Here is a 55905-nt window from a genome sequence, read left to right as displayed (position 1 = left end):
CTCCTTGAAAATTTAAGAATCTTCGTAATTATATCAAAGTTATTATGTAAAATATTTTAAAATAATCTTGTTTTAATGTGATAAAATCACATTGCTTCAGATTCCACCGCAGTCCTTGCGAGGCGAAGCCGAAGCGTCTGTTGCGAAAGCAACCGACCCACACTTGCAAATCCATAATATAGAATCTCGCATAGAATCCCACAAGGACAATGCCATAATAAAACGATAATGAAAAATTGAGGCTATCTTCCTTTTGGAAGATAGTAAAAGGAGAATAAATTGAAATCCTAAAACGAAGTGCGCACGCCAAAGAGGCAAGCACACTTAATTTAGCATTAGAATCTATATTTTAATCCCGCATTTCCGTTTAAATAAGTTTCGTTTTTGGATTCAAACTTGCCTGCTAGGATTTGTTTCGCGCCTACACCTACATTCAAGACCCAATCTTGTGTAAGCTCTATATTGCCTCCAAGCAAGATTTGTCCATAAGTGCGTTTTTTGTCATCTCCGTCAATTATGAAATTTGTGTTTGAGCCTACGAATTTCGCAACAAAATCATCGCCATTATTAACGATATATTGTTCAACTTTTGGCACAACATAGAGATAAGAGCTACTTCCGAAGTATTTTCTGTATTCTAAGCCCGCATCAATACTCACAGAATTGTTTGTAGAGGATTGGACGTGTTGGGCTAGGGATGTGCCTTTTTCTGTATAAGATGGAGTAAAGCTATAATAGTAGTTCAATCCCGCAAAAGGTTTTAAGAAGTTGCCATTAGAGAGGTCAAACACTTTCCCTAAGCTTCCACTTAAGCCAAAGAATTTTTTGGTGAAGTCAGCAGTGTTTAGCCCTGCAATATTGCGTGATTCTTGGTCTGTTGAACCCCATTGTCCATATCCTTTAAGCCCTACTTCCCAAGTTTCTGCGAATTTGATTAGAGAATAAAGTCCAACTTGGTAGTTGTCTGCTTCTTGTTTTAATGCGTTGTCTTTCAATGTAGAGTTGGCATAAGTGAAGTAAGCACCCAAGAGCAAATTATCGGTTACATTTCCATCTACCCCCAAAGTTACACCATAGAGTCCGCCGCTATCGCCATCAATGATACTTGCACCACCAAATGCGTTTGCCCATACGCTTGCTTTGTAGGTATCATAGTAGTTTCCTATTGCGTCAGAACCGATATTTGCAAGTTTTGCTCCATAAGGGTTGTTATAGGCTGCAACACGATTGCTAATAGACATTTCGTTTGCGACATTGATTCCTGTAAGTGCGGAAGTTGCAGCGTTTGCAAGCGTAGAAGCAGATTTCGCATTTTCTCTTGTGTTTTTGAAGAAATTGCGATTCGTAATGACATTTAAGGCTTCATTGACATTCACAGAGCTACCCGCAAAAGACCTTAAAATTCCATACGCTTCGCTTAGATTTCCTGCATTATCTAGTGAAACGCTTGTTGCCCTCAAGTCTCCCTCGTTTGTCGCAAGAGCTACAAGAAGTTTGTTTTCGTTTTTATTCGTTGTTACGATGAGGGCTTGTTGTGCGATTCCAGCATAGGATTCTCCTACAAGAAGCCCGAGATTTTCACGGAGTTTTTCTGCGTCTGTTGCCGCTGTGGAAATAGTTAGTGCGGTGTATTTGTCTGCAAGTTGTGTTTCGGCTTGGTTTAGTTTAGCGATATTTGCTTCCGCTTGCGCCTTGATAGCCTCTTGGGCAGATTTTTTTGCTTGTGCGTCCGCAAGTGCTACTTTTGCAGTGTCAATTTGCGCTTGTGTAGAATTGGGGTTGTCTATGATTGCTTGTTGTGCTGTGATAGTAGTATTCGCAGTTGTAATGGCAGTAGTTGCGGTAGTAACTTTGCTTTGTTCTGCTGTTTTTGCGTCTGCGATGGCTTTGCGTGCGGTATTTGCAGTGGAGTTATTACCTCCAATCGTAGTTTTATCTGCAGTGATTTGAGATTCCATCGCAGTATTGAGTGCTGTGATGATTTGTGCTTGTGTCATATCCTTTGTAGTGTCTGCTGCCAAACCACCTGCTGCTTCGACTTTGACAAACAAGGTCTTTTTGTCTTCAGAGATATAGAGTGTGTATTCGCGTATCGCAGTTCCACCAGAGGTATTCGTTCCCGCTTGTACTTCTCGTTCAAACTCTAGCCCCTCAATCCCTGCAAGCAAGCTTGGGTTGTCTAAATAGTCTGCTGCGCTTGCTTGGAAATTCACTGTGGGGAGTTTTTGTGTGAGAGCTGTTGGATAAAGATTCTTTGTCGCGTCTAATGTGCCAAGAGAAGCAGTAGCGAATCCACCCTCTGCAGTCATTAGGTTGAGGTCGTCTGCTAATGCGCGTCTTTGGGTATTAATCGTGAATGTTGAATTTGCATTCAAACTGATTTGTCCATCAGTAGCAGAGTTGTCCCCAGCCTTTCGCACGCTGATGAGGTTGTTTAAGTCATAGAGGTCATAAGCAGTCGCTCCATCCTCTGTATAAGAGCCGATGACATTGATTCTACCAGAATCTAAAGCCGCATTTCCTTGTATATTGACTGCGCCTTTGACATTCAATGCGCCTTCCATAATGTCAAGCGTTTTGCTAGCGGCTTGCACAAAATCCCCTGTAACATCTAGCTTGCTTCCTAAGATATTCAATGCCTCGTTATTTGTAAATTTCCCTGTGATAGTGGAATCCTTGCCGACATTGAGTGTTCCTCCATTGGTGATTCCATTTGCGTGAGTGCTTGTGAGGTCAAACCCATAGAATTTATTGTTTGTGTCCTCAATGTCTGCCAAAGTAGAGCCAAAAATATCTGTGTTTGCTGCACCTAGTGTGATTTCTTGGTTTGCATTATCTATGACGATTCTGCCATTTGCGCCTAGCAATGCTTGCACTTCTTTCGCCGCAGTAGTAGGGAGCTTGATTGCTAGTGTAGCATTGTTGTTTTTGTTTTTGTAGTTATTCGTTCCCTCTTGTTTGACGAAATTTGTCTCAAACTCCGCCTTTGTTGTAACATCTGTCGCATACAAGCTAAGCGCAGATAAACTTAAAGCCATAGAGCCAACTAAGTAGCGACTCGCAATCAATGAGATTTTCATTTATTCTCCTTATGTTTTTGTGATTCCTAAATTTTATTTGCTATCAAGGGAGAGTTTGTAGTGTATAAGAGGAAGTCAGAGGGGACAAAACTTTCAAAATACCCACTCATTTCTCTTTAAGCCACTCGCTCTCCTTAAGTCCGCAAATAAAATAAATCGGACGATTAATTTTAATTAACCACAATATTAGTTATAATTCTTAAAAGCCACTAGGAAACCACTTGAAACGCATTGCATACATTAGAGTTAGCACAAATAAGCAAGATTTAAGCGCGCAAAAAACCCAAATCTTTGAATATTGCAAAATTCATAATATCACAATAGATGATTGGCTCATTATTGAAATAAGCTCTAAACAATCGCAAGAAAAGCGGAAAATCATCGCACTCAAAAAAACTCTCAAAAGTGGCGATTTGCTCATTACGACTGAATTATCAAGGCTTGGCAGAAGTATGTTGGAGACGATTTTGCTTGTTTTGGAACTAGCAGATAAAGGAATCCAACTTATTTTTATTCGTCAGCCAGAATTGACGACTTTTAATAACGCAACTTCCAAGTTGCTTTTGAGTATTTATGCTTATGTGGCTGAAACAGAACGAGAGTTTATCTCGCTAAGAACCAAAGCAGGATTACAAAACGCTAAGGCAAAAGGCAAACGATTAGGGCGTCCCAAAAACTCCCTTAATAGCGTGTTTGACAAAGATATAGAACAAATCAAACTACGCATTGCGCAAGGAGAATGTGTCAAGGAGATTTGGCGCATTTTGGGATATGAAAAGTTAAAAACCTATGAAGCGTTTTTATGGTTTTGCAAAAGTCGGAATCTGATTTTAGATAAAGGCAAGGCTTAGGATTCGTCCTTGCGAGAAAATTTGCAAAATTTTTGTGGCAATCCAGAATCCAAAATAAAAGATAAAATATAAATTTAAGCTTTTTTTGAGTAAAATTAATCGTCCCTTTATTTTAAATTTATAATCATAATCTACAAACTTAAAATTACAATATTTGACTTGACAAATGCCATCCTTAAGCTCCTAATATTAGCAAGATTCCAAAATATTTTTTTAATTTTTACTCTCAAAGCAAGGTTATCAATGTGATTAAATCACATAGCTTTATCTAGTTGTTTTAGTATAATATCTAAAAATAAGGGGAGTTTATAATGTGGCGAGTTCTATTAAGAGTAAATGATGTCAGCTTAAAGTTTAAAATCATTTTTGCAAGTTTTGCAGTGGCTCTTATTGGACTTGCTTTAGTCGTGTGGCTAGTAGGGAATAAGAATTTTAATTTTGCCAAAGAAACAACCACAAATTATGCGCAAGCGACACTCAAAAACCAAGCAAGGATTTTAGAAAATAAAATTAATTTAGGATTTGAAAATGTAGCAAATATTGCAATTTTAGCTAATCAAAGCTTGCGCAATCTAACAAGTCCAAATGCAAATCGCTTTTGCGATTCTAACTGCTCTGCAATATTAAATGGTTATTTAAAACAATTATTAAGTCAAAATGGTCTTTACCAATCTGCATTTGTCAAATTCTTTAATGGTGAAGTTTATACCACCTCTTCATCATCACCAAAATACATTGAAAGCCTTACGAACGATGAAATCAATGCACTATTTAAAGACAGCGAAACACAGGCAATTTTTATACCCAAACTAAAACCAAAGCCAAAAGATAGTGCGGACAAGACACCCCTTTATGCTCCTGTTTATTTATTGAACAAAATTACTTATAATTCTCATACGATTGGTATTAGTGGGATTCTATTGGATTTAAAAAAAATGGGTGAAGAAATGGAGCAAATGAAAATCTTAGAAAGTGGCTTCATTGTCCTTCTCTCTCAAAATAGTGTAGTTTTACATCATAAGTTTTTCCATACATTTAATCGTGAAATGGAAAATGTAGATAAAAGTGCAAATGAATATTTAAAAGAGGCTTTGTTGGGCAAAGAGATTATCTTTGATAGAATTAGTCCCAATACAAAAGCACCTATAATAACAATTATGGAACCCCTTACACTTGGGACTAATAGCAATACGATTCACTGGGTGGTGTTTGCAAATATTCCATTAGAAGAAATGTTGAAAGTTGCTAAGGCAACTCGTAATTTTGCAGCAATGATTTCTTTGCTAGTTTTGGTGCTTATTTGTGTTGTAATGTATCTAGTGGGGCATATTATCTATAAACGATTAAATTTAATAAAATACGGCTTGCAGGAATTTTTTGATTATTTAAACAACAAACGAGACAATTTTCAAGATATTCCTTTAACTTGTAGAGATGAATTAGGGGCAATGGGAAAAACTATTAATCAAAACGCTCAAAATATTAAGTTTGGTTTAGAAAAAGATCAGATTGCGATTAAAGAATCCTTACAAGTTGTTGCAAAAGTAGAGCAAGGAGATTTAAAAGTGCGTATTGAAGCTAATCCAAATAATCCCAATCTTTTGGAATTAAAAGAAGTTTTAAATACAATGTTGGATTCTTTGCAACATCACATTGGTTCTGACCTTAAGAGTATCGCAAAAGTGCATCAGTCATTTTCTGAATTAGACTTTACGAAATCTTTAGAAAATCCAAAAGGAGAAGTGGAAATCATTACAAATAAACTAGGAGAGGAAGTTGCCAAAATGCTTCGCTTTAGTGCAGAATGTTCTAATACTTTGCACGAAAAAAGTAGTAATTTAAGGAGTTTCTTAGTTAATCTAACAAAGCAGTCTGATTTGCAAACGCAATCCCTGCAAGCTAGCTCACAAACGATATCTAAGATTTCTCAAGATATGCAAGATAGCAATACAATGATTAAAGAGGTGGCAAGACAGAGTGATGAGATTAAAAATATTTTGAAAGTTATTCAAGATATTGCAGACCAAACCAATCTTTTAGCCCTTAATGCAGCCATTGAAGCAGCAAGAGCAGGGGAACACGGAAGAGGTTTTGCAGTTGTGGCTGATGAAGTGCGAAAGTTAGCAGAACGCACGGGCAAGAGTTTGAGCGAGATTGAAGCCTATACAAATACATTGGTGCAGTCCATTAACCAAGCAGGTGATAACATCAATCATCAAGCAAGTGCAATGGAAGCAATTACAAATTCTATTGCTGAAGTAGAGCAAATTACACAACAAAATAATCAAATCGCTAAAGATGTGAATGTGATTGGTCAAGATGTTGCAAAGTTGGCTGATGCAATCTTAGAAGATATTAACAAGAAAAAGTATTAATAATCGTGATTTAAAGACAATTTTACATTGTCCTTAATTTGGCGATTTCATCTCGCAATCTCGCCGCTTCTTCAAATTCTAGCTTTTTAGCTGCTTCGTGCATTCTTTTGCTTAGTTCTTTGATAAGCTTTTCGCGTTCGCTTTTAGGCATTTTGTCTTTGCTTTTCTTTGCTTTTTCGTAGAGTATTCCTAAGTCTTGATTCCTCAAATCCTCATCAAGCTTTCTTGAAACACTTTGTGGTGAGATGTTATGCGCCTTGTTGTATGCTTCTTGCTTGCTTCTACGATAGTCTGTAATCTCCATAGCTTTTTGCATAGAGGGGGTGATTTTATCTGCAAAGAGCAACACATGCCCATGCAGATTCCTTGCCGCGCGTCCCATTGTTTGAATTAGACTCGTTTCACTGCGTAAAAATCCTTCTTTGTCTGCGTCCAAAATCGCAATCAAAGAGACTTCAGGCAAATCCAATCCCTCACGCAATAAATTGATTCCTACCAAAATATCAAATTCTCCCGCCCTTAAAGCACGAATGATTTGATTGCGTTCAATCGCGTCAATATCGCTGTGCATATAGCGCACCTTGAGCCCTAAGTCGCTATAATATTTTGTAAGTTCCTCTGCCATTTTTTTTGTCAGTGCAGTTACAAGTACGCGCTCGCCTTTGGCAATCACTTCTCTTGCTCTATCATAAAGAATCTCCACTTGTCTATCCACTGCTAGCACTTCATAGGTGGGGTCTAGCAAGCCGGTGGGTCGGATAAGTTGTTCTGCGGTGTGCGTGCCGCTCAAATCCAGCTCTTTTTGTGCAGGAGTTGCAGAAACAAACAAAAAATGCGGAGCTTTTTGTATAAACTCTTCGTATTTCAAGGGGCGATTATCTAGCGCACTTGGCAAGCGGAATCCATATTCTACTAACACTTCTTTGCGACTTCTATCGCCTGCATACATTCCCCCAAATTGTGGCAAACTCACGTGGCTTTCATCTACAATAAGTAAATAAGGCTTATTTTTTTGTGCGAAATAATCTAGCAGAGAATAAGGAGTTTCACCCGGTTTTTTGCCCGTTAAATGGCGCGCATAGTTTTCAATGCCCTTGCAGATTCCTGTCGCGCTAATCATTTCCAAATCAAATTCTGTCCGAGACTTTAGCCGCTCATATTCCATCATTTTTCCGACAGATTTAAAAAACGCTAATCGCTCTGCAAGCTCTTCTTCTATGCTTTTAATTGCGCTTTTTAGCCGTTCTTCGCCTACAATAAAAGGATTTGCTGCATACAACACAAAGGATTTTAGTTTTTTAAGCGACTTCTTATCCACAGAATCCAAAAGGCTGAGGGATTCTAACTCATCGCCAAAAAACTCCAAATGCAAAATTTCGTCCTCACTATATGCGGGATAAATGTCTATTACTTCACCATTGACGCGAAAGTCTCCACGTTCAAAGAAATTATCATTGCGCTTATAGCCCATTTCTACAAGGCGTAACAAAAGCGACTTTTGGTGGTATTGCCCGCCTATTTCAAATTTTTCAATCATTTCTAAATATTCGCGTGGATTCCCCAAGCCGTAGTTTGCAGAGACAGAGGCAACAACAATACTATCATCATAGGCAAGCAGGGAAGTAGTTGCACTTAATCGTAGCCGTTCTAGCTCCTCATTAATGCTAGAATCCTTTTCAATGAACAAATCTTGACGCGGAATATAGGCTTCTGGTTGATAATAATCAAAGTGCGAAATGAAGTATTCCACATGGTTTTTTGGGAAAAAACCCTTAAATTCACTATAAAGTTGTGCCGCTAAGGTTTTGTTGTGCGTCATAATAAGGGTGGGAATTTGTAAAGATTCTATGATGTGCGCCATAGAAAAGGTTTTTCCGCTCCCTGTTACACCAATGAGCGTTTGGTATTGATTGCCTGCCTGAATGAATCCGCTAAGCGTTTTAATGGCTTCTGGTTGGTCTCCAGAGGGTTGAAAAGAAGAATGTAATTGAAACATTAAAAAAGAACCTTTAAGCAAAATTAAAGCATAATTTTTGCATAAGATTCCTTAGAAATCTTGCGTTTTTTATAAAAAATGTTTAAAATAATGTTAAAATTAAAATTTATTTTTAATTGCGAGGAAAGATGGATATGGAAGAAGCAAAGAATCTCTCAAGCAAACTCTTAGAAAGCATTGACGCGCTAATAGATGAATTGCAAAAACAAAAAGACGAAAATCAATCGTTGCGTCAGCAAATCGTGCTTCTAAAAGCAGAAAATGAAGCGAAAAATAGTGAGATTAGCTCACTTTATGATGAAATTGGAGCAAAAGAACGCGAACTAGAGAATGTGCTCAACAAAATTCAAAATGTTCTTGGTCGCTAATGAGTGATATTTTTCGCGTTTGCATTATGGGTCGCTACTACGACATACCCACAAGCGAGATTTCTATTGCCACATTAGAATCGTTAAAATCTTTAGTAGATGAAACGAACAACATTCACCCGCGCGACTTGCTACGCACATTTTTGGAATATTCCGAAATCAACAACTTACTCAAAAACGAAATCATCAAGGCAAATCAAAAGATTCAAAATACGCAAAATGTAGAATTGCAAAATCCTCTTCAAGCTGTGGATTTACCACAAGAAATAAAAGAATCCCAAAATAATGTAGAATCGCCAAGCCAAGAGGAAGCAACTTCAGTGCAATCCAATAATTTAAACGCTCAATCCAACTAATTTGCACAATTTACCTCCCTTTTACTATCATATTGCGACTTTGAAGCGAAATTCTCCAATCCTCACTTATGCAAGTGCAGAATCCCTAGAGAGTGGATTGTTAGTAGAAATTCCATTAAAAGATAAGCAAGTGCAAGGTGTGGTGCTAAAAGAATGCGCCAAACCAGAATTTGCTTGCAAGGAAGCCTTGCCTTTAGGATTCCAATTCTCGCCCCTGCAATGTCAAGTGGCAGAATTTATCGCACGCTACTATTGCACTTCTTATGCTCTTAGTTTTGGTCTTTTTATTCCCTTTGCCAAAGATTCTATCAAGGATTTTCCAAGTTTAAGTTTCGCACTGAATCCTTTGAGTGCTAAACAGCAACAAGCCTTAGAGTTTATCAACAAGCATCAAAATTCTTTACTTTTTGGCGATACAGGAAGTGGCAAAACAGAAATTTATATTCATTTGTTGAATCAATCTCTGCATAGAGGCAAAAATGCTCTTTTCTTAATGCCAGAAATTTCACTTACTCCTCAAATGGAGAAACGTTTAAAAGCGGTTTTTGGTGAATGTCTTGCATTTTGGCATTCTAAAATCACAAGCAAAGCCAAAAAACAAATTTTGCGAGATTTAAAAGAGGGCAGAGTAAGAATCTTAGCGGGTGCGCGTTCGGCACTCTTTTTGCCTCTAGCAAACTTAGATTTAATCCTTATAGATGAGGAACACGATGACGCGTATAAGTCCAACTCCGCTCCACGTTATCACGCACGTGATGTGGCTTTGTATCTCGCTAAAATGGCAAAGATTAAAATCGTGCTAGGTAGTGCAACACCTCTTGCAACCACTTATTCGCGCGCCAAAACACAAAATGCGGTTTTTCGCCTCAAAGGCACGCATTTCCAAACGCAAAATCATTTTACTTTTTGTGCTAGTTATGATGTGTTGGATTCTAGCATTTTTAGCGCATTGGAGCGGAATTTTAGAGATTCTAAGCAAGCAATCGTTTTTTTGCCTACGCGTGCGAACTTCAAACATTTGCTTTGTGGGCAATGCGGCGAAAGTATAGAATGCCCTAATTGTAGTGTGTCTTTAAGTTTGCACAAAAGGGATTCTAGTTTAAAGTGTCATTACTGCCATTTCGCACAAGTAGTCCCAAAATCTTGTCCTAAATGTGGCGGGGAGTTGCAAAGCTTGCGTATGGGAACACAAGAATTTTCTGAACATTTATCAAAAATCTTACCAAAGGCTAATATTGCGTGCTTTGACCGAGATTCTATTACAACACAACGTAAGCTCAAGCAAACTTTGGAGGCTTTTAATCAACATCAAATTGATATTTTGGTCGGCACTCAAATGCTCTCCAAAGGACACGATTATCATAATGTGAATTTAAGCGTGATTTTAGGATTAGATTATCTTTTGTGTAGCGGTGATTATAGGGCGCGGGAAAAAGCATTGTCCTTGATGTTTCAACTCTCGGGTAGAAGTGGGCGCAAAGAAAATGGCAAGGTGTTAGTGCAAACCTTACATCAAGACTTTTTTGAAAGTTTTTTGGGAGATTATGAAAGGTTTTTAGAAGAGGAGCTGACGATGCGCACATCTTTGTATCCACCTTTTGCGCGGCTTGCCTTGGTGCATTTTAGCCAAAAAAATCAAGAAAAATCGCAACAGCTTATGCAGCAAGCCCTTGTGCTTTTGCAGGATAGAATTCGCATAGAATCCCTAAAAGTAGAGATTGTGGGAAGTGGAATTGCCCCGATTCCACGCATTGCAAATAAATGGCGTTATGTCATTTTCTTGCGCAGTGCAAAGGTGCGGGATTTGCATTTGGCACTTCAGCCCTTGCATACGATTGCTTGCGAAATGGATATAGACCCGATAGAATTTGCTTGAGATTGCTTCGCTTCGTTCGCAATGACGAGAAAACTTTGCACCTCAATAAAGTATTAATCCTATTTTTACCTTTTTTATTATTAAAAAGTTCTAAATTTACCTTGTTGCGTTTTAAAGTGAAAAACACTAGATTTTTGCAAAATTTAAGAGATTTTAAAATGACACAACGCGATCTCGCAGGAAGACTGGGTATTAATGTGAAGACTTTGAGAAAATGGAAAAAAGATCGCCCAAAAGTCTGTGAGCTTTTGATGATTGGCTTAAAGGCTGAAAGTATGATTGATAGTTTAAAAGAAAATTGCTGCGAATTAGAACAGCTCATTCAAAATAAAAATGCAATAAAGTCGGAGATAGAATGCCCTAAAAACCATAAATAAAAAACTCTCAAATCTTGACAAAAAATTGACAAACTATTAAAAAAAACTTCATAAACCCCTTTTATAATTTGACTTACAATTTTATTTAAAGGAGTTATTTATGAAAAAGTTTGGTTTAGCGTGTGCTTTTAGTGTGTTGGTTGGGGCAAATGCTCTTTTGGCTGCTGATGTAGTGATTCAACAAAATGAGTTACCACAAAATTCACAAAAATTCATTCAAACTTATTTTGCGAATGAAAAAGTGGGCTTAGTAGAAAAAAGCTTTAATGATTACCAAGTGAAATTTCTCAATGATTCTAAAGTAGAGTTTGCAAAAGACGGAGATTGGAGAGAAGTTAAATCTTATGCCCCCATTAGTAATACAGGCTTTATTCCTCAAGGTGTGCTTAATGGTATTAAAGCAAAATATGCCACTGCAAAAATTATGGAAATTTCTAAAAGCTACAATGGCTATGAAGTCAAATTAGATAACCATAAAGAATTAATTATGGATAAAGAAGGGAAAGTGCTAAGCGAAAAATATTAGGCTGTGCTTTCCTTGCGTCCTTGCGAGGAATTAAAATCCCTTTAATTTCCTCTATTTCAAGATTCCATAAGGAATTGCGATAATCCATAAAGAGAGAATCTCTTTATTTAGATTATCGTGAGTTTTATCAAAGCCTTATAATTATTGCAAGAAAAACTAGAAACTAGGAAGAATTGCGCCTTTGTATTGGTCTAGGATAAATTGTCTCATCTCTTCGCTTTGGAGAGAATGGATAAGCTTTTGTATGCGTGCGTCTTTTTCATTGCCGCCTTTTACTACTATAATATTCACATAAGGTGAATCTTTGCTCTCAAGTGCAATTGCATCATTAAGCGGGTTTAATCCAGCAAGTAAAGCGAAGTTGGTATTAATGACTGATGCGCTGACATCTCCAAGTGCGCGCGCAAGTTGTGGTGCGTCCATTTCTTTAAATTTCAAGTTTTTAGGATTTTCTATTATGTTTTGCACGCTTGGAAGTTCTACGTTCTCTTGAAGTTTGATAAGTCCATTTGCTTCCAATATTCTAAGCGCACGCGCTCCATTGCTTGGATCGTTTGGCAAGGAAATCATATCGCCTTCTTTTAGCTCGTCCAAGTTTTTGATTTTTTTAGAATAAACACCCATTGGCTCTAGATGGATTCCCGCGACACTGACGAGATTTGTTTTGTGTTCTTTGTTAAAAGAATCCAAATAAGGCTTATGTTGGAAAAAGTTTGCGTTTAATGAGCCATCGTCTAAAGATTTGTTTGGTGTTACATAATCGGTAAATTCTTTGATTTCTAAAGTAATTCCCTCTTTTGCCAAAGTTTCCTTGACTTTTTCTAGCATTACTGCGTGTGGTTCGGGAGTTGCGCCGACAATTAGTTTTTCCATTTCCGTCTTTTCTGTTTTCTGTGCATTGTTTTGTGATTCTACTTTGGAATCGCAGCCACTAAAAATCACTGCAAGAGCTATTGTGCCGAGTGTTAGTTTGTTGAAAATTACTTTTTTAAGCATTGTTGTCCTTTGTAAAAATTTAATGTTTTAATTTTTTATACAGAAAATCCCCAAAACTTTGAATTATCTGCACTAGAAAAATTAAAATCAAAACAGTGTATAACATAATATCGCTTTGGAATCTATAATATCCATATTTAATTGCAATATCGCCTAATCCACCTCCACCCACAGCTCCAGCCATCGCGCTAAATCCAACAACTAGGATAAGAGCAAGTGTGATTCCAGAGACAATGCTTGGCAAGGCTTCTACAAACATAATCCGAAAGATAATTTGTAAATTACTTGCGCCAAAGCTAAGAGCAGCTTCAATCACTCCTTTATCCACTTCTTTGAGTGCATTTTCTATGATACGCACGATAAAGGGTGCTGCACCAATGCTAAGTGGCACGATTGCTGCGCTCGCACCGATGCTTTTGCCTACGATAAATTGTGTTAAGGGAAATAAGACAACCATTAAAATAAGAAAAGGAAAGGAACGCAAGGTATTTGTAATGCTATCAAGTGTGCGGAAAATAAACGCATTAGGGCTTAAACCATTAGGGGCGCAAAGGGTAAGCAAAATGCTAGGCACAATCGCCAAAAGTGTTGCAATGCTTGTTGCGAGTATGCTCATATAAAGCGTGTCTAAAGTCGCTTCTAAAAGCAAAGAAATGGTTTTGCTATCCATTTGGTTCTCCTTGTGGATTGGATTCTATGATTTCCCATTGCGCGCCTCGTGCATTCAGATAATTGCAGACTTTTTCTTTGGCATTTTTATCAATATTAATCACCAAAATTCCTAGTGCGATTCCATTAAAGGATTCTAAATTGCCCCATACGATATTAAAGTTCATTTGTAATTCTCGCGCCATTTGTGTGATAATTGGATTTTGTGCCAAGTTTTTAGGAAAATAAATGCGAATGTTTAACCCCTCATCGGGTAGAATCTCATTTTCTCCCAAAAATTCACGCATTTTTGAGTCAGGCGAAAGGAATAAATCCTCAATTTTTCCACTTTTTAGCACCACTCCGGCTTCCATAAAGGCAGCCTCACTACAAAGTCGTTTGACGACTTCCATTTCGTGCGTTACAAGCACAATCGTTACGCCTAGTTCTTGATTGATTTGCGCAAGTAAGTCTAAAATAGCACCCGTGATACTTGGGTCTAGTGCGCTTGTAGCTTCATCGCTTAGAAGCAACATAGGATTCATCACTAATGCCCTTGCAATCGCAACGCGTTGCTTTTGTCCTCCGCTAAGCTCGTTTGGATAGGATTTTGCCTTATCTTGCAAACCAACCAATTCTAAGAGATTCTTAATCTTTGCCTCGTTGATTGTAGCTTTTGCGCATTGTAAAGGCAAGAGGACATTCTCATAAACATTTTTGCGACTAAGCAAGGAGAAGTGCTGAAAAATCATTCCAACTTTTTGTCTAAATGCACGCAATTCTTTGGTTGTGAGTTTAGAAATATCCAAGTTATCAATTTCTATTTTGCCAGAATTAATGGATTCTAATCCATTAAAGGTGCGGAGCAAAGTGCTTTTTCCTGCTCCGCTATGTCCGACGAGCCCGAAGATTGAACCCTTTTTAATCCTTAAATTAATGTTTTTTAATACCTCTAAATTACCATAACTTTTGGAAAGATTCTGCACTTTGATTAAATCCATTTTGCTCCTTAATTGTTTTGCCATTTCGTTATTTGCTTGTAAAATCTGATAAAATTGCGAAATTATAGTGAAAAAAGCTAAAAGGGGTTTTATGTTGAAAGGTTTTGCTAGATTATGGATTGTGTTAATGCTTTGTTATGGAATTTTAAATGCGCAACCTTGGGTAATGTTTAGCGATATGGACGACACTTATTTATACGACCAAGCAAGCGGGCAGGTGTATATTCGGATAAAAAAGGGCGGTAAGAATTATGAGGATACTTTTGTCAAAATGGGCGTGCAGGATTCTATCCATTCTAAACCCGCTTCAAAAGCTCAAAAAACTGCACAAAGGGATTCCAAAGCCACAGAATCCAAACAAGAAAATGACGCACAAAAAGAACAACAAGAGTTAATCAAAAAAGCGCAAGAATTGCAAAGAAGCATACAAGGAAGTATTTTAGGTGGGGAGTAGTTTAAGCCAAAAAATATTCGCAATCTTTTGCTAAAACTTCCAAAACCGCCTTCGCGACTTTTTGGGATTCCATAATTCCAATCTCGCCCCCGCCAAATTTTAAGACTTTTAAGATTTCCAAATCTAGTAAAAAATGTGCTATTTTTTTGTAATCTAGCTCACTTTTTCTGCCCAAATGTCTCACTCTATAAATGACGCTTCTGTGCATTTTTTCACCTTTTTCATCAATGAAAATTCCACTGAAAGTTTTATCAAAACGATAGGGGACATTGGCGAGAGATTCTAAATAGTGTATGAATGTATAGCCGACATATTGATTACCAAATGTTAAAATTTTGCCGTTTTGCGTTAATAATTTATCAAAAATACTCTCTTTGCCCAAAACTTCCTTGCAGTCGCGCAATTTTTCTTTTAAATCTCCAAAAACTGCGCAAGAAAAAATAGGACAAGAGGTGCGTTTGCCCCCAAGTTGCAATAAGGAATCCCCGAGATTTCCCACCTTTGACTTAGAGTGCAGGAGGTCAAAAGGTTCGTTTTGACAGAAGCTATAAGTGAAAGTTGGAAGGATAACATTGCCCCTTTTACCGCAAGATTCTATCAAAGTCTGACACAATGTCTGATTAAAAATTGCTTTTGGGAGTAATGGAATCCCAAACCGAAAGGATTCTGTATGCACCAAAAGAGTGTCTCCTTGCGTGATTTCAAGCTCTTGTAAAATCTCTTTTAAATCTTGTGTTGTGTAGATTTTGTCTTTGAATTTTATAAAATCCATTAGATTTTTACTCCTTTTTTTCTCAAAAGATTCTTGATAGATTCTAAGCTCCTATAATCTTGTATTTCCACTTCCTCATCAAAAATTGATATATGATAAGATTGTTCCAAAGCCCCAATTAATGACATTAGTGCAAAGGAATCTAAAAATCCATCGCCAATAAAATCTGGACTGCTTAAGTCTATTTCTGCGACAATTTCTTGTAAAATTACTTCTAAATCATTCATTTTTTTCTCCTAGAGTAAAATCAAATCCAAGTGCATTTTTGGGATTTGGGGTGTAGTCTAAAATCACATATTTTTTGCCCTCTAAAATTATCTTTGGTTTGGGCAAAAGGTGGCTTTTGCCGCAATCCATACTGCGCAAGAATGCACTTTTTTTCTCAAAATCCCAATGTAAATCCAAGATTCCATTATTTGGTAAATCTCTTGCCTTGTGCAATACGAAATCACCGATTTTTTCTTGTGTTTTTAAAGGGAGATTCCAAGACAAAAGAGAATCGCAAATTTCTCTAAAGGCAAGAAAGGCTAATTGGAGTTGCTCTTGCGTGAGTTTTAAATAAGTGTAAGTAGAATCTAGCGGAATAGATTTTTGAATGATAATGTCTCCGCAATCAATCCCGCTTGATACAAGATGCCAAGTGATTCCACTTGTAGAGTCTTGGTCAAAAATACTCCACATTTGCGCATTTAAACCACGATGATTGGGAAGCAAAGAGTTGTGATAATTGATAATTTTTAAAAATGGTTTTTGCAAAAGATTGGAGGGGAAAATATAGTAATTGTGCGCGCTAATCAGGAGCATAGAGGATTCAAATCCACTTAAATATTCGCTTAAAGCTATTTTGTTCTTGAAGTTGATGTAAGGGATTTTTGAAGTTTTGCACCAAGTGCTAAAGAGTGAAAAAGGTGATTCCAAATAAGAAGCGCAAAGGAGTTTTGGGCGAGAATCTGTGCCAAAGAGCCCAAAAAGCATTTTTGTGATGTTCAAGGCAAGAGTGCCTGTGCCTAGAATTAAAATGGACTCAAATACAGACTTTCTCACGCTGCAACCCTTTCAATATAGGGGGTTGCAAAGAATCTTATGGCTTTTTGCCCCCTCCCCCAATTATTTGCTCTGCATTTCGCTATCAAATGCGATTCCTTTCTCTTGCAAAAACTCTAAAATTTTTTGTTCTATCATTGTTCTACCCTTATAAGTAATTTTGCGTTTAAGAATTTTTCTACCCATTCTTGCATTACAAGCAAGTCAATGTCGCAAATTTCAGCGATTTCTAGCAAGTCCTTTTTGCCATCGCAATACATTAAAATATTGCGCATATCTTTGATTTGATTAATGGAATCTTTGGTGCTAAGTGTCGGGTATAAGCCTCTTTTACCTAGTTGTGGTTCGCAAAGAATGGTGTTTTGGTAGATTCCATTGAGTTCTAAACTGCGCAAGATTCTCCATACATACTGCAAACTATCCGCAAAACTCTGCGCACTTACAAGACTTAAATCATCTAAGGAAGTGTGATATTCAGGATATGCACCAAACTTTGTGCGCATTAGGGTGCAAAAGGGCAAATCCACATTGGGCGCACAATATTGTCTCTCATCACTTCCTCTATCTAAATAGCTGTATTCCTTAAAGCCCTTATAATAATGTGTTAAAATGTGCTTTGCCGCCCTATCAGCTAGATTGTTGCCCTCCCTAGAGTGCAGCACAGAGTAATTCCTGCAATCCCCTATACAAGTTAGCACGAATCCTGCGATACAAAACTCTCTTAAATGCCCTAAATGACGGCTTAGATAATAAATGCTTCCGATGGTTTCAGGTAGAAACAAAATGCGGAGTGAGTAGGGATTTTCTCTTTGGCTCAAGAGTTTGCCAAGTGCGCAAGCAAGAGAGATTCCGCTTAGTTCGTTATTTACCATTTGTGGGTGGCAAATATAGGTGCTAAAGACGATTTCTTGTCTGCTTTTACCTTGAATGTAAAGTTCGGCATAGCTTAAGCTTCCATTCTCCAAACTACTATCAATATGGATTTGAAACTTCTGTGGCGAATCCTTGTATTTTTCTTTAAGGGCGCAAAAGTCCGAAAACTTAAGGCAAAATCCCCACCGCTCTTTATAATAGCTAGTGATATAGGGAATCGCATTGGGTTGGTTTTCTAAAACATACAAATGCGATTCCAATTCTCTAAAGGTAAGGGCGCATTTACAAGGAATAGAATACCCTATTAAATGCAAATTATTTTCCTTGAAGTCGCAGATTTTCTCACCACTTGGCGTTAAAATATATGCGTCTTTCACATTCCATTCCTTTGGAATTTCCCAATCAAATGCCTTTGTTCCGCTTGATACTTCATAGATTTTAAGATTTTCTAAAGATTCTTGCAAGATTTTCAAAGTCTCTCTGTTTCCATTACCGCTAAGAGAGCGCGGAATCTTAAACAACCTTTTGGTGAGATTTAGCATTTCCTCGCCATAGCTTAAGAAATCTATTTTGCCTTTATCGTGGGTTTGGTGGAGCTTGGTTTCTTTTGTGGGGTTTTGCGATTCTATGGTTTGGATTACCCATTGTTTGATAGCCCCTCTATCTACCTTGCCATTGGCATTCAATGGAAATTTATCTAATACAAGAATCTTGCTTGGTAGCATATAAAAAGGCAGTTTGGCGCGCAAGTTTTCTAAGATTTGTTTAGAATTTAGCGTGTGGTTTTCACAAACACCATAGAGTGTGCTTAAGTTGTCCTTTTCTAGCAGGATTGCGCGGGATTGCACTCCACTTGCTTCGCGCAATGCGTTGTCAATCTCTAAGAGTTCTACGCGGAATCCCTGAATCTTGACTTGTTCGTCTATGCGCCCGCAGAAACAATAGGCATTTAAAGCTGTATCAAATCTACCCAAATCTCCTGTTTTATACCAGCGTATACCATTTTCAACGATGAATTTTTCCTTTGTTTTGTTTGCATCCTTATAATATCCTAAGGCAATTTGGTCGCCTCCAAGCCAAATTTCACCCATTTCTCCTTGTGAAATTTCTTGACCAAGAGAGTCGCGCAAACTTACTGACAACCCCGCAAAAGGAAGACCTAAAGGCAAGATTTCACTTGTTGTTTGTGGGATTCCACATTTTGCGATTCCACCTTTGCCAATCCAGCGGTATCGCGTGAAGCTGATAGTCGCTTCTGTGGGACCATAGAGATTATCCAAAAGTGCATTGGGGGCGGCTTTAGCAAAATCTAGAGCAAGGGGAGTCGGCAGTGCTTCCCCGCAAAAAAGGGCAACTTTAAGGTTTGGAATAATGTTTTCTTTTAGGGCTTTGAATTTTTGCAAATAGGCTAGGAGTGAGGGCACAGCAAAAAGAATATGAATCCTTTTGGAAGTGAGGAAAGAAATCGGGTTTAGAAGGTTTTTGTGTGGAATCACAACTAATGTCGCACCACACAAAAGAGTGCAGAAAATATCGTGCATACTTAAGTCAAAAGTTATATCAAAAAATTGTGAGATTCTATCCTTTGGCGAGAAATGGTAGAGAGATTGGACTCTTTGGCAATAGTTTGCGAGATTGGCGCGTGAGACTAAAACGCCCTTTGGAATCCCTGTGCTACCACTTGTAAAAAGCAAATAGGCAGGGGAGGAATCCTGAATTTCAGATTCTTGGTAGTTTGTGTCTATTTCTTGTTGCAAGTTTGGAATCGCAACGAATTGGTGTTTTGGAAATTCTTTTTGCAGGGATTGCGTATCGCCAAAACTAAAAATCAGTAGATTGGACAAAGAATGGGCGATTTTTCTAAAAGATTCTAAGCAGTTTGGACAGAGTATCATTGGTGCATTATCTGTGCGTTCTATAATATTTTTCTGTCGTTCTTTGGGAAATTTAGGATTTAAGGGGATAAAAGTGATTGCCCCAAGCACACAAGCAAGAATACTGACATAAACTTCTAGCTCACGAGAGCCAAAGACAATTAAAGAGCTATATTTGCCCCCCCCCCCCATTTTATCAGCTTTTAAAAACGCAAGCAATCTTAGACTTTGATTTTTAAGTTCAGTGTAAGTTAGAGAGTGATTTTCTACTTCTATGGCAATATTGTCCGCGTAGGTATTTAGTGCATTTTGTAGATTCTTATTTAATTCCATATTAGCCCTTTAAGCTTCTTGTGAGGCGAGATATTCCTCATAGCTTCCGCGAAAATCTACTACTTCGTTATTTTCTTTAAATTCAATAATACGATTCGCATACGCATCAATTAGCTCTCTATCGTGGCTTATGCAAAGTACATTTCCGCTGTATTTATAGAGTGCCTCGCCTAGTGCGATAATCGCCTCCAAATCCAAATGGTTGGTGGGTTCGTCTAGCACGAGGAAGTTTCCACCCTCTAGCATTAGCTTGCTAAGCATTATGCGGTGCTTCTCTCCTCCACTAAGTGCGCCGACATTTTTTTCTTGTTCCTCTCCATTAAAGAGCATTCGCCCAAGTGCGTTACGAATCTCTCCCGCTTCCTTTTTTTTATCAAAACCTCTTAGCCATTCATAGAGTGTTTCCTCGCCCTTGATTTGCTCGGTAGTGTTTTGCGGAAAGTAGCCTCGCTCAATCGTTGCACCCCATTTGATGATTCCATTTTGGGGTTTAAGGTTTTCGCAAATTAGCTCACAAAAAGTTGTTTTTCCAATTCCATTGCGTCCGATGAGTGCAATTTTGTCTCCGGGCAGAATCGTAAGGCTAAGATTTTTTAAAATACACAAATCTCCATAACTAAAGGAGAGATTCTCAATATTTAAAGCTTCGTTTCCAATCGTGCGGTTGGGTTTAAAAACAATGCTTGGGTCGCGTCTGCTTGAAACTTCAAGGCTTTTAATGTCAAGTTTGTCTAGCTGCTTTTGTCTGCTTGTGGCTTGTTTTGCCTTAGAAGCATTTGCAGAAAAACGCGCAATAAAGGATTCTAGCTCCTCTTTTTCTTTTAGTTTTTTGTTGCGCTCCATTTCTTGTTGTTTAGCAATCAGTGTAGAGGCGATATACCAATCATCATAATTCCCACTAAATTCTCGCACGCTCTTGAAATCCAAATCCAAAATATGCGTGCAAACGCTGTTTAAGAAATGTCTATCGTGTGAGATAACAACAAGCGTTCCTTCGTGTCGTTTTAGTTGCTCCTCTAAGTAAGCAATCGCCCTTAAGTCAAGATTGTTTGTCGGCTCATCTAAAAATAAAATATCAGGCTTTGGAAACAAAACTTGCGCTAGGAGCACTTTAAATTTATCCCCGCCCGTGAGCGTTTTCATTAGCTCCTCGTGTTGTTTTGCTGGGAATCCCAAATCCTCCAAAATCTTTTCTATTTGCACATCGTATTCATAAGTAGGGTCTTCTTCCGCGCAAATCATCTCTAATTCACCCAAACGTTCATTAACAGAATCACTAAAATCCCCTGCATTGTAGAGTGATTCCTTTTCTTTAATAGCGTCATAAAGTCGCTTGTTGCCAAAAAGAACGCAATCCTTAATGCTAAAATCCTCAAAAGCAAATTGATTTTGTCCCAAAACACCAAGTCTTGCATTGGGGTCAAAAGCAATGTCGCCACTTGTGTGTTCAATCTCTCCGCTAAGGATTTTTAAAAAGGTAGATTTTCCTGCACCATTTGCGCCAATAAGTCCATATCTCTTACCCTTGTCCAACTTTAAATTCACATTTTCAAAGAGTTTTTTGGTTGCATATTGCATACCAAGTCCGGTAATTTGAACCATACGCTTACTTCCTACAAATAAAATTTTGAAATTTTAATTGAATCTTGCTTAAGGAATAGAATCTCTCTTTAAATTTCATTGTCAATGCGCTACCGCGTTATCGCAAGGTAGAACGTAGCAAGAGGAGAAGCAATCTAAAATCTTGCATTAAAGATAAATAAAAATGGAATCTTGAATAATGGCACACTTTTTGCTTAAGATTCTGCATATCTTAAATTTTAAAAAGAGTCAAAAATGAGAAAATTTTTAAGTCTCGCGCTTGCTAGTGCTTTGAGTTGCGGAATCGCATTTGGTGCGGATAACTACACACAGAGGGTAAAGAGAAAATTACGCGCAATGGTGTCAATATCTTTTTAGAACCAAATTCGCCCAACAAACAAAAATATTTAAGTGGTGAATTTGATAAGGCATTAGAGAAAATGAAAAAAGGCTATCAAGAAAATGCCAAAATTCAACCAAAAGCCTCCGCACCTTTGATTACACAAGTATTAATTCTTGATGTTTGTTCTGGAAAATATGGTGGCTGCGAATACATTAATGATAATCAAACTGAAACTGCATATGACCATGATGGAGTGCCATTCCAAGTTAATACAGGTGTTGTAGGTTATGGCGGACATAGCTATGATAGAGCAAAATTTGCAGGAAATGAGGCAATACAATTAGACTCCGAAGGAGTGGATTTAGATGGAGATAATATCGTAGATGGTTTTATTGATTATTGGGATATTTCAAAGCCTAAAAATACTAATGGAACTTTTGAATTTACAGCTACATCTATCAACAATGCAGCAGTATCTAAATCTACTTCTATTTACATTAAATAAGGATTCCTATGCAAGTTAATACAAATTCTTATGTGCGAGAAAATCCTCTTTTCCACCAAACAACACAAAACCAACAAGAGAGCGCAACTTCCTTTGAAGTGCTTTTGTCTATGCAAAACAATCAAAACCACGCAGAGAATAGAGAATCACAAAAGGCTAATGCTATTAATTTAAGTGAATTTGGTGTGAGTTGGGATAGTGATGAGGGGCGAATGGTACGCACAGCGCAGATTGTCTCTGCGATTCAACAATATGCAAAAGAGCATAACACAGACCCGCTTAAAGTGAATTGGCAGAGGGCAAATGTAAGTTGGAATCAAAATTTTGCAAATGCTTCTAGGACTGAACAAAAAGAAATGTTAGAAAATGTGCTAGGAGTTTTGGAATCTGAAACTGCTATTCAAAGAGGCTTATATATGGGAGAGACAGAAAGCCCAGCGCATTTTGAAAAGCGCAAAAGCGCAGCCATTGACATTTTAAGCGAGATTCTGCAAGGAATTAAGGCGTAAGATTCTATTGTTTCTTTTCTTTATGCAAGATTATAGATTGCTTCAGCCCTAAAGGGCTTCGCAATGACGCAATGTCAAGTCTTGCAAGGACACGCAAAGGCGCGTTAAATCCTCACTGCAATTCCGTGCGCCTTTAGATACTGCTTCAAATCCATAATGTGGATTTCTTGATAATGAAAAATAGACGCAGCAAGTGCGGCATCTGCGCCATTTAAAAAGGCTTGCAAAATGTGCTCTTTACTTCCTGCTCCACCGCTTGCGATAAGCGGAATCCCAACCGCGCTAGATATGGCGCGTAACTGCTCTAAATCATAACCTGCCTTTGTCCCATCGCAATCCATACTTGTAAGCAGAATCTCACCTGCTCCGCGCTCACAGGATTCCTTTGCCCATTGTTCCAAATCCACCCCCGTGTTGTTGCGTCCCCCGTGCGTATAGACTTCCCAACCTTTCCCATTTGTGCGCCTTTTGGCGTCAATGGCTACGACAATACATTGAGAACCAAACCGCTTTGCACCTTGCGTAATCAAATCAGGATTCTTAAGTGCCGAGGAGTTAAGGCTGACCTTATCGCAGCCCGCATTCAGCAAATCATAAATATGTTCCAAACTTGAAATCCCTCCCCCAACCGTTAGCGGGATAAAAACTTCTTTGGCAACATTGCGCACCATTGCAAGGGTTGTATTCCTTGCCTCAAGGGTGGCGGTAATATCCAAAAAGGTAATCTCATCTGCACCCTCGTCATTATAACGTCTAGCAACCTCTATCGGATTCCCTGCGTCTTGAAGCCCTACGAAATTTACACCCTTAACCACGCGTCCATTTTTAATATCCAAACACGGAATGATTCTCTTTGCCAATGTGTCTTTGCTCATTTTATTTCCTTTTATTTGTAAAATCTTAGCAAATTTTCTTTTAAGTCTAAGTTTTGGCTATAATTGCGGCTTGATTTAAACTTATTAAGGATTATTATGCAAAAGTCGCGCGTGTTTTCTGGGATTCAACCCACAGGCAATATCCATTTAGGAAATTATTTGGGCGCAGTGAAAAATTGGGTAGAAAATCAAGAAAAGTATGAAAATATTTTTTGTGTGGTAAATTCTCACGCAATTACGATTCCGCAAAATCCGAGTATTCTGCGCGAAAAAACCTATGATTTATGTGCAATGCTCCTTGCTTGTGGGATTAACCCTAAAAAGTCCATTTTGTTTATTCAGTCCAAAATCCAAGAACACACTTCTTTAGCGTGGCTATTAACTTGCATTACGCCAATGGGCGATTTAAGTAGAATGACGCAGTTCAAAGATAAGAGTGCGAAGAATCCTAAGCAGATTCTAGCTGGGCTTTTTAATTATCCTAATTTAATGAGTGCGGATATTTTGCTCTATCAAAGCAATCTCGTGCCTGTCGGAGAAGACCAAAAGCAGCATATTGAGTTAGCGCGTGATACCGCAATACGCTTTAATCGGGATTTTGGAGAAACTTTTGTTGTGCCTGAACCTTTGATTTTGAAAGAGGGCGCGCGCATTATGGGGTTAGACGACCCGACAAAGAAAATGAGTAAAAGCTCTAGTGATAAGCCAAACCATTCTATTGCTTTAATTGATACACCCGAAACGATAATAAAAAAATTCAAAAAGGCAACAACGGATAGTGAGGGGATTATCGCGTTTGATAAGAATCGCGCGGGTGTTTATAATCTACTCAATATTTATCAGTGCTTTACTAAACAAAAAGTAGAGGAGATTGAAGCAGAGTTTGCGGGGCAAGGTTATGGAAAGTTAAAGGAAAGGGTAGCAGAAGCCGTAATTGAGGGATTGCGCCCGATTCGGCAAGCCTATGAAAAACTAAGTAGCGAAAAGGATTATTTGCATAGAATCTTGCAAGAAGGAGAATCGCGCGCACGTGAGATTGCTGCTACAACCTATAAAGAAACTAAAGAAAAAATAGGGCTAATTTAGCTGTTGCGGAAATCTTTATATTCGGTTGGAATCAAGCAGTCTCGCACTTCTAGGATTTGTGAGTAGATTTTATAATCAAAACCGATTCTAAAAAGCGCGTTGATTGCTTCTAGCTGCTTTTTGCTTAGACTTATGGAATCCTTGTTAGCATAAAGGTTGAGGTAGGTTTCTAGATGTTTGGAATCTACGCGAATGAGATTCCGCTCTTGGAGCATTTTGGATAAAAGCGGCTTGTTTTCTAGTGCGACTTCAACCGCTTTTGTCAGCATTTCCTCGCAGAGTATAGCAATACTTAGTGGCAAGGAGCGGCGGATACACATTCCCCCAAGTGGTAAAGGCAAGTCTTGCTTGTTTAATTCGCGCCATATATCCCAAATCTCTCGCTCTGTTTCTAGCCTTTCATCAAAAGTTAAAATGGATTCGTGGATTAATACGCCCGCATCTACTTCACCGCTTAACACCGCATTTTCAATTTCAAGGAAATTTTTATAAACGATTCTTGCTTGCGGATAAGCAATTTTGAATAACATAGCATTCGTTGTGTGCGCACCACTTAAAGCAACTTTGAAGTTTTTTTTCAGATTCTTGCTCTTTAGCTTAATCAGTTTGGGTCCATAACCTTCTCCAAAGCTAACTCCCGTTCTTAGCAAGCATTGCTCCTGCGCCACAAGAGGATAAACTCCAAAGGAAATCGCAGAAATATCTAGCTCGCCCTTTAAGGCTTTAATATTCAGTGTTTCAATGTCTAGCGCACAGGATTGGAAATAAATTTTAGGATTGCTAACCCAACCAAAGGCAATCGCATAATACATAAACAAATCGTCTGCGTCGGGAGAATGTCCTAAGCTCAAAGTTCTCATTGTTGCTCACTTGCTAATTTTTGGGTGGATTGTATTTTAATTTCGCTTATAAGGGATTGAATCTTGTTGATGACAAGATTTGGTGTGAGATTCCGCATACAAGTGTGGTAATCTGTGGAATCTTTGGGAATAGGGCAAGTGCGTTGCATACAAGGCATACAAGGAAGTTTTTGGTGGAATGTTTCAAGGGAGAGAATATGCGAATTTTTGGCATTAAAGGGGCAGGTTTCCTTGATGTTTGTAGGTCCAAAAAGGGCGAGAGTTGGAATCTCCAATGCGCTTGCAATGTGCATAGGACCGCTGTCGTTGGTAAGCAAAAAGTTAAGTTTAAGAAAGTATGCCATGAGACTTTCAATTGTAGTTTTTCCGCTTAAATTGAGAATGTTTTGGAACGCAGATTCTGTGAAATGTGGAATCGCACGCAAATACTCTAGTATTTTGTCGTTAATCGCATTTTCGCTTTGCACACCAAAAAGAATGATTTTATAATCTTGGCTTAACAAAAACCAAATGACTTGCGCAAAATAGGATTCCTCCCATCTTTTTGCTACTCCAAAGGCTGCTCCTGCATTAATCCCTGCAATTTTGGAATCTTTAAAATGTTGCGGTAAAGTAATTTGTAGATTTGGCTTTTTAAGGTAGAGTTTGGGTGGAATCTCCAAAGATTCAAAGTTTTGATTTTGAGTTTGGAATCTTTGGGAGTGCAAAGCGGATTCTACAAGTCTTGCAAAACGTGAAGCTTCGTGAATGTCTGTGGGTTTTTTGGGGTGGAATGTGAGCAGAAAACTTCGCATTTCTTTTGCAAATCCCGCACGAAATTTTGCACCATTGAAGTAAAGCAAAAGGGCAGAGAGGAAGTTGTTTTGAAAGGTGAATCCCAAATCGCAAGGCGGAATGGATTTTGCAAGTCGGTAGAGGCTTGGGATTCTAAACTTTGCCTTTTTGCTTTTGTCTTCTAATATGCTTACGCGGGGATAATGCGCGAAAAGTGCAATGCTTGTAGCACTTCCGACTAAATAAAAATGCGCTTGAGGAAAGCGCAAAAATAGAATCTCTAGTGCAAAAGTTGCCATTACAGCGTCTCCTAGCCAATTTGGGATTCTAACTAAAATCTTATTCATAGTTTCTCCAAAATTTCTTGTGTAATTGCCTGAATGCTCTGGTCTGCATTAATCACATAGTGTGCGCAAGATTGGTAATGCTTTAGGCGCGTATTATAAAGTTCTAAAGCGGAATCGTCATTTTGAAACAAAGGGCGTTGATTTCTCTCTTCTGCATTGAAGCGGCTTAAAATTTTTTCAAATTCTAAATGCAAGAAAAAAACCTTTCCCATTGATTGAACATCGCAAAACAAAGGCATTCCTCCACCTGTGGAGATAATTGCGTTTTGGACATTGTGTGCAATGAATTGGCAAAATTTACATTCTAAATCTCTAAAATATTTTTCGCCATAGAGCGAAAAGATTTCTTTTATACTTAAGCCCTCATTGCTTTCAATAATGGAATCGCTATCCAAAACCAATGCGTGATTGATTTGGTGCAGGGCTTTGGCAATCGTGCTTTTGCCACTACCCATAAAGCCGATAAGGACGCAATTAGTAGAGTTCAATCTCGTAATTTCCAGATGAATTTTGGGTGATTTTGTATTTATACTGCCCATCAAGATTGAATGTAATGCGATAAAAATCCAAATGTGTGCTTAAAGAAATCTTTGGAATAGAGGGAATTTGTGAATCAAAAGTCTCTTGAAGCGAGGTTTTATTGGGTGCTTTGAAATCCAATACCAAACGTGTAGGCGAAGCAAGGGTGAAATCACGAAGCATACGAAGAGAAGTCTTGAATTGAATCTTTTGTTTTGTGATGTTAAAATCAAATAGATTACCCAAAGTAAAGTCTTGTTTCTCTAAAGTTTTGGGAGATTGTGGCCGCACTTCTTGGCTTAAAATCAAAGGAAAATGCCAATCAATATCTCCCTCAAGATTCTGCTCAATGCTTGTAATAGAGCCATTAAGATTCTGGTATTCTAAAGTAATTTTTTTGATTTTTCTAGCAGTAGAGGGTAAAATCAACTCTGTTTTAGTGAATAAATCAAGCTGTGGAGCGTTGGTAATTTGCCCACTCTCTTTTGGGGTAATCATAGGTGTAAAGGGGTCGCGTCCTCTTTTGGTTGCATTGGTTTCATTGTTGTTTTCTGTTAGAGAGGGAGCATTAGGCTCTGATATTTCTGTTTGCGCATTGTTTTTGGGTTGTGTTTGGGCGTCGCTAGGGGGTGTTGGATTTTTTTGCATATCAATGTTGAGAGTTGGAATCTCTGGCAAAGATTCTGCTTTCTCTTGCGCGAGTAATCCATTTGTAGAGATTATCATCACTACGCTACAAATTAATTTTAGGTGTTTCATTGTGGTTCAAGTCCTTTCAATTCAAAAAGTTCTTTTTGTAGATTTGCATTCTCGTGCATTAGTCGTTTGACTTCCTTGCGTATTTGAGATTCTTTGTCTTTAATATCCAAAAGCACACTTAAGGAATTTGTGCCAAAGAGTAAATTGCCAAAATAAACCCCCAATAAACAAATCAACAAAACAAGGCTTAAAAAGGGTAGGAGTTTGTAGAATCCACCCTTTTGAAATGTCGTAGATTCCATTATTTGTTAAAAAGTTTTTTACCCAAATAAACAGGAAATGTCAATTCATTTTCAATCGCTAACAAGCGATTATACTTCGCCATACGCTCACTTCTAGCGGTAGAGCCTGTTTTGATTTCACCGGTATTTAATGCCACAGCAAAATCCGCGATGAAGCTATCCTCACTTTCTCCGCTGCGGTGGCTCATAATGCAACGATAATGATTGCGTTGTGCTAGTCGGATTGTTTGCATTGTCTGACTGATTGTGCCGATTTGATTAGGCTTGATAAGCACGGCATTTGCGATATTCTTTACGATTCCTTCTTCTAAGATTTTAGCATTTGTTACAAACAAATCGTCTCCCACAAGTTGCACTTTGTCGCCAAGTTTTTGGGTGAGTTTGCTCCAACCCTCCCAATCGTCCTCGCTCAAGCCGTCTTCAATAGAAACAATAGGATATTTTGCGATTAATTTTTCATAATATTCAATCATCTCCTCGTTGCTTAAGTTTTTGCCCTCGCCTTTGAGGCAATAAATACCCTCATCATTAACAAATTCACTGCTTGCCACATCTAATGCAATTGCGATTTGCTCTCCCTCTTTATAACCCGCTTTTTTTACCGCTTCTAAGATGATTTGAATTGGCTCTTCGTTGGTTTTGAGGTTGGGAGCAAATCCTCCCTCATCGCCAATACTCGTAATATGTTTGGAATCCTTGAGCAGTTTTTTGAGATGTTGATAGATTTCAGCACTTGCGCGCAATGCGTCACTAAAGCATTCAAAGCCCACAGGCATAATCATATATTCTTGGAAATCTACCGTATTATCCGCGTGGCTTCCTCCGTTGATGATGTTTAGCATTGGCACAGGCAAAGTCAGTGCGTTTGCTCCACCCAAATAGCGATAAAGTGGAAGATTTAGGCTTTTTGCTGCTGCGCGCGCAACTGCCATAGAAACGCCGAGCGTTGCATTTGCTCCTAGATTGGAAAAGTTTTCTGTGCCATCAAGTTCTATCAAAAGATTGTCTATTGCGCTTTGGTCAAAAGGGCTTAAACCCGTGATAGAATCGCAAAGGGTTGTATTGACATTTTCACAAGCCTTTAAGACGCCCTTACCCAAAAATCGCTCGTCTTTATCGCGCAATTCCAAAGCTTCTCTCTTGCCTGTGCTTGCGCCACTTGGGACGATTGCACTTGCGGCTGTGCCATCACTTAAGAGAATGGTGGTTTTCACCGTTGGATTCCCCCGACTATCTAATACTTCTTGCGCATTCACTTCATCAATGTAAATCATTCTTTCTCCTTTTTTGGTTGGTCATTTGTTTTTTGGGATTGAGATTCTTGATTTTCTTGCAAAGATGCCTTATCCTCTTCACTTAGGGTAAAGCCTCCTGAACCCGCAATAGTGCAACAAGATTTATTTTGTGATTCTTGCGCTAGGGCAACATTTCCATATGCACTTAAAAGAATCGCAGTGTAACTTATTTTTAAAATTAATTGTCTCATTATTTTCCCTTAATCCATTCCGTTGGTATCATCACTAGACAAGTCATCAGAAATAGAAATAGAAGCTTTGATTTTTTCTCCAATTTCTTTTGCAATCTCTGGATTCTCTTTTAAAAAGGCTTTTGCATTTTCTTTGCCTTGCCCAAGTTTTTTATCTTGATAGCTCAACCACGCACCGCTTTTATCTACAATATCTAGTTTCACGCCATAGTCAATGAGTTCGCCCTCTTTGCTGATACCTTCGCCAAACATAATGTCAAACTCTGCTCCTCTAAAGGGCGGAGCGACTTTATTTTTGACAACTTTTGCCTTGACGCGATTCCCGATATTTTGTTCGCCTTGTTTCAAGGTTGCGATTCTGCGGACATCAATCCGCACGCTTGCATAGAATTTAAGTGCATTGCCTCCTGTCGTAGTCTCTGGGCTTCCATAGCCCATTACGCCAATTTTCATACGAATTTGATTGATAAAAATCACCGTGGTATTCATTTTGTGAATCACACCTGTTACTTTTCGTAGTGCTTGGCTCATTAAGCGCGCCTGCAAGCCTACGTGTTGGTCTCCCATATCGCCGTCAATCTCACTTTTTGGCGTGAGAGCCGCCACAGAGTCAATCACGATTAAATCTACGCCACCACTTCTTGTGAGTGTTTCTAGGATTTCTAAGGCTTGTTCGCCAAAGTCTGGTTGAGAAACGAGCAGATTTTCTACATCTACGCCTAGTCTCTTGGCGTAAGTAACATCTAGTGCGTGTTCTGCGTCAATAAACGCACAGATTCCACCCGCCTTTTGACATTCTGCAACGATTTGTAACGCCAAAGTCGTTTTTCCTGAACTCTCTGGTCCATAGACTTCAACAATGCGTCCCTTTGGGACTCCTCCAATGCCAAGTGCAATATCAAGCCCTAAAGAACCTGTGCTAATGGCGTCAATCTTTTCTACCGGTTTATCTCCAAGCCTGATTAATGCGCCCTTTCCAAAGGCTTTATCAATTTGCTTAATGGCAAGTTCAATCGCTTTTTGTTTGTTTTCGTCTAAAGCCATTTTTTCTCCTAAAAAATTAAAATTCTATTGTAGCCAAAAACACATAAAAATTTCAAAATAAAATATTTTCAGTGTGCAGCTTATACTATATGGTAAGGGACGCACCTTTGAAAACGAACTTCACCTCTATTTTTGAGTGCATTTGATTGTGATAAAATTGCCTTTATTCCTTAATTGCGAGCTATTGCACCTTTTTGCTCACAAAGGCTATAAAAGTATTTAGAATAGAGTAGGCAAATGGATAAGAATCCATATTTGTATCCAAGTTTTGACACAATCACAGAACTAAAAGAGGTGTTAGAGAGATGAAATACAAAGTTAAATTTACATAAACTTTTAAAAAGGTTTATAAAAAATTAGAGCAAAAAGATAAAAATTTGCTTCTTAAAGTCGTTGAAAGATTGGCAAATGATGAAAACTTAGAAGGAAATACAACGAGTGCGCACTTAAAGGTTTGGCGGAAAGAATAGAATCTAAAGTGATGAATTATAGATTTTTGAGAGAACGATAAGAACACCTTGCTATTATAGTTTTATGAATGGATTTGCAAGTGTGGGCGTGTTGGCAATTCACCCAAACTTGCTTGCCATTGCTTGCGCAATGCGCGATGAAAATTTTAAAAATTTTCTCACAAGGAAGGTTAGCACGCGTTAATGCTCTTGAGTTTTTAAAATAATTTCGCGCGTATCTCTTGCAATCATCAGCTCTTCGTTGGTTGGAATCACGCAAACCTTGACTTTAGAATCGGGAGTAGAAATAATGCCCTCTTTGCCCACGGTTTCAAGGTTGGCAGATTCGTCAAGATTGATTCCCAAAAAGTGTAAATGTGAAACGATTTTCCCGCGAATAAATTTCGCATTTTCTCCTACACCTGCGCAAAACGCAATCGCATCAACTCCTACAAGTGCCGCAGTGTAAGCACCGATATATTTTGCCACACGATAAGCAAAAACTTCCCTCGCAAAACGCGCTTTCAAGTTGCCCTCTTCATCGGCAGCAAGCAAATCTCTAAAATCACTAGAAAGCCCAGAGATTCCAAGCACACCAGATTTTTTGTTTAGGATATTGAGTACTTCTTTTGTGCTTAGATTTTCTTTTTGCGCAATATAATCAATAATTGCAGGGTCTAAATCTCCACTTCTTGTTCCCATAACCAAGCCTTCAAGTGGAGTTAAGCCCATACTTGTATCTATGCTTTGACCATTTTTGACAGCGCAAATGCTAGAACCATTACCCAAATGGCAAGTAATAATGCGAGAATTTTCAAGTGGAATCCCCAAAAATTCTGCTGTGCGTTTAGAAACATAGCTATGGCTTGTGCCGTGGAATCCGTAGCGGCGGATTTTGTATTTTTCGTAATACTCATAAGGTAAGCCATAAATATAAGCGTGTGGTGGCATACTTTGGTGGAATGCAGTGTCAAAGACGGCAACCATAGGAGTGTTCGGCATTAAATGCTTACAGGCTCGGATTCCTAATAAATGTGCAGGATTGTGTAGAGGGGCTAAATCGGAGCATTCCTCAATGTGTTGAATCACTTCGTCATTCACGAGTGCAGAATGGGTAAAATGCTCGCCTCCATGCACGATTCTGTGTCCTGTGGCTTTGATTTCGTTTAGGGATTTGATAATGCCGTCTTTTGAGTCTATTAAAGCTTCAAGCACGAGTTTAATAGCGACTTCGTGGTCTTGCATATCCACATTTCTTGTAATTTTATCTCCGCCTTTGGGTTTATAGCTGAATTGTCCATTTGCGATTCCGATTCTATCGCACAATCCAGAGGCTAAAACTTCCTCTGTGTTGGTATTGATAAGCTGATATTTGAGTGAAGAACTCCCACAATTAATAACTAAAACATCCATATTTACTCCTTGTTTTGTTGGGCTTGAAGAGCAGTAATTGCAATCACGCCGACTATATCTTCGCTGCTACAACCGCGTGAAAGGTCATTAACAGCACCGCCGATTCCTTGTGTAATAGGTCCATAAGCTTCCGCCTTTGCCAACCTTTGCACTAATTTATAGCCAATATTGCCCGCGTCCAAATCGGGGAAAACAAGCACATTGGCATTTCCTGCAATAGGGCTATCGGGAGCCTTGGATTGACCCACACTCGGAACGATTGCCGCATCAAGTTGAAGCTCCCCATCTAAAGCAATCTCTGGTGCTTCTACTTTGGCAATGCGCGTGGCTTCTATGACTTTATCTACATCGGAGTGTTTTGCACTTCCTTTTGTAGAATGTGAAAGCATAGCAACCAAAGCTTTTTTGCCTACGAGTGCTTCAAAACTCTTTGCGGAATCTATGGCAATAGAGGCGAGCTCTTGCGCATTAGGATTTTGCACCAAGCCGCTATCAGCAAAGATAAAGATTCCATTTTCACCATAATCACATTGAGGAACAATCATCAAGAAAAATGCAGAAACTAATTTAGAATCTTTCTTTGTCCCTAGAATTTGTAAGGAAGCGCGAAGTACATCTGCAGTGGAGTTAATCGCACCTGCAACCATACCATTTGCCTTTTTAGATTTTACAAGTGCGACACCAAAATAAAGGGGATTTTCAAGCAGGAGCGCGCGCGCGGATTTTTCGCTCAAACCCTTGTGCGCACGAAGCTTGACAAACAATTCCACATAAGATTCTAACATATCACAGCTTGTAGGATTGATAAATTCCGCTGTGTCTAGTTGCAGGTTATGTTCTTTTGCGCGTTGCTTGATTTCTGCTTCTTCCCCGATTAAGATAATCTTTGCGATTTTTTCTTGTAATGCGCTATGCGCGGCTTGTAATGTGCGCAAATCGTTTGTTTCTGGCAAAACAATCGTTTGAATATCTGCCCTTGCCTTTTCTTTGATTATTTGAATAAAATCCATGCGAACCCTTTGTAATTTTAAGATTTTATCTATTTTAAGATTTTTTATAATAAGGAGTGTATAAACTTAGTAAAAAAATGAAAAATTTTTTAGGAGTGTGTAAATTTTTCCCTTAATATCTTTTTTCCAAATTCTACACCGGGTTGATTGTATGTATCAATTTGTAGCAAAATTCCCACGCAAGAGGTCAGTAATTCATAATACAATACAAGTGCGCCCACGCTTTGTTCATTTAGAGAATCAATTAAGATGGAATCCACAGGAACATTTTGAGAAATAATGCTCTCTTTAGTGGAAATACATTGCAGTTTCAAAAGTTGATTAAAAGAAGTTTGATTGACAAAATCCGTAGATTCTAAGCCTTGTAGTCTGATATTTGGAATGTAAAGAGGTTTTTGCGAAAGATTTTTAACACTTAGGAAAGTTACGGTTTTATTCGCAGGTCCTTGCATAATGAGCTGCAAAAAAGAATGTTGGTCAATGCTTCCAATTAGCGCAATAGGTGTCAAACCGCGTCTTTGTTCATACATATCTAGTTTGCCTAAGGATTCCCCCCATAATTGCACATACCAAGCATTAAAATGACGAAAAACACTAGAATAAGAAAACAAGACATTAATAGGATAGTTACTTTCGTTTCTTGCTAAAAATAATGCCTTTTTTAACACATTGTCTTTACGTTCTTCAAAGAATCTATGGCTTACAATGCTTGCGCCTTTTAAAATTGCCGCAATATCATAGCCCAAAATCGCAAGAGGCAATAATCCCACTGCGCTTAATACAGAGAATCTCCCACCAATATTTGGTTTAATCGTTACGGATTCTATCTCTTCGCTTTTGCTCCATTTGAAAAGGGGGGAATTTTCATCTGTAATGGTAAGTAGGTGCTTTTTACGCTCTTTTTTGAGGAGGGAGAATCGCGCCAAAATGTATTTAAAAAGCGAAGTGGTTTCAATCGTAAGTCCAGATTTTGAAATCACAATAAAAAGTGTGTCTTCGTATTTGACGCGTTGCAAGTCTTTTCTGATAATAATCGGGTCGGTGTGTTCTAAAAACCGCAATTTAATTTTTTTGCGATGGCTTTGATGAGATAAAAGCGCGTCAATCGCCTTTGTGCCAAGCGAACTACCACCAATACCAATGATAATGACATTAGAAATAGAATCCAAAAAGGTTTTGTTGCGCTGAAGATAATCAAAAATCGCTTCATTTTTTGCAAAAGGCAAATCATAATATCCACTAAGCTGACTATTGCGCTCTACTAGAACTTTTTGAAAAAATAAATCCAGATTTTCTTTTGCAAAAAAGTTGGGATTTTTTTGCAAAAAACGCGCATAAGTGTTTGTGAGCGTGAGCATAAAACTACCTAAAGACTAGAGCCGACGAAACTTGCCATATCTACCAATCGCGTGGAATAACCCCATTCATTGTCATACCAAGCGACAACTTTGAGTTGATTCTCTCCCACAACCACCGTGCAATCTGGAACAAAAATGCTACTATAAGTGCTTCCGATAAAATCTCCTGAAACGCGTTTTTCATTATCTACTAAAATAAGATTTTTGAATGTTCCTTGTGCAGCATTTTCAAAGGCAGCATTGATAGATTCTTTGCTTACAGAAGTTTTTGTAACACAAGTCAAATCCACAAGGCTTACATCAGGAGTTGGCACGCGAACAGAAAAGCCGTTGAGTTTGCCTTTGAGCTCGGGCATCACAAGCCCTATCGCTTTGGCAGCACCCGTAGAAGTTGGAATCATATTTAAAGCTGCTGCGCGTGCGCGTCGCAAGTCTTTGTGCTTGGAATCTAAAAGGTTTTGGTCGTTTGTATAGCTATGAATTGTTGTCATCAAGCCATTGAGAATCATAAAATTATCGTGCAAAACCTTTACAATTGGTGCAAGCGCATTTGTAGTGCAACTTGCGTTTGAAATGACAGATTCTCCTTGATAGTTTGTGTGATTGACGCCATAAACAAAAGTTGGCGCGTCTGTGGCAGGAGCGGAAATCACGACGCGTTCAATACCTCCATAGAGGTGCGCACTTGCTTTGTTGAGGTCATTAAAAGCACCAGTGCATTCTATTACGAGTTTTGCACCAAACTTTCCAAAGTTTAATTCTTTAATGTCTCGTGTGCTGATGATTTGAATTTCTTTTTGTTTGCCAATTTGAATGCTGTTTTCACTCAATTTTTCTACTTTACTATTTTTTTGCACAGAATCATATCTTAGCAAATGAATGAGCGTATCAATTGGCATAGTCGTATTGAGTGCAACGAGCTCTAAATCTTCGCGTTCGCTCAAGATTTTGCATACACATAAACCGATTCTACCTGTTCCATTAACTGCAACTTTTAAAGCCATTGATTCTCCTTGAAAAAGCAATTCTAAAATTTTTTAATATTATTTAAAACTTCCTTATAGATTCTTAAAGGAGGAGATAAAGTTTAAGATTGTAATTTTGGATATTTTGCTTTATTTTTTGAGAATAAATTTATTTTTTTCTAACAAAAGTCTTGAAAATCGTAAATTTATGCTACAATAACGCGTTTTTAAACTTTTTATGGAGGTTTCCAAAATGAACAAATCAGAATTTGTTGACTTAGTAAAAGAAGTCGGAGAGTATGAGACAAAAAAAGAGGCTGAAAAAGCAATTAGCACTTTTACAGCGGCAGTAAGCAAAGCACTTGCTAAAAAAGAAAGCATTGAACTTGTAGGTTTTGGTAAATTTGAAACTGTGCTTCAAAAAGGAAAAGAGGGTGTTGTTCCTGGAACAAATAAAAAATACAAAACAAGCGATAAATTTGTTCCTAAATTTAAGGCTGGAAAAGGTCTTAAAGATGCAGTAGTTGCCAGCAAAAAAGGCAAAAAATAACTCTCTTTCGCCCAACACCTCTTTGTTGGGCAATTCTCCTGAACTACTTTGTTGTTGTCCCCGTAGCTCAGTAGGATAGAGCACACGATTCCTAATCGTGAGGTCATGCGTTCGAATCGCATCGAGGACACCACAAACCTTAGCTATTCTTATGAGATTCTACAATCTATAATAAAAACTTAAAAAATACAGAATTCCTTAACCTAATAGGACGCCAAAGCTGTTATTTTATAAGAATTGTGCTATTATTCTAGCCTTTTTATGCTTTCGGGTTAAAGCGCACAGACAAATGACTTCTTATTCTCTTTCTGAATATCCCCAAATGTCTGTTGATTTATTATTTAAGGAACCAAAATGTTTCAAGATTATAAGCAAAGATTCCTAGTCAAATTTTGGTCGCCTATGCCCGCGATTATCGCACTTGGCGTAATGGCTGCTTATTATTTTGGTTTGACTGGGACTTATTGGGCTGTTACAGGTGAATTTACGCGTTGGGGCGGACATATTATGAATCTTTTGGGTGTGGATACAAGCACTTGGGGTTATTTTAAGATTCTAGGTTTGCAAGGAACACCGCTAGATAGGGTAGATGGCGTGATGATTATTGGAATGTTTGCAGGGGCATTTGCCGCTGCCGCAATGGCAAATAATGTCAAGTTTCGTTTGCCTCAAAGCAATATTAGAATCGCTCAAGCCCTTATTGGTGGGATTATCGCAGGATTTGGTGCGAGGATTGGTATGGGTTGTAATTTGGCGAGTTTCTTTACGGGGATTCCACAATTTAGCTTGCACGCGTGGTTTTTTACGATTATGACGCTTGTTGGTGTGTGGCTAGGCACAAAGGTTGTTTTACTCCCACTTTTTCGCTCTCATACAAAGCTAGAGAAAGTCAGTGCGCAAAAAGACATTGGAAATAGCAAAGAAAATCAGAGTAGGGCAAAACTCCTTTTTGCACTTGGTGTTTTGGTATTAGTTGGAATTGGCGTTTGGGTAGCGTATCTAATGGCGTATGGCAATATTCCAGAGGGTAAAAAGATTCCGATTTTAGCGCTTGCAGTTGTATTTGGTGTGGGATTTGGCTTTATCATCTCGCGTGCGCAGATTTGCTTTACTTCTGCCTTTAGGGATTTATTTATCACAGGGCGTGGATATATGGCAAGAGCGGTGATTGTGGGAATGATGGTTTCAACTATTGGCGTTTTTAGTTACATTATGCTTGGACTTCCACCTAAAATTATGTGGGCTGCACCAAATGCAGTGATTGGCGGATTGCTCTTTGGCTTTGGTATTGTGATTGCAGGAGGGTGTGAATGTGGCTGGATGTATCGCGCGGTTGAGGGGCAGGTGCATTATTGGATTGTAGGTGTTGGTAATGTCATTGGTTCTACGCTTTTGGCAGCGACTTGGGATTATTATTCTGTGCCACTTGCGACAAGCTTCCCTAAAATCAATCTTTTAGAATCCTTTGGTAATTATGGTGGCTTGGTGGTAAGCTATGTGCTGCTTTTTGCATTCCTTGCCTTTGTGCTGTTTCTTGAGCGGCGATATTTTGCCAAAAATAAACGATTTGAACGCGCATAAAGGAGGAGAATATGCAACAAGAAATTATCCCAAATTTTAGATTAGACTTGCAAGGTGAGCCTTGCCCTTATCCTGCGGTAAGAACTCTGGAGGTTTTGCCCGAGCTTAAAAGTGGCGAGATTTTGGAAGTGCTAAGTGATTGCCCACAAAGCATTAATAATATCCCCATTGATGCGAAAAATCACGGCTATGAAGTGTTAGGAGTAGAGCAGCTAGGAGCCACGATAAGGTATCTTATTAAGAAGCCTTAGCGATTCTAGCTATTAAGTTTTTAGATTTTGAGGCTTTTGCCATTTGGCACAAGGGCGGTTATTCTAAGTATTGTTAGGAATCTCACGCCTCTGCCATTTTAGGTGCAGCGAGGAATCTAAAAGAGTAAAAAGCGGAATCACAAAAGGGATTCTTCACCCAAAGGCTCAGAATGACAAGCTACATTGTCCTATTTGCTAAGTTAGGTGAGTTGCTACACAATACCTCCGACTTTGTTATATTGAGGGCGCAGCCCGAAATATCCCTTAAAATACAGAATCTCAAAGAGATATTTTAGCTTGTGCGAAGCGAATCTAGTTTAGCAAAAATTTTCAATCCAAAATCACATTAATTTAAGTAAATTGTAAGGTATTTTTGAATTTCACTAGGCAAAGAATCCGCAATTAAAAGATATCAATAAGCACTTAGTAAAGATTCGCGATATAAAACTGCCCTATTGTGCGGGGTAGTGAGGCGCAATAAGGCAGTTTGTTTTAGCAAAAAACTTTACTTGCTTACGAAGCTACATTGAGTAGTTGCTCGTAATAGCGCAAAACTGCTATTTTTTGTCTTTCTTTTTATCTTTTTCTTTGTCTTTCTTTTTCTTTAGGGCTTCATTGTCTTGAGAGAATGCTCTAACGCTAGAATAAGTTGTTACAATGCCCGGGTCGGCTAACAAACATACATTCTCTACATCTTTATCTTCATAGTCTAGCTTAGAGAGTAAGATTCTCGCAAGATTGATACGCGCACGTTTTTTGTCGTTAGAATCCACAATGAGCCAAGGAGCAAAAGGAGTATGCGTGCGTGAAAACATTTTTTCAAATGTTTCGGTATATTCGTCCCAAAGATTCAAAGATAGCTCATCAATTGGACTTAGTTTCCAACGTTTAAGCGGCTCATCTTTGCGGCTTTCAATGCGCTTTTTTTGCTCTTCGCGTCCAACATCTAAGAAAAATTTGAAAAGTATATATCCACTCTCAATCAGCATTTGTTCTAAGTGTGAAACTTGAATGATAAATTCTCTATATTGGTCATTTGTGCAGAAATTCATCACCTTTTCAACCCCCGCACGATTATACCAACTGCGGTCAAAAAACACGATTTCCCCACCATTTGGCAATTCATCAATATAACGTTGAAAATACCATTGTGTCATTTCTACATCACTAGGTTTTTGTAGTGCTACGACACGACAACCGCGTGGGTTTAAATGCTCTCTTAATGCTTTAATTGTGCCTCCTTTGCCTGCTGCATCACGACCTTCCAAAATAATAATGATTTTTTTGTTGTATTTTTTTACCCAATTTTGCAGTTTGATGAGTTCAATTTGTAGTTTTGTGATTTCTTTTTCATAAAATTTTTTATTCAATTTGCCTTTGCCATTATAGACTTCACCCGGTTTTTCATCTTCTGGGCGCACAACTAAAACTTTTCCCATATTTACCTCCAAAATAAGCTTTAAAATAGTTAAAATATTTTACCATTAAGGTATTAAAATTACAAGAGATAAGGTAAGATTTTGAATATTTTATTTTGTATTGGCAAAAATTATCGTGATTTTCTCCCCTTAAATCAGTTTGCACAAAGATTTGCAAGAGAGATGATTGGCGACATTCATCAAATCATTTTTTGCGATTCTTTGGATTTGAAAATAAACCCCGAAAATGCTCTTTTTGGTTCTTTGGGCTTCAGCTTGCAGATTGCAGACAATCTCCTGATTGTCGCCGATAGTCAATGCTTTAGCAAATTATTAGAGTTTATCCAAACAACACACAAGGAATCCAATATAAAAATTCCTCCAATCACTAGAAAAAAAATGCTAAAAATAGAGTGTGAAGTAGAAAATCAAATGCGTAGAATTTGGCTATTGGATTTGCAAAATTCATTTGAAAATCAGACAGAATCGCAAGAGGATTTGCAATGTTTTTTAGAATCGCAGTTTGGCGAGTGTGGGGAAGTTTATCGCACGATATTTTTGTATCTTTTAGGCTTGGACGCAATCAGTGCGAAAATTCTTCTTGAGGGAATTGCAAAGGATTTTGAAGTCAATTTAGAGATTTTGAACACAGATTCTAGCTTAGAGATTCTAAGCGCGACAAGCAAGAGGGACGAATCTTTAAAGGAGTTTGTGAAAGTCGTTCAATTCTCTTTTGGGGACAAAATTTTTCCTAGTCGTAACCTTGCACAAAGCGTAATTGCTCTACTTTCTCAACATCATCTTAAAATTACTGCAGCAGAAAGTTGCACAGGAGGGTTAATTGCTTACCATTTGACAAAAGAAAGTGGTGCAAGCAATGTATTTGATGGGGGTGTGATTGGTTATGCTAATGCAATCAAAGAATCTTGGCTGGAGGTTTCAAGCGAAAACTTAGAATCCTTTGGTGCAGTGAGTGAAGCGGTGGTGCGTGAGATGTTAGAGGGTGCATTGAAACTCTCTGGGGCTGATTTTGCGCTTGCAACAAGCGGAATTGCAGGACCAAGCGGAGGAAGCGCGAGCAAACCTATCGGAACAATATTTATCGGTGCAAAGGACAGAAAAGGTGCGGAAATCATTGAGCGATTGCATTTTAAAGGGGATAGAAATTATATTCAAGCGCAAGCTACTATTTATGCTTATTTATTGTTTTTAAAGGTTTTTTTATCAAACTATTGACTTTTATACAAAATATCTGTATCATTCCAATTCCTTAATTTTCAATGTTTGACCCGCTAGCTCAGTTGGTAGAGCAATTCCCTTTTAAGGAATGGGCCGTTGGTTCGAATCCAACGCGGGTCACCACTCTTTATACAATGTGGTAAATAAAAGTGGCTCCTTCATCTAACGGTTAGGATACCACCCTTTCACGGTGGCTACAGGGGTTCGAATCCCCTAGGAGTCACCACTTTTATTTGATTTTTGTTTCCCTAATGGTCGCTTAGCTCAGTTGGTAGAGCGCCACCCTTACAAGGTGGATGTCATAAGTTCGAGTCTTATAGCGACCACCACTGCTTAATGTGGAGCGGTAGTTCAGCTGGTTAGAATACCTGCCTGTCACGCAGGGGGTCGCGGGTTCGAGCCCCGTCCGCTCCGCCACTTCTTATTATTTGTGATTCTTTTAATCTTTCAATTTAAAACAATCGTAAGCGATAATATGGGTTTTTTAAGCTAAAATTCTGATTTTGTTTGATTCTGCTTATTTTTTCTTATGGAATCTTATAATGCTCTTGGATAAAGAGTGGCATAAAATCCGCAAAGTGCAAGATTTCCCCTAATCCTTGCCGAATATCAAAGGAATAAGGTGTGATTCCATAGATACTATAATAGTATTCAAATTTCCAATTCGTTTCTTCTGCTAGTCGTTTGCTTGTGAGTAATCCCGGGTCTCCTAGTGCGATTTCATTTTAAATAATACAATAGAATCAGAGAATTAAAGGAGCAGGAGTTTAAGGAGAGATTCTGCCCCCCCCCCCCCTTTTTTTTTTTTTTTTTTGTAAAATATCTGTAATTTTTGTCAAGCTTGAAAACATCTTTTAAAATGGTCATTATATCCCTTGTGATTGAAGTCAAGAGCAATATTTAATATTGGTATGTTGTTTCGGGTTAAAAATCAAAAATCTCTCCTAACCAACTCTCCCTCTTTTTCTTTTTGTAATAGCCATCATTGTAGTGAGAATCTGATCTACGCAAATCTTGTTGATAGTTGGGTTGAGAATTTTGCACTTCCCTTTGTCTTTGTGGGGTACTTCTTTCTATGATTTTATCTAGCTCTCCCCTATCTAGCCACACACCGCGACATTTTGGGCAGTAATCAATTTCAACACCGTTTCTTTCACTCATTACTAAATCTACACTGCAAATAGGGCAAAGCATAATAATCCTTATATACTGATATGGATATTATTGTATAAAATCAAACTTTAATTCTCTATAAAATCCTCAAAATAGGATTGTTTTCAACTTCATCAAATCTTAATAATTTCACCATTTTTTATTTACAAGTCTTTTTTATAATTTTGATAAACATTAATTGGGGAAGTTGAATGATGAAAAATTTAATTTTTATTATATTTGTAGCTTTATTAGGCATTTTTTTGAATGGTTGTGAGAATAAAATTTTGGTGGTAGAAAACAAAATGCAACCGACTTCGGAATTAAATATTATAAAACTAGGCAATTCAAATCATTTCAGTATGCAATCTATCTATCAAAACTATTTCAAAAGAGCCTTTATTTTTAAGTAGGTGTTTTGTTTAGGCAATCAAGAATGAGTTGCTGCCATTTTTCTAGCACAACCTTAGATGAAAAGCGTTCGTAAGCCAACGTAGTATTTTTGACATAATCTTTTTTATTTTGCGCCATTTCAACAAATGCAGCCGCAAGGGATTCCACTCTTTTTGCGTCCATTTTCACTAAGATTCCATTGTGTGTAGTGCCATCGCAAGTGATAATCTCCTTTGGTCCATAAGGACAATCATAGCTTACCACAGGTGTTCCACACAAAAGCGATTCAATTAAAACATTGCTTAAGGCTTCCCTATGGCTTGCAAGGGAGAAAAATTCAGCCTTTGCATAGTAAGGGGCAAGGGATTCTATCTTGCCTAGAAATTTACATTTTAATCCTTTGGCTTGCTCCTCTAATGCTTGTCTTTGGATTCCATCTCCCGCAAGTAACAAGGAATATTGCGGAAACTCTGCGCTAAAGATTCTAAAAGCCTCTATTAACTCATCAAAACCTTTAGAGGAAATCATTCGCCCAGCACTCAAGATGTAAGGTCGGTAGGATTCTAGGATTGGTGGGGTGTGAGGATTGCAGTCTATTTCCACAGGATTTGGCAAAACATAGGCATTTTTGACGAAGTGATAATGTTTTAAGTCTTGTTGCGTGAGGGTTGTAATGCAGCTTGCCAAAGGATAAGTCAAGTAACGCAAAATACGCCAAAATTTGGAATCTAGCGCGCTAAAAATGCTATGTTCTGTTGCAATACAAGGAATCCGAGCCATTTTGGAAGCGAAAATACTTAAAATGTTGGTTTGATGAATAAAGCTAATGCTTAAATCCACCTTTTCGCTCTTAAATGCTCTCCAAAGCTTAAAAATGCGCAAGGTATTGCCAAGTACTCCACGATTTTTGGTTGCAAGGATTCGGATTTCCACATTAGAATTTAGTGGATAGAATCTTTCTTTCTCATTCCATACAAAAAGCACGATTCTATATTGACTTGCAAGTTCGTTTGCGACGAAGCTTGCTACGCGTTCTGCTCCACCCATTCTAAGAGAGGAGATAACGATTGCTAGGGTTTTTTGTTTGGTAGGATTCATAAATTTTCTTTAAGAGTTGTTATGCGTTATGGTGAAATTCTACTACGATTTCTTTAAGTTTTGCAAGATGTTCTTTAGAATCCTTGCACTGCATAAGTTCTGTAATATCTGCGTTAAGTTTGTGAATATCGTATTTTGTTGGACGCGCCACTTGTATGGAGGGATATTTTGTTTTTCCCTCACTCTCATCAAGCAACAATTCTTCATATAGCTTCTCACCGGGACGCAATCCGCTAAATTCAATCGTAATTTCGTTTTCTTTGCCATAAAGTCGTAACATATTTTTCGCCAAATCTACAATTTTAACCGGTTCTCCCATATCTAAAATAAAAATTTCCCCCCCTTGCGCAATTGCTCCGGCTTGCAACACGAGCCGACAAGCTTCGGGAATTAGCATAAAATAGCGTGTGATTTCTGGGTGTGTAACGGTAATAGGACCACCCGATTCTATTTGCGCCTTGAATTTTGGCACGACAGAGCCACTACTACCTAACACATTTCCGAATCGAACGGCGACAATTTCACTACTCTTGGATTCTACATTTTGCGCATAGAGTTCTACTATGCGTTTGGTTGCGCCCATTACATTGGTCGGACGCACCGCTTTGTCCGTAGAGATGACAACGACTTTTGGCACCCCTGCTTCAATCGCACTATCTAGCACATTTTTGCTTCCGATGATATTGTTTTCAATCGCACTTTTTTGATTGTATTCACAAAGCGGCACATGTTTGTAAGCCGCAGCATGCACGATAATGTCGGGCTTTTCCTCGTTGATGAGCGCACCAAAGCGGTCTTTTTCTAAAATGCTTAGTAAGCAAGGACGAAGCAAGGCTTTAAAGTCTTTGTTTTGTTGGGAGCAGAGTTCCTCTAAAATCGCATATAAGTTAAACTCACTATGCTCTACCAAAACGATTCTTTGCGCGCCAAATTCTACACATTGTCGCACGATTTCGCTTCCGATACTTCCTCCAGCCCCTGTGATAAGCACTCTTTTGTCTTTTAGAAACGCGCCGATGACTTCCTTATCTAAATCCTTGCTTGGACGCGAAAGCAAATCTTCAATAGAGATATTTTTAAGAGGTTCAGAGGGGGTTTTTTGTGTATCGTCTTTGAGCAAATTTGCAATTTTAATTTCATCAATTCCTAATTGTGTCAGCTCGTTAAAGATTCCCTCTAAAGGAGGTTTGGAAAAAGAACGCGTGAGGATTGCGGATTTGATTTTATGCTTTTGTATGAGTTCTTTCAAAGCCGATTTGGGATAGATTTTGAGATTGGAGATGTAATTCCCAAATGTTTTTTCATCTTCTTCAATAATTGCAAGAGGATAAAATGGAATCTCGCTATTAAGGGCGGCTTTAATCAATGTCGCACTTTGTGTATTTGCTCCAAAAATCACAGCGGGTTTGGGGGAGTTTTTGGGTGAATTTTCCAAGTAAATGCGCTTAGAGATTCTGATTGCTCCAATAAAAATACTAGAAATTACAAAGTCAATACCTATTACACTTAAGGGAAAGTTTCCAAACGCCCCTCCAAAAAACGCAATGGCACAAAAGATTCCATAAGCCAAGATGTGTGCATAAAAGATTTTTAAGGCTTCTAATAGCCCAAAGAATCGCCACGGCACAAGATAGATTTTGAATAAAGCCAAAAGCAGAATCTTTAAGGAAATTAAGACATAAAAAACCGATACAACTGCGAAATTAAATTCCAAAGGCACTTGAAAGCTAAAGCGCAAATCATAAGAAAGTACGAGCGTGAAATAAGAAACAAGCAAGTCTATAAAGACAAAAAATATAATGCGTTTGGCATTGCTTGGGCGGAATAAAACGGATTGTAGCACTAGCGATTCTTTAGGAATTTTTGAATAAGGCTTGCAATCTCATCAATGTCGCATTTTTCTAATGCTCCACCGCTTGGTAGGCAGATTCCGCTTTCAAAAAGTTTTTGGCTTGTGCCATCTACACAAGAGATAGAATCCCTAAAAAGTGGTTGTAGGTGCATAGGTTTCCACAAAGGGCGAGATTCTATGCCTGCTTTGGCAAGCAATTCCACGAGCGCAAGAGGATTGACTTTGGGACTTAAAAAGCGTAAAGTTGTTAGCCAGCGATTCCCTCTTGAGTTTGGAATCTCGGGCATAAATTCTAATGTTTGGGATTCTACTTCCTTGTGCAATGTTTCTTGATACCATTCAAAAATTTTGCGTCTTTTGGAGACTTTGACTTCAATTTGTTCTAACTGCCCCACACCAATGGCTGCGCAAATATTGCTTAAGCGATAATTATAGCCATAATCCAAATGCTCATAAAAGGGTAGATTTTCGCGTGCTTGAGTAGAATAGTAGCGTGCTTTCTCTGTCTTTTCTTGATTTTTGCCAAGCAACATTCCTCCGCCGCTTGTCGTGATGATTTTGTTTCCATTAAAGGATAAAATGCCAAATTCGCCGAAAGTTCCGCTGTGTTTTTTATCATAAAATGCCCCGAGTGATTCTGCGGCGTCCTCAATGAGCAAGATTCCATACTGCGCACAAATCTCCGCAATCTCCGCAATTTTTGCGCATTGTCCATACAGATGTGTAACAATTAGGGCTTTGGGTTTTTTGGGCAGAGATTCTAGGGCTCGTATTAGCAGTTTTGGGCTTAGATTCCAAGATTCTAAGTCGCTATCAATAAAGATTGGAATTGCGCCTTGATAAAGAATCGCATCAATAGAGCCAATAAAGGTAAAACTGCTTGCAAGCACAAAATCGCCTTGCCCGATTCCGCTGACGCGCAATGCTAAATGCAATGCTGATGTGCCAGAATTGAGTGCTAAGGCATTGGGAGAGGCTGTGTAAGATTTAACATTTTCTTCCAGAGTATTGACAAATGCGCCAAGCGGGGCGATATAATTGCTTTCAAAAGCTTCTTGGACATATTGTTGTTCGTTGCCACTCATTTGTGGGGGAGATAAAAAAAATCTAAATCCCATAATTTCTCCTTATCTTAATTCTTTTTTCGCCGGATTGCCAACGACTTTTTTATGCGGTGGTATGTCGCTAATCACTACGCTTCCTGCACCAATGAGGCAGTGTTGCCCAATACTTTTCCCTTCAATAATCACGCTTCCTGCACCAATATGTGTGCAATCCCCAACTTGCACATTTCCACAAAGTGTCGCACTAGGTGCAATATGGGAGAAATCCCCGATTCTGCAATCGTGTTCTATAATGCTCCCACTATTGATTATCGCACCCATTCCGATTGAAGCGCGTGCGTTGATAACAGTGTTTGGCATTACCACACTCCCGCTAGCAATTTTGGCGGATTTTGAGATTATAGCACGACGATGTGCAACAAAAGGCAAACAGAATCCTTGTTTGACAAAAAAGTGATAAAGATTCTGCCGCATCAAATTATCACCAATCGCTAGGAGAATACCAAAATCTTTAGCATTTGCTAGGTTGAGAAATTCTGCTCTTGAAATGGCAGTGATTCCATTAAGAATCTTGTTTTTTGGATTGTCGTCAATGAGAATTTCAAAAGATAAATTTTGGGATTCTAAAATCTCTGCGATGACTGCTCCGTGCCCACCAGCACCAAATATTGCTAGTTTTTTCATTCTCGCCCTTCAGTCTATTTGGATTTTAGAATTTTACCGAAATTTTGAAAAGTTTAGCAACGCATAGGGTTGGGCTAGAATTTGGATAAAGCGATAAAAGCCCAAAATTTAGGCTTTTAAAATAATTTTCCCCTTTTGTGTGTTTAAAACTCCTTGTGATTTGAGTTCTCTTAATACGCGCGAAAGAGATTCGGCACTCGTGTTCAGCTTTTGGGCGATTTGTCGCTGTGTTAAATGTGCTAACTCTGTTTCATTTGCGTGCAAAAAATTCATTAGTCGCTCTTTTAATCCTAAGGAATTTTGAGCAATATGCGATTCTAGCATTTTGATTTTATTGCAAAGTGAAGCAACTAATTCACGACAGAAAGTTGGATTTCCCATACATTGTTTTTGAAAAGTTGCAAGACTAATTTCTAAAATCTCGCATTCCTCATCGCAAGCTGCACTAGCTGGAAAGGGTTGGTTTAAGAAGCTTGGCATTTCAGCAATGAAATTTGGCGCACAAATTTGGTGTAAAATTTGTTCTTTGGCTATTTTTTTTGCGTTTCTACTTCTAGTTTTTAGGCTTTGTTCTATGGTTTTATAGACTCTGACTTTGCCACTTAGTAGCACAAAAAGTTGTTTTGGAGTCTCGCCCTCAAAGAACAAAATTTCTTCTTTATGATAAAAACGTTTATAACCCAAAGAAAATAATATTTTGAAACAATCTTGCATTAAAGCCTCCCTTATTAAAATGTAAAACTAGAAAGCTAGTTTGGAAAACGAACATATTTTAACAAAAAATTAACTATTATCAAATTTTTTTCCATAAAACTTGGTTAGTATTATGCAAATAAAATATTTTTTAAGAAATCAGTGACGGATAATTTATATACAATGTTTTTAACCATTCATTTATTGTGCGCCATTATCTTTTTGGGCTATATCTTTTGTGGTGAGGTGTTGCTTAGTCCGATTCGCAAGATTTTTTGGGAGGGAAGAATTTGCAGACAAAATAGTTAGCATTATTGGCAGAAGAAGCTAAGGAAACTCCCCTCATTTTTATGTTACTTATTGTAACATAACTAGCAATTAAGTCAATATTTGGAAGCAAAATGGGCTATTTTGCCACAACTTTGCAGTAATTTTTAATCATTAAAAGCTTTTTAGCGTTTGGAATCGCATTGATGATTGTTATTGTTTTGGTGTTTTATTGTGGGCTTAAAAACTAAGTCCTTTACGCAAGGTAATTCACTCCATTGCTTTGACTTTTGGAGTGTTGATTGTCGTTTTAGCAAAACTTGCATTTTATGTTTAAAGGAGTAAAAATGGAAAAATATGATGAAATTTGTGTGGAAAGCATTGATTTGCTAATGGATATTTTTTATGCAAAGATTCGCGCGGATAAAAGCGGCGTGGGAGAGGTTTTTAATAACAAAATTGGCACAGAGGATATATTGTGGGAAAAGCATAAACGCAAGATTGCAAATTTTTGGTATGGAATGTTGCTAAATATCGGGGATTATAGTGGTGCGCCATTGAAAGCGCATTTGGATTTACCCCCTTTTCCAAGAGAATTTTTTACTATTTGGTTGGAATTGTTTGAGGAGAGCTTAAAGCAGATTTTTTGCGATGAGGTGGCGACGCAGATTCTACAAAGAGCGCAAATGATTGCCGCAAGATTCCAATTTATGCTTTATGAAAGCAGACATTAACATAAGTTATTTATTCCTAAAAACTTTTTGGAATCGCATTTAATCGTGTAAGCTAGACTTTTAAAATTAAGAGTATAATTGCACTTTTTAGGTAATTTTAGTATTAGGAATATTATGCAAAATTTGAGTGTTTTGAAATTTGGTATTTTGGCATTGGGAGTGATTCTTCTTGGTGGGTGTTATCAAAACGCTTGTGGAATTTCTTCTTCTTATTGGGACGAAAAAAGCTATTATTATGACGCGCAAGGAAATTATCGCGAGAAATGTCCAGACAATCTAATTTACAAAGAAAAAGCTTTGCAACAACAAGAACAAGACGCGTTAGAGTCGTTTTAAGCAGAATCTTAAATGACGCAAGAAAGGGATTTGGAATATCTAAGGGCAGAGCGCAAACGCGCTTTGGCATTTAAAAATATTTTGCCACTTGTTGCACAACTTGAGCGTTTAAAGGTGATTCCAAAATCTGAACTTCAAGGAGCAAAAGTTTTCTATGGTGATTTTGTGCGGCTTGAGATTCCACATTTAAGCGAGGAATCTTTTACGCTTGTATGTGAGGTGGCAAGAGAGTTGATTCCGTGGCGCAAAGGTCCTTTTATCCTCAATACTTTAGAAATTCAAAGCGAATGGAATAGTGCAATTAAATACAACCTGCTTGCACCACATTTGCATTTAAGCGATAAGGTAGTAGGCGACATAGGGTGCAACAATGGTTATTATATGTTTAGGGCAGTGGAGCTTAATCCTGCTCGGATTGTGGGGTTTGACCCTGTGCCATTGTGCTTTGTGCAATTTCAATTTTTGCAATTTTTCGCACAAGAAAGCCGCTTGCAGTATGAGTTGCTTGGCATTGAGGAATTGTCCTTTTTTGCAAGACAATTTGATGTGCTGTTGTGTTTAGGGGTTTTGTATCATCGCAAAAGCCCCTTAGATGCGATTAAGCTTGTTTATAATGCCTTAAAAAGTGGAGGTGAGGCTATTTTTGATAGCCTGATAATTGATGGAGAGCAAGAAATCGCACTTTGCCCTATGGGACGCTATGCCAAAATGCCAAATGTTTATTTTATCCCTACGCTTCGCACTTTTGAGGGGTGGCTAATGAAATGTGGATTCAAAGAAATTGTAGTGATTGCGACACTAAAAACTGCCTTTGATGAGCAGCACAAGACGCAATGGAGTAGTGGAGAATCTTTGGAGGATTTTTTAGAGTCAAGCGGGGAACTCACGATTGAGGGCTATCCCGCACCCAAGCGTGCGTATTTAAAGGCTAAGAAGCTTTAAGAATGTTTTTGGATTCTGTTTGTGGAATTAGACTTTATTTTTCTTTGTTCTCTAATATTTCTAGCGCAGATTGAAAAAATGATAGTTATCTCCATTTGTTAGAATAATGGCTCTAATGACATATTTACTTCATTGATAACCCGCCTATTCGCTTGCAAAGAGTGAGATTCCAAAGATTAAGAGGAATCCCAAGATTAGCTTTTTATTTTTTATTTCTTTTTTAGATTGTTTCATCTCTCATTTCATTTATTCTTCACAAGAATGCGTTTTGTTGCCTTGAAATTTCTCCATTGTTACGCTTGTGTTAGAGCTAATGTCCTTGCGTTTTATCACCTTATAAAAAGTCCCCCATAAAATCTTGCAATCTAACCAAAAACTAAGATGATTCACATACCATACATCTAACGCGAACTTTTCTTCCCAAGAAATTGCATTGCGCCCATTGATTTGCGCCCAGCCTGTAATTCCCGGCTTGACTTCGTGGCGACGTGCTTGTTCTTTGGAATACAAAGGCAAATATTCCACAAGAAGCGGACGCGGACCTACGAAGCTCATTTCGCCCTTTAGCACATTAAAGAGTTGGGGGAGTTCATCTAAGCTACTTTTGCGAATCCATTTACCCAATTGCGTAAGCCTTACTTCATCGGGGAGCAATTCGCCTTTTTCATTGCGTGCGTTATTCATCGTGCGAAACTTGTAAATCTTAAAAATTTTGCCCTCTTTGCCCGGACGCTCTTGCGTAAAAAATATAGGTGAGCCAAGTTTCGTGCGGATAAGTAAAGAGACGATAAGCAAAATGGGAGAAAACAGCATAAGTAGAATTGCGCCAAGAGAAACATCTAAAACGGGCTTGATGAAGTTTGGATAGATTCTGTGAGAGGAAGAATTTTTTTGTTTGGAGGACAAAACCAAATCATACAGAGACAAGTAACTTTGCACAATGGAATCTGTGCTGAATTCGGCACAAATTTTTTCTCTGCTTGCTCGCCCAAAACGCATTTGTAGGTCTTTATCCTTGCTTAGTTGAGCGATTTTTTGCGCGAGCTCCCCTGCATTGCCAATTTCTACCAAGAAGCCATTTTTACCATTTTCAACGACTTCGCGACAACCTACTGCATTGGTTGTTATCATCGGTTTTGCCATACTTCCAGCTTCTAAAAGCGTGCGCGGAATCCCCTCGCGATAGCTTGGCAAAACAAACAAATCACAAACTCCTATAAGAGAGCGAATGTCGTTGCGTTGTCCGAGATAAATAACGGCAGCAGAGCTTTTCAAAAACTCCTCACTCATTGAGGAAATATTACCCAAATCTACTCCGCCAACATATAAAAAAATGCAATGCGGATTTTTGCTTTTAAGAATCTCTGCTGCTTTGTAGTATTCCCGCACTCCCTTGTGCGCAATGGCGCGCGCTACCATTAGCACCAAGATAGAATCCTTAAGAGTTGGCAGATTCAATTCTTGGCTTAGTTTTTGACGCATTGTGTGGTAGGATTCTTGATTTATTGGTGCAAAGGTTTGCGTGTCAATGCCAGAACCTTTAATCAATATTGCTTTTTCGCGTGATAGGATTCGTTTTTGCACATATAATTCTAAATCCTCATTGTTTTGGAATAACACTTTTTGAGCAATTTTAAAAGCGACGCGGTTTAGGGATTCTATGACAAATCGTAAAATGCGGGATTTTAGGCTCTCATCAATATAAAAACTCCCCAAACCTGTAAGGCTGTTAATCACGCAATCCAGCCCTGCAATTTTTGCGGCAAAAGAGCCATAAATATTGGGCTTAAGCATAAAGGTATGCACAATATCGGGCTTGATTTCTTGTAAGATTTTTGTAATTTCTTGAATCGTTTTTAAGGCACTTAAGGGATTGAGACTGCTCCGATGAATAGAATAAGGAATCGCTCGTATGCCAAGAGGGGCAAATTTATCGAAGTCTGCTCCTTTTGGGATTAGCGCGATAACTTCGTGTCCCTTGTCTTTGAGTGCTAGCATAATAGGCAAGCGAAACAAATAAAGATTGGAATCTGTGTGTGAGAGAAATAAAATTTTCATTCGTAACCTTACAAATTGTAAAAATTTATAAGAATTATAACATTAATCAAACAAAGCAAACTTGTTTCTTTGTGTAACAACCTTTAAACAAACTAAAAAGTTAAAAAATATTTTATATTTATTTTTAAGATTCTGTAATATAATAAAAGTTTAAACTTTTAAAAAAGAGAAATAATGAAAAAATTAATTTTAGGATTCTTATTAATCTTTGGAATCTCAAGCACACTCTTTGCTGAAGTAGATTTCATTGCCCTTGCAACTAATGGAGAATTTAACGAACAAAGTGCAGGTGTGAAAGTCTTAAACGATGAGGAGATGAGTAAGGTTGTGGGGGGAGCAACACTATTGGAATATATCGGGAATAATACTTACGCATATACGAGGCTAAATGAGTATGGGACAGCAAATAATTCAGGCTCAAAAGTTTCTTATACTGCTTATTATCAATTAATCCCCGAATACAATAATGAGTTAGGCTTACTTAATGTTGGAGGGAATAGTTATACCCCAGCCGTATCAGCTACTTATAATTTTTTTACTAATAGTATCAATTTATCTATCATTGGTGTAAGTAGATATAATCCTGTTTATACTAGGAGCGCAGATAGATATTATGCGGACAAACTTTTTGAAGCAAATGGTGGAAGACTAAAACAAGAAGCTATTCATCTCATTAGGCAAGATAAATCAAGATATAGATAATTGAGCTTAAATGATGAAAATACAAAGTGCAACTTATGCAATGCTAAATTCCCATCAAGATTCCAAAAATATCTCTGTAAGTGCAGAGGATAGGAATCTTGATGTTATTAGTCAAATAGAAAGCTATCATCATTCTTTTCATCTAATGGGAATTAATCTTAATGGCGATTTTTCTAGTTTTAGCTTTGCTGATATGCTAGAGGACAAAATGCAGAAAGCTAAACTCCCAAGTGAAGTAGAATTGCGAAGCGCAAAGGCATTTCTCCAAAGGCAGATGAAAGAAATTGTGGAATCCCTGTATAAAGAAAATTTGGAATTTATACAAAAAGCTATGGTAGCAGAGAAAAATATATTCTCTCAAAAAGGCTCACAAGAAGATTTTGAACTTTTAAAGAATCAAGGTGGTGATAAGATATTAAATATTCTTAAAGTTTTCTCTGCACAATCTAACTTTGCAAAAGATGAATTACAAAATGCGATTGCAAAGGGAGATTTAGAGCAAATCCAAACAGGACTGCAACACTACATACAAAGTGAATTAGAGATTGTAGGCACAAAATTTTTCGCCTTTGCTTTAAACTTTGAAGGGCTACAACTCCAAGAGGAAACAAAAACGCAAATTATGGAATCCTTAAGCCTTGTGCATTCTTACTACCATAAAAGTACAAGTTTAAACTTTGAGGGTACGACTATCCATTACGAATCTAGCGGAATCGGGCAAAATGCGCGAGTAGGATTTTTGATTGCTAAAATCAATGGGATAGAAAAGCCCTCATTTGCAAACATTCTCACGCAAACACAAGAGTTTTATTACCAAACACTTTTTCACACAATAGACAATAAAGATAATCCAACAAAAGAACCTCAAGCCCAAGTAAGCACAAGTGATTCCATAATACAAACACTGCTTAAAGAATCAAAAAGTGGTAATGGTGTTTAGGATTTATCATTGTGAGCGGCGAAACGACAAGGCGCACAATCTGCAAACAATTTGCCTACACTTGCAAATCCATAATTCTATACAGAAGTATTTAAAAAGAATTTTGCAATGACACAGCATAAAATTAAACTTGTTTCTTTGCGTAATACTTTTCATCAAATCAAAAGTTAAAAAATATTTTATATTTATTTTTAAGATTCTGCAATACAATAAAAGTTTAAACTTTTAAAAAAGGAATAATAATGAAAAAATTAATTTTAGGATTCTTATTAATCTTTGGAATCTCAAGCACACTCTTTGCTGAAGTAGATTTCATTGCCCTTGCAACCAATGGAGAGTTTAACGAACAAAGTGCAGGTGTAAAAGTCTTAAATGAGGAGGAAATGAGGCAGGTTGTGGGGGGGCGTATGTATCAAGCAGTCTCTCTTATCAATATGGAACTAGAAACAATAGTAATGTCGCTGTTTCATACACGGCTTATTATAGACTATATGATAGTTACGCAAATGAACTTCTCCCTTTGAATGTTGATGATGGAAGTGGAAAATATGTTCCAGTAATTTCGGCAACTTTAAATCATTTAAAGAATAGTGTAAGTATTTCAATTATTGGTATGAATAAGTATAATCCTGTCTATACAAGAAGTGCGGATAGATATTATGCAAATAAAATACTCACAGATAATAAGACTTCGCTTATGAATACAATCAATGGTGTAATTAGAAACCACGCGCAGACATATTGGAAGAATCATTAAATAGTTATGGAACATATTTTGCTTACTCTTTAATAATTAAATTAAGGAATAAGTGGTGTCAAATATTACTAATTTTAACTCTTATGGTAATTATTCAAATATCTATCTATATAACAACTCTCGCACGAACGATAAAACCAATAAATTAGACAACAATATTTCCTCAATGCAAACAGGCGGAAGCCAACAAAGTAATGCTTTAAACGATGATGAGATTCTAAATAAAATACAAAACCAAACACACTTTTATCAAGAAACTTGGAGAAAAAATATTGATAGCTATACAACAAACAATAACCTTGGAGATGCGTGGTTTGATATTTGTGCTGTATCTGACGGAGAGCAAATAGGACTAAGAAATGAAAGTTTTATTAAAGAAATTGAATCCAAAATGCAAGAAAAAGCAAAAGATAATATTACAAGTAAAGATGTAAAAGAAGCACAAAGATTTTTAAATGAACAAATGGATTCCATTATGCTTATGATTTATAAGTCTAATCCTGAAGTTATGGAAGACACAATGGAGGAAGATTATAAGTTTTATGCTAATAATGGGCTAAATAGAACAATCAATATTAATCATATTGAAATGGCAAGAGACTACCCAGAATTAAAGTTTGATAATCATTTGTCAAACCTATTTTTAGCGTATGGAATAAGGACAGAAAACAATGATTTAGACACAAGGTTTGAAGAGTTTTTAAAAAACATTCAAAACAATATCCAAGATAAAAAAATAGGCGGAGATATAGGAGAATATGTGAAAAAAGGAGTTGCTGCTTATAGATATGAAAAAATGCAAATGAGTGGTTGTAATTTCTTCGGACAAGTTACAGATATGCTCTCTCCTGCATTACAAGAACAAATCACTGATGCAATTGCTCAAGTAATGTCTTTTTATTCTCAACCTAATTCCGTAGAATTTAATGGGGTTAAAATCTCTTGGGAAACACAATCAATTACCGATACTTATGGTGCTTTTTATCATAGCTTTGCAGATATATTTTTAGCAAACATAGAGATAAAATATTCACAAGATTTTGGCGATACTACTAACGACTTCCTCCTTTCTCTCTCCTCCAACTTTGATTCCTCACAAACTTTCTTTGAAGTCTTAGAGCAAAGAGATAAACTAGAAAAAGAAAATCAAGAATTAAAAACCAAACAAGATTATAATGCTTATGGAATCTCCAAGAATACTTCAATCCAAACAGATTCTTCAAGCGATTCCATAATACAAACACTGCTAAAAGAATCTAAAGAAAATAA

Annotated in this window: 57 protein-coding genes, 5 tRNA genes and 1 pseudogene; 31 read left to right on the top strand and 32 right to left on the bottom strand. The window is 37.9% G+C overall.

Features of this window, described 5'->3' with window-relative positions:
* Positions 1 to 91: 91 nt before the first annotated feature.
* Positions 92 to 229, top strand: coding sequence for a hypothetical protein (locus CQA43_RS09535; protein ID WP_181881656.1), 138 nt, complete (start codon positions 92 to 94; stop codon positions 227 to 229).
* Positions 230 to 335: 106 nt separating this feature from the next.
* On the opposite strand, the gene CQA43_RS09760 is transcribed toward CQA43_RS09535, so the two are convergent.
* Positions 336 to 3080 carry an autotransporter family protein gene (locus CQA43_RS09760; RefSeq protein ID WP_245944262.1) on the bottom strand — a complete coding sequence of 915 codons (2745 nt, stop codon included), beginning with the start codon at positions 3078 to 3080 and terminating at the stop codon, positions 336 to 338.
* A 221-nt stretch (positions 3081 to 3301) separates the two neighbouring features.
* Between CQA43_RS09760 and CQA43_RS07060 the strand changes: the two genes are divergently transcribed.
* On the top strand, positions 3302 to 3931 hold the full coding sequence (locus CQA43_RS07060) for a recombinase family protein (RefSeq protein ID WP_245944261.1): 630 nt from the start codon (positions 3302 to 3304) through the stop codon (positions 3929 to 3931).
* A gap of 311 nt (positions 3932 to 4242) precedes the next feature.
* Positions 4243 to 6306, top strand: a complete 2064-nt coding sequence (locus tag CQA43_RS10055; RefSeq protein ID WP_115551908.1) for a methyl-accepting chemotaxis protein — start codon at positions 4243 to 4245, stop codon at positions 6304 to 6306.
* Between the two features lie 22 nt (positions 6307 to 6328).
* Here the strand turns inward: CQA43_RS10055 and uvrB are convergent, their stop codons facing one another.
* A complete protein-coding gene (gene uvrB / locus CQA43_RS07050) occupies positions 6329 to 8302 on the bottom strand; it encodes an excinuclease ABC subunit UvrB (protein WP_115551907.1) in 1974 nt (657 codons plus the stop codon).
* 134 nt (positions 8303 to 8436) lie between these two features.
* Between uvrB and CQA43_RS07045 the strand changes: the two genes are divergently transcribed.
* The 5 genes from CQA43_RS07045 (at position 8437) to CQA43_RS07025 (ending at position 11805) form a co-directional block, all read left to right on the top strand.
* Positions 8437 to 8670 (top strand): hypothetical protein, encoded by a 234-nt coding sequence (locus CQA43_RS07045; protein WP_115551906.1) that lies wholly within the window; start codon positions 8437 to 8439, stop codon positions 8668 to 8670.
* Positions 8670 to 9026: a hypothetical protein gene (locus CQA43_RS09525; RefSeq protein ID WP_181881655.1), complete on the top strand. Its 357-nt coding sequence runs from the start codon at positions 8670 to 8672 to the stop codon at positions 9024 to 9026. The genes CQA43_RS07045 and CQA43_RS09525 overlap by 1 nt, the downstream gene beginning before the upstream one ends.
* A gap of 1 nt (position 9027) precedes the next feature.
* Positions 9028 to 10902 carry a primosomal protein N' gene (locus tag CQA43_RS07035; protein ID WP_115551905.1) on the top strand — a complete coding sequence of 625 codons (1875 nt, stop codon included), beginning with the start codon at positions 9028 to 9030 and terminating at the stop codon, positions 10900 to 10902.
* Between the two features lie 158 nt (positions 10903 to 11060).
* Positions 11061 to 11279: a hypothetical protein gene (locus tag CQA43_RS09405; protein ID WP_147290092.1), complete on the top strand. Its 219-nt coding sequence runs from the start codon at positions 11061 to 11063 to the stop codon at positions 11277 to 11279.
* 100 nt (positions 11280 to 11379) lie between these two features.
* Positions 11380 to 11805, top strand: coding sequence for a PepSY-like domain-containing protein (locus CQA43_RS07025; RefSeq protein ID WP_115551903.1), 426 nt, complete (start codon positions 11380 to 11382; stop codon positions 11803 to 11805).
* A 156-nt stretch (positions 11806 to 11961) separates the two neighbouring features.
* On the opposite strand, the gene CQA43_RS07020 is transcribed toward CQA43_RS07025, so the two are convergent.
* From CQA43_RS07020 to CQA43_RS07010, 3 genes are read right to left on the bottom strand one after another with little or no spacing between them, the layout of a single operon-like run.
* Positions 11962 to 12801, bottom strand: coding sequence for a MetQ/NlpA family ABC transporter substrate-binding protein (locus CQA43_RS07020; protein ID WP_115551902.1), 840 nt, complete (start codon positions 12799 to 12801; stop codon positions 11962 to 11964).
* A 19-nt stretch (positions 12802 to 12820) separates the two neighbouring features.
* The gene (locus CQA43_RS07015; protein WP_115551901.1) at positions 12821 to 13471 is read right to left on the bottom strand and encodes a methionine ABC transporter permease; all 651 of its coding nucleotides are present in this window, start codon (positions 13469 to 13471) and stop codon (positions 12821 to 12823) included.
* Positions 13464 to 14450, bottom strand: coding sequence for a methionine ABC transporter ATP-binding protein (locus CQA43_RS07010; protein ID WP_115551900.1), 987 nt, complete (start codon positions 14448 to 14450; stop codon positions 13464 to 13466). Before CQA43_RS07010 ends, CQA43_RS07015 begins: the two co-directional genes overlap by 8 nt.
* 91 nt (positions 14451 to 14541) lie before the next feature.
* Between CQA43_RS07010 and CQA43_RS07005 the strand changes: the two genes are divergently transcribed.
* Positions 14542 to 14904 carry a hypothetical protein gene (locus CQA43_RS07005; protein WP_115551899.1) on the top strand — a complete coding sequence of 121 codons (363 nt, stop codon included), beginning with the start codon at positions 14542 to 14544 and terminating at the stop codon, positions 14902 to 14904.
* 1 nt (position 14905) lies between these two features.
* Here the strand turns inward: CQA43_RS07005 and CQA43_RS07000 are convergent, their stop codons facing one another.
* From CQA43_RS07000 to CQA43_RS06975, 5 genes are all read right to left on the bottom strand, one after another.
* Positions 14906 to 15676: an AAC(3) family N-acetyltransferase gene (locus tag CQA43_RS07000; RefSeq protein ID WP_115551898.1), complete on the bottom strand. Its 771-nt coding sequence runs from the start codon at positions 15674 to 15676 to the stop codon at positions 14906 to 14908.
* The gene (locus CQA43_RS06995; RefSeq protein ID WP_115551897.1) at positions 15676 to 15903 is read right to left on the bottom strand and encodes an acyl carrier protein; all 228 of its coding nucleotides are present in this window, start codon (positions 15901 to 15903) and stop codon (positions 15676 to 15678) included. Before CQA43_RS06995 ends, CQA43_RS07000 begins: the two co-directional genes overlap by 1 nt.
* Entirely contained in the window at positions 15896 to 16720 is an 825-nt protein-coding gene (locus tag CQA43_RS06990; protein WP_147290091.1) for a formyltransferase family protein, read from the bottom strand. The genes CQA43_RS06995 and CQA43_RS06990 overlap by 8 nt, the downstream gene beginning before the upstream one ends.
* Positions 16721 to 16854: 134 nt before the next feature.
* The gene (locus CQA43_RS06980; RefSeq protein ID WP_115551894.1) at positions 16855 to 19800 is read right to left on the bottom strand and encodes a DUF4910 domain-containing protein; all 2946 of its coding nucleotides are present in this window, start codon (positions 19798 to 19800) and stop codon (positions 16855 to 16857) included.
* 9 nt (positions 19801 to 19809) lie between these two features.
* Positions 19810 to 21402, bottom strand: coding sequence for an ABC-F family ATP-binding cassette domain-containing protein (locus tag CQA43_RS06975; protein ID WP_115551893.1), 1593 nt, complete (start codon positions 21400 to 21402; stop codon positions 19810 to 19812).
* A 234-nt stretch (positions 21403 to 21636) separates the two neighbouring features.
* Between CQA43_RS06975 and CQA43_RS09910 the strand changes: the two genes are divergently transcribed.
* The 3 genes from CQA43_RS09910 to CQA43_RS06965 all read left to right on the top strand — a co-directional run bounded on the left by CQA43_RS09910 (position 21637) and on the right by CQA43_RS06965 (position 22738).
* Positions 21637 to 21759: a hypothetical protein gene (locus CQA43_RS09910; RefSeq protein WP_281270113.1), complete on the top strand. Its 123-nt coding sequence runs from the start codon at positions 21637 to 21639 to the stop codon at positions 21757 to 21759.
* A 62-nt stretch (positions 21760 to 21821) separates the two neighbouring features.
* Complete coding sequence (locus CQA43_RS06970) at positions 21822 to 22229, top strand: DUF4879 domain-containing protein (RefSeq protein ID WP_181881654.1); 408 nt, start codon at positions 21822 to 21824, stop codon at positions 22227 to 22229.
* Positions 22230 to 22237: 8 nt separating this feature from the next.
* On the top strand, positions 22238 to 22738 hold the full coding sequence (locus CQA43_RS06965; RefSeq protein WP_115551891.1) for a hypothetical protein: 501 nt from the start codon (positions 22238 to 22240) through the stop codon (positions 22736 to 22738).
* Between the two features lie 104 nt (positions 22739 to 22842).
* Here the strand turns inward: CQA43_RS06965 and hisF are convergent, their stop codons facing one another.
* Positions 22843 to 23613, bottom strand: a complete 771-nt coding sequence (hisF, locus tag CQA43_RS06960; protein ID WP_115551890.1) for an imidazole glycerol phosphate synthase subunit HisF — start codon at positions 23611 to 23613, stop codon at positions 22843 to 22845.
* 96 nt (positions 23614 to 23709) lie between these two features.
* Between hisF and trpS the strand changes: the two genes are divergently transcribed.
* The gene (gene trpS, locus CQA43_RS06955; RefSeq protein WP_115551889.1) at positions 23710 to 24699 is read left to right on the top strand and encodes a tryptophan--tRNA ligase; all 990 of its coding nucleotides are present in this window, start codon (positions 23710 to 23712) and stop codon (positions 24697 to 24699) included.
* Here the strand turns inward: trpS and CQA43_RS06950 are convergent.
* From CQA43_RS06950 to gap, 12 genes are all read right to left on the bottom strand, one after another.
* The gene (locus CQA43_RS06950) at positions 24696 to 25559 is read right to left on the bottom strand and encodes a menaquinone biosynthesis family protein (protein WP_115551888.1); all 864 of its coding nucleotides are present in this window, start codon (positions 25557 to 25559) and stop codon (positions 24696 to 24698) included. The genes trpS and CQA43_RS06950 overlap by 4 nt on opposite strands.
* Complete coding sequence (gene waaF / locus CQA43_RS06945) at positions 25556 to 26680, bottom strand: lipopolysaccharide heptosyltransferase II (protein WP_115551887.1); 1125 nt, start codon at positions 26678 to 26680, stop codon at positions 25556 to 25558. The genes CQA43_RS06950 and waaF overlap by 4 nt, the downstream gene beginning before the upstream one ends.
* Positions 26677 to 27168 (bottom strand): shikimate kinase, encoded by a 492-nt coding sequence (locus CQA43_RS06940; protein ID WP_115551886.1) that lies wholly within the window; start codon positions 27166 to 27168, stop codon positions 26677 to 26679. The genes waaF and CQA43_RS06940 overlap by 4 nt, the downstream gene beginning before the upstream one ends.
* Entirely contained in the window at positions 27155 to 27958 is an 804-nt protein-coding gene (locus CQA43_RS06935; protein ID WP_245944260.1) for an AMIN domain-containing protein, read from the bottom strand. The genes CQA43_RS06940 and CQA43_RS06935 overlap by 14 nt, the downstream gene beginning before the upstream one ends.
* Positions 27955 to 28200: a hypothetical protein gene (locus tag CQA43_RS06930; RefSeq protein ID WP_115551885.1), complete on the bottom strand. Its 246-nt coding sequence runs from the start codon at positions 28198 to 28200 to the stop codon at positions 27955 to 27957. The genes CQA43_RS06935 and CQA43_RS06930 overlap by 4 nt, the downstream gene beginning before the upstream one ends.
* The gene (gene eno / locus CQA43_RS06925; protein WP_115551884.1) at positions 28200 to 29474 is read right to left on the bottom strand and encodes a phosphopyruvate hydratase; all 1275 of its coding nucleotides are present in this window, start codon (positions 29472 to 29474) and stop codon (positions 28200 to 28202) included. The genes CQA43_RS06930 and eno overlap by 1 nt, the downstream gene beginning before the upstream one ends.
* Entirely contained in the window at positions 29471 to 29686 is a 216-nt protein-coding gene (locus CQA43_RS06920; protein ID WP_115551883.1) for a hypothetical protein, read from the bottom strand. Before CQA43_RS06920 ends, eno begins: the two co-directional genes overlap by 4 nt.
* Before the next feature lie 9 nt (positions 29687 to 29695).
* Positions 29696 to 30730: a recombinase RecA gene (recA, locus tag CQA43_RS06915; RefSeq protein WP_115551882.1), complete on the bottom strand. Its 1035-nt coding sequence runs from the start codon at positions 30728 to 30730 to the stop codon at positions 29696 to 29698.
* A gap of 650 nt (positions 30731 to 31380) precedes the next feature.
* Positions 31381 to 32592: an acetate kinase gene (locus CQA43_RS06910; protein WP_115551881.1), complete on the bottom strand. Its 1212-nt coding sequence runs from the start codon at positions 32590 to 32592 to the stop codon at positions 31381 to 31383.
* Between the two features lie 2 nt (positions 32593 to 32594).
* Entirely contained in the window at positions 32595 to 33602 is a 1008-nt protein-coding gene (pta, locus tag CQA43_RS06905; protein ID WP_115551880.1) for a phosphate acetyltransferase, read from the bottom strand.
* An 89-nt stretch (positions 33603 to 33691) separates the two neighbouring features.
* The gene (locus CQA43_RS06900) at positions 33692 to 34960 is read right to left on the bottom strand and encodes a glucose-6-phosphate isomerase (RefSeq protein WP_115551879.1); all 1269 of its coding nucleotides are present in this window, start codon (positions 34958 to 34960) and stop codon (positions 33692 to 33694) included.
* 8 nt (positions 34961 to 34968) lie between these two features.
* Positions 34969 to 35964, bottom strand: a complete 996-nt coding sequence (gap, locus tag CQA43_RS06895) for a type I glyceraldehyde-3-phosphate dehydrogenase (RefSeq protein ID WP_115551878.1) — start codon at positions 35962 to 35964, stop codon at positions 34969 to 34971.
* A gap of 214 nt (positions 35965 to 36178) precedes the next feature.
* On the opposite strand from gap, the gene CQA43_RS06890 reads away from it, so the two are divergent.
* The 4 genes from CQA43_RS06890 (at position 36179) to yedF (ending at position 38307) form a co-directional block, all read left to right on the top strand.
* On the top strand, positions 36179 to 36475 hold the full coding sequence (locus CQA43_RS06890) for an HU family DNA-binding protein (RefSeq protein ID WP_115551877.1): 297 nt from the start codon (positions 36179 to 36181) through the stop codon (positions 36473 to 36475).
* Positions 36476 to 36531: 56 nt separating this feature from the next.
* A tRNA-Arg gene (locus tag CQA43_RS06885) sits at positions 36532 to 36608 on the top strand.
* A gap of 221 nt (positions 36609 to 36829) precedes the next feature.
* The gene (gene yedE / locus CQA43_RS06880; RefSeq protein ID WP_115551876.1) at positions 36830 to 38056 is read left to right on the top strand and encodes a selenium metabolism membrane protein YedE/FdhT; all 1227 of its coding nucleotides are present in this window, start codon (positions 36830 to 36832) and stop codon (positions 38054 to 38056) included.
* A gap of 11 nt (positions 38057 to 38067) precedes the next feature.
* Positions 38068 to 38307 (top strand): sulfurtransferase-like selenium metabolism protein YedF, encoded by a 240-nt coding sequence (yedF, locus tag CQA43_RS06875; RefSeq protein ID WP_011116139.1) that lies wholly within the window; start codon positions 38068 to 38070, stop codon positions 38305 to 38307.
* 557 nt (positions 38308 to 38864) lie between these two features.
* Here the strand turns inward: yedF and ppk2 are convergent.
* Entirely contained in the window at positions 38865 to 39746 is an 882-nt protein-coding gene (gene ppk2, locus CQA43_RS06870; RefSeq protein ID WP_115551875.1) for a polyphosphate kinase 2, read from the bottom strand.
* An 81-nt stretch (positions 39747 to 39827) separates the two neighbouring features.
* Here ppk2 and CQA43_RS06865 point away from each other — a divergent pair, with 81 nt between their 5' ends.
* The 5 genes from CQA43_RS06865 to CQA43_RS06845 all read left to right on the top strand — a co-directional run bounded on the left by CQA43_RS06865 (position 39828) and on the right by CQA43_RS06845 (position 41381).
* Entirely contained in the window at positions 39828 to 40961 is a 1134-nt protein-coding gene (locus CQA43_RS06865; protein ID WP_115551874.1) for a nicotinamide-nucleotide amidohydrolase family protein, read from the top strand.
* A gap of 50 nt (positions 40962 to 41011) precedes the next feature.
* Positions 41012 to 41087: transfer RNA gene (locus CQA43_RS06860), tRNA-Lys, on the top strand.
* A 28-nt stretch (positions 41088 to 41115) separates the two neighbouring features.
* Positions 41116 to 41190 (top strand) — tRNA-Glu (locus CQA43_RS06855).
* Positions 41191 to 41217: 27 nt separating this feature from the next.
* Positions 41218 to 41293: transfer RNA gene (locus tag CQA43_RS06850), tRNA-Val, on the top strand.
* An 11-nt stretch (positions 41294 to 41304) separates the two neighbouring features.
* Positions 41305 to 41381, top strand: a tRNA-Asp gene (locus tag CQA43_RS06845).
* 507 nt (positions 41382 to 41888) lie between these two features.
* Here CQA43_RS06845 and CQA43_RS06840 read toward each other — a convergent pair.
* A complete protein-coding gene (locus tag CQA43_RS06840) occupies positions 41889 to 42158 on the bottom strand; it encodes a TFIIB-type zinc ribbon-containing protein (protein ID WP_115551873.1) in 270 nt (89 codons plus the stop codon).
* A gap of 170 nt (positions 42159 to 42328) precedes the next feature.
* Here CQA43_RS06840 and CQA43_RS06835 point away from each other — a divergent pair, with 170 nt between their 5' ends.
* A complete protein-coding gene (locus CQA43_RS06835) occupies positions 42329 to 42529 on the top strand; it encodes a hypothetical protein (protein ID WP_115551872.1) in 201 nt (66 codons plus the stop codon).
* On the opposite strand, the gene CQA43_RS06830 is transcribed toward CQA43_RS06835, so the two are convergent.
* The 5 genes from CQA43_RS06830 to CQA43_RS06810 all read right to left on the bottom strand — a co-directional run bounded on the left by CQA43_RS06830 (position 42522) and on the right by CQA43_RS06810 (position 47921).
* The gene (locus CQA43_RS06830; protein WP_115551871.1) at positions 42522 to 43607 is read right to left on the bottom strand and encodes a glycosyltransferase; all 1086 of its coding nucleotides are present in this window, start codon (positions 43605 to 43607) and stop codon (positions 42522 to 42524) included. The genes CQA43_RS06835 and CQA43_RS06830 overlap by 8 nt on opposite strands.
* Before the next feature lie 19 nt (positions 43608 to 43626).
* A complete protein-coding gene (gene pglF, locus CQA43_RS06825) occupies positions 43627 to 45450 on the bottom strand; it encodes a UDP-N-acetylglucosamine 4,6-dehydratase (configuration-retaining) (protein WP_115551870.1) in 1824 nt (607 codons plus the stop codon).
* Entirely contained in the window at positions 45450 to 46577 is a 1128-nt protein-coding gene (gene pglE / locus CQA43_RS06820) for a UDP-N-acetylbacillosamine transaminase (RefSeq protein ID WP_115551869.1), read from the bottom strand. The genes pglF and pglE overlap by 1 nt, the downstream gene beginning before the upstream one ends.
* A gap of 9 nt (positions 46578 to 46586) precedes the next feature.
* Positions 46587 to 47207 carry an acetyltransferase gene (locus CQA43_RS06815; RefSeq protein ID WP_115551868.1) on the bottom strand — a complete coding sequence of 207 codons (621 nt, stop codon included), beginning with the start codon at positions 47205 to 47207 and terminating at the stop codon, positions 46587 to 46589.
* A 108-nt stretch (positions 47208 to 47315) separates the two neighbouring features.
* The gene (locus CQA43_RS06810; RefSeq protein WP_115551867.1) at positions 47316 to 47921 is read right to left on the bottom strand and encodes a Crp/Fnr family transcriptional regulator; all 606 of its coding nucleotides are present in this window, start codon (positions 47919 to 47921) and stop codon (positions 47316 to 47318) included.
* A 593-nt stretch (positions 47922 to 48514) separates the two neighbouring features.
* On the opposite strand from CQA43_RS06810, the gene CQA43_RS06800 reads away from it, so the two are divergent.
* The 3 genes from CQA43_RS06800 (at position 48515) to cmoB (ending at position 50179) form a co-directional block, all read left to right on the top strand.
* A complete protein-coding gene (locus tag CQA43_RS06800) occupies positions 48515 to 48901 on the top strand; it encodes a group III truncated hemoglobin (protein ID WP_115551866.1) in 387 nt (128 codons plus the stop codon).
* 114 nt (positions 48902 to 49015) lie between these two features.
* Entirely contained in the window at positions 49016 to 49237 is a 222-nt protein-coding gene (locus tag CQA43_RS06795; RefSeq protein WP_245944259.1) for a hypothetical protein, read from the top strand.
* Between the two features lie 12 nt (positions 49238 to 49249).
* Positions 49250 to 50179, top strand: coding sequence for a tRNA 5-methoxyuridine(34)/uridine 5-oxyacetic acid(34) synthase CmoB (gene cmoB, locus CQA43_RS06790; protein WP_115551865.1), 930 nt, complete (start codon positions 49250 to 49252; stop codon positions 50177 to 50179).
* A gap of 246 nt (positions 50180 to 50425) precedes the next feature.
* Here the strand turns inward: cmoB and CQA43_RS09750 are convergent, their stop codons facing one another.
* Both CQA43_RS09750 and CQA43_RS06785 read right to left on the bottom strand, forming a co-directional pair.
* Positions 50426 to 51049: a sugar transferase gene (locus CQA43_RS09750; protein ID WP_245944268.1), complete on the bottom strand. Its 624-nt coding sequence runs from the start codon at positions 51047 to 51049 to the stop codon at positions 50426 to 50428.
* A 114-nt stretch (positions 51050 to 51163) separates the two neighbouring features.
* Positions 51164 to 52237, bottom strand: a pseudogene (locus tag CQA43_RS06785) (glycosyltransferase family 4 protein); the annotation flags it as partial.
* 174 nt (positions 52238 to 52411) lie between these two features.
* Here CQA43_RS06785 and CQA43_RS06780 point away from each other — a divergent pair.
* The 5 genes from CQA43_RS06780 to CQA43_RS06760 all read left to right on the top strand — a co-directional run.
* On the top strand, positions 52412 to 52939 hold the full coding sequence (locus CQA43_RS06780) for a hypothetical protein (protein ID WP_115551864.1): 528 nt from the start codon (positions 52412 to 52414) through the stop codon (positions 52937 to 52939).
* A 10-nt stretch (positions 52940 to 52949) separates the two neighbouring features.
* Positions 52950 to 53879: a hypothetical protein gene (locus CQA43_RS06775; protein ID WP_115551863.1), complete on the top strand. Its 930-nt coding sequence runs from the start codon at positions 52950 to 52952 to the stop codon at positions 53877 to 53879.
* 242 nt (positions 53880 to 54121) lie between these two features.
* The gene (locus tag CQA43_RS06770; protein WP_115551862.1) at positions 54122 to 54403 is read left to right on the top strand and encodes a hypothetical protein; all 282 of its coding nucleotides are present in this window, start codon (positions 54122 to 54124) and stop codon (positions 54401 to 54403) included.
* Positions 54400 to 54636: a hypothetical protein gene (locus CQA43_RS06765; RefSeq protein WP_115551861.1), complete on the top strand. Its 237-nt coding sequence runs from the start codon at positions 54400 to 54402 to the stop codon at positions 54634 to 54636. Before CQA43_RS06770 ends, CQA43_RS06765 begins: the two co-directional genes overlap by 4 nt.
* A 55-nt stretch (positions 54637 to 54691) precedes the next feature.
* On the top strand, positions 54692 to 55905 hold a 1214-nt coding region (locus CQA43_RS06760), incomplete at its 3' end, for a hypothetical protein (protein ID WP_147290090.1).

It is taken from the genome of Helicobacter ganmani, from assembly GCF_003364315.1.
In the GTDB taxonomy this organism is placed as follows: Bacteria; Campylobacterota; Campylobacteria; order Campylobacterales; family Helicobacteraceae; genus Helicobacter_D; species Helicobacter_D ganmani.
Note: the sequence above shows the minus strand (reverse complement) of the source record. Positions and strands in the feature narration are given on the sequence as shown.

What these genes read in the sequence shown, in the direction of transcription:
- CQA43_RS07020 (WP_115551902.1), bottom strand. Translation starts at nt 12,801, where the DNA reads ATGCTTAAAAAAGTAATTTTCAACAAACTAACACTCGGCACAATAGCT.
- CQA43_RS06975 (WP_115551893.1), bottom strand. Translation starts at nt 21,402, where the DNA reads ATGGTTCAAATTACCGGACTTGGTATGCAATATGCAACCAAAAAACTC.
- CQA43_RS06815 (WP_115551868.1), bottom strand. Translation starts at nt 47,207, where the DNA reads ATGAAAAAACTAGCAATATTTGGTGCTGGTGGGCACGGAGCAGTCATC.
- CQA43_RS07015 (WP_115551901.1), bottom strand. Translation starts at nt 13,471, where the DNA reads ATGGATAGCAAAACCATTTCTTTGCTTTTAGAAGCGACTTTAGACACG.
- yedE (WP_115551876.1), top strand. Translation starts at nt 36,830, where the DNA reads ATGTTTCAAGATTATAAGCAAAGATTCCTAGTCAAATTTTGGTCGCCT.
- uvrB (WP_115551907.1), bottom strand. Translation starts at nt 8,302, where the DNA reads ATGTTTCAATTACATTCTTCTTTTCAACCCTCTGGAGACCAACCAGAA.
- CQA43_RS06920 (WP_115551883.1), bottom strand. Translation starts at nt 29,686, where the DNA reads ATGAGACAATTAATTTTAAAAATAAGTTACACTGCGATTCTTTTAAGT.
- recA (WP_115551882.1), bottom strand. Translation starts at nt 30,730, where the DNA reads ATGGCTTTAGACGAAAACAAACAAAAAGCGATTGAACTTGCCATTAAG.
- CQA43_RS09525 (WP_181881655.1), top strand. Translation starts at nt 8,670, where the DNA reads ATGAGTGATATTTTTCGCGTTTGCATTATGGGTCGCTACTACGACATA.
- CQA43_RS06890 (WP_115551877.1), top strand. Translation starts at nt 36,179, where the DNA reads ATGAACAAATCAGAATTTGTTGACTTAGTAAAAGAAGTCGGAGAGTAT.
- CQA43_RS06900 (WP_115551879.1), bottom strand. Translation starts at nt 34,960, where the DNA reads ATGCTCACGCTCACAAACACTTATGCGCGTTTTTTGCAAAAAAATCCC.
- CQA43_RS06830 (WP_115551871.1), bottom strand. Translation starts at nt 43,607, where the DNA reads ATGAATCCTACCAAACAAAAAACCCTAGCAATCGTTATCTCCTCTCTT.
- ppk2 (WP_115551875.1), bottom strand. Translation starts at nt 39,746, where the DNA reads ATGGGAAAAGTTTTAGTTGTGCGCCCAGAAGATGAAAAACCGGGTGAA.
- CQA43_RS06965 (WP_115551891.1), top strand. Translation starts at nt 22,238, where the DNA reads ATGCAAGTTAATACAAATTCTTATGTGCGAGAAAATCCTCTTTTCCAC.
- CQA43_RS07025 (WP_115551903.1), top strand. Translation starts at nt 11,380, where the DNA reads ATGAAAAAGTTTGGTTTAGCGTGTGCTTTTAGTGTGTTGGTTGGGGCA.
- CQA43_RS06995 (WP_115551897.1), bottom strand. Translation starts at nt 15,903, where the DNA reads ATGAATGATTTAGAAGTAATTTTACAAGAAATTGTCGCAGAAATAGAC.
- pglE (WP_115551869.1), bottom strand. Translation starts at nt 46,577, where the DNA reads ATGGGATTTAGATTTTTTTTATCTCCCCCACAAATGAGTGGCAACGAA.
- CQA43_RS07010 (WP_115551900.1), bottom strand. Translation starts at nt 14,450, where the DNA reads ATGGATTTAATCAAAGTGCAGAATCTTTCCAAAAGTTATGGTAATTTA.
- CQA43_RS07045 (WP_115551906.1), top strand. Translation starts at nt 8,437, where the DNA reads ATGGAAGAAGCAAAGAATCTCTCAAGCAAACTCTTAGAAAGCATTGAC.
- CQA43_RS06800 (WP_115551866.1), top strand. Translation starts at nt 48,515, where the DNA reads ATGGAAAAATATGATGAAATTTGTGTGGAAAGCATTGATTTGCTAATG.
- gap (WP_115551878.1), bottom strand. Translation starts at nt 35,964, where the DNA reads ATGGCTTTAAAAGTTGCAGTTAATGGAACAGGTAGAATCGGTTTATGT.
- CQA43_RS06970 (WP_181881654.1), top strand. Translation starts at nt 21,822, where the DNA reads ATGAAAAAAGGCTATCAAGAAAATGCCAAAATTCAACCAAAAGCCTCC.
- cmoB (WP_115551865.1), top strand. Translation starts at nt 49,250, where the DNA reads ATGACGCAAGAAAGGGATTTGGAATATCTAAGGGCAGAGCGCAAACGC.
- CQA43_RS06770 (WP_115551862.1), top strand. Translation starts at nt 54,122, where the DNA reads ATGAAAAAATTAATTTTAGGATTCTTATTAATCTTTGGAATCTCAAGC.
- CQA43_RS07000 (WP_115551898.1), bottom strand. Translation starts at nt 15,676, where the DNA reads ATGGATTTTATAAAATTCAAAGACAAAATCTACACAACACAAGATTTA.
- eno (WP_115551884.1), bottom strand. Translation starts at nt 29,474, where the DNA reads ATGATTTACATTGATGAAGTGAATGCGCAAGAAGTATTAGATAGTCGG.
- CQA43_RS06930 (WP_115551885.1), bottom strand. Translation starts at nt 28,200, where the DNA reads ATGGAATCTACGACATTTCAAAAGGGTGGATTCTACAAACTCCTACCC.
- CQA43_RS06810 (WP_115551867.1), bottom strand. Translation starts at nt 47,921, where the DNA reads ATGCAAGATTGTTTCAAAATATTATTTTCTTTGGGTTATAAACGTTTT.
- CQA43_RS06935 (WP_245944260.1), bottom strand. Translation starts at nt 27,958, where the DNA reads ATGAAACACCTAAAATTAATTTGTAGCGTAGTGATGATAATCTCTACA.
- CQA43_RS06840 (WP_115551873.1), bottom strand. Translation starts at nt 42,158, where the DNA reads ATGCTTTGCCCTATTTGCAGTGTAGATTTAGTAATGAGTGAAAGAAAC.
- CQA43_RS06950 (WP_115551888.1), bottom strand. Translation starts at nt 25,559, where the DNA reads ATGAGAACTTTGAGCTTAGGACATTCTCCCGACGCAGACGATTTGTTT.
- CQA43_RS06980 (WP_115551894.1), bottom strand. Translation starts at nt 19,800, where the DNA reads ATGGAATTAAATAAGAATCTACAAAATGCACTAAATACCTACGCGGAC.
- CQA43_RS06780 (WP_115551864.1), top strand. Translation starts at nt 52,412, where the DNA reads ATGAAAAAATTAATTTTAGGATTCTTATTAATCTTTGGAATCTCAAGC.
- CQA43_RS07005 (WP_115551899.1), top strand. Translation starts at nt 14,542, where the DNA reads ATGTTGAAAGGTTTTGCTAGATTATGGATTGTGTTAATGCTTTGTTAT.
- CQA43_RS06795 (WP_245944259.1), top strand. Translation starts at nt 49,016, where the DNA reads ATGCAAAATTTGAGTGTTTTGAAATTTGGTATTTTGGCATTGGGAGTG.
- CQA43_RS10055 (WP_115551908.1), top strand. Translation starts at nt 4,243, where the DNA reads ATGTGGCGAGTTCTATTAAGAGTAAATGATGTCAGCTTAAAGTTTAAA.
- CQA43_RS09405 (WP_147290092.1), top strand. Translation starts at nt 11,061, where the DNA reads ATGACACAACGCGATCTCGCAGGAAGACTGGGTATTAATGTGAAGACT.
- trpS (WP_115551889.1), top strand. Translation starts at nt 23,710, where the DNA reads ATGCAAAAGTCGCGCGTGTTTTCTGGGATTCAACCCACAGGCAATATC.
- CQA43_RS09910 (WP_281270113.1), top strand. Translation starts at nt 21,637, where the DNA reads ATGAGAAAATTTTTAAGTCTCGCGCTTGCTAGTGCTTTGAGTTGCGGA.
- hisF (WP_115551890.1), bottom strand. Translation starts at nt 23,613, where the DNA reads ATGAGCAAAGACACATTGGCAAAGAGAATCATTCCGTGTTTGGATATT.
- CQA43_RS06910 (WP_115551881.1), bottom strand. Translation starts at nt 32,592, where the DNA reads ATGGATGTTTTAGTTATTAATTGTGGGAGTTCTTCACTCAAATATCAG.
- waaF (WP_115551887.1), bottom strand. Translation starts at nt 26,680, where the DNA reads ATGAATAAGATTTTAGTTAGAATCCCAAATTGGCTAGGAGACGCTGTA.
- CQA43_RS06775 (WP_115551863.1), top strand. Translation starts at nt 52,950, where the DNA reads ATGATGAAAATACAAAGTGCAACTTATGCAATGCTAAATTCCCATCAA.
- CQA43_RS09760 (WP_245944262.1), bottom strand. Translation starts at nt 3,080, where the DNA reads ATGAAAATCTCATTGATTGCGAGTCGCTACTTAGTTGGCTCTATGGCT.
- yedF (WP_011116139.1), top strand. Translation starts at nt 38,068, where the DNA reads ATGCAACAAGAAATTATCCCAAATTTTAGATTAGACTTGCAAGGTGAG.
- pta (WP_115551880.1), bottom strand. Translation starts at nt 33,602, where the DNA reads ATGGATTTTATTCAAATAATCAAAGAAAAGGCAAGGGCAGATATTCAA.
- CQA43_RS06835 (WP_115551872.1), top strand. Translation starts at nt 42,329, where the DNA reads ATGATGAAAAATTTAATTTTTATTATATTTGTAGCTTTATTAGGCATT.